At 70.1% G+C, this 57,671-nt stretch carries 47 protein-coding genes and 5 pseudogenes (1 of these 52 running past the window's edge); 30 read left to right on the top strand and 22 right to left on the bottom strand.

The window, feature by feature from the left end; all coding sequences use genetic code 11:
* The 10 genes from ABZS71_RS13390 to ABZS71_RS13345 form a co-directional block, all read left to right on the top strand.
* Nucleotides 1-424 carry the 3' portion of a beta-ketoacyl-[acyl-carrier-protein] synthase family protein gene (locus tag ABZS71_RS13390; RefSeq protein WP_356209651.1) on the top strand. Its footprint begins 851 nt before the window's first position, so only the last 424 of its 1,275 coding nucleotides appear in the window; its start codon lies beyond the left edge, outside the window; its stop codon occupies nt 422-424.
* A 16-nt stretch (nt 425-440) separates the two neighbouring features.
* A complete protein-coding gene (gene hppD, locus ABZS71_RS13385; protein ID WP_356209649.1) occupies nt 441-1,505 on the top strand; it encodes a 4-hydroxyphenylpyruvate dioxygenase in 1,065 nt (354 codons plus the stop codon).
* A 100-nt stretch (nt 1,506-1,605) separates the two neighbouring features.
* Entirely contained in the window at nt 1,606-2,520 is a 915-nt protein-coding gene (locus ABZS71_RS13380; RefSeq protein WP_356209647.1) for a phytanoyl-CoA dioxygenase family protein, read from the top strand.
* 11 nt (nt 2,521-2,531) lie between these two features.
* Nucleotides 2,532-3,506, top strand: coding sequence for a prephenate dehydrogenase (locus tag ABZS71_RS13375; RefSeq protein WP_356209645.1), 975 nt, complete (start codon nt 2,532-2,534; stop codon nt 3,504-3,506).
* Nucleotides 3,507-3,537: 31 nt separating this feature from the next.
* Nucleotides 3,538-5,499 (top strand): FAD/NAD(P)-binding protein, encoded by a 1,962-nt coding sequence (locus ABZS71_RS13370; RefSeq protein WP_356209642.1) that lies wholly within the window; start codon nt 3,538-3,540, stop codon nt 5,497-5,499.
* Nucleotides 5,496-6,917: an adenylosuccinate lyase family protein gene (locus ABZS71_RS13365; protein WP_356209640.1), complete on the top strand. Its 1,422-nt coding sequence runs from the start codon at nt 5,496-5,498 to the stop codon at nt 6,915-6,917. The genes ABZS71_RS13370 and ABZS71_RS13365 overlap by 4 nt, the downstream gene beginning before the upstream one ends.
* Nucleotides 6,918-6,999: 82 nt before the next feature.
* Nucleotides 7,000-8,343 carry an FAD-dependent monooxygenase gene (locus tag ABZS71_RS13360; protein WP_356209638.1) on the top strand — a complete coding sequence of 448 codons (1,344 nt, stop codon included), beginning with the start codon at nt 7,000-7,002 and terminating at the stop codon, nt 8,341-8,343.
* Nucleotides 8,344-8,424: 81 nt separating this feature from the next.
* Entirely contained in the window at nt 8,425-9,288 is an 864-nt protein-coding gene (locus ABZS71_RS13355) for an SDR family oxidoreductase (protein WP_356209635.1), read from the top strand.
* Nucleotides 9,289-9,338: 50 nt separating this feature from the next.
* Nucleotides 9,339-10,178: an isocitrate lyase/phosphoenolpyruvate mutase family protein gene (locus ABZS71_RS13350; protein ID WP_355853244.1), complete on the top strand. Its 840-nt coding sequence runs from the start codon at nt 9,339-9,341 to the stop codon at nt 10,176-10,178.
* 10 nt (nt 10,179-10,188) lie between these two features.
* Entirely contained in the window at nt 10,189-10,887 is a 699-nt protein-coding gene (locus tag ABZS71_RS13345; RefSeq protein ID WP_355853241.1) for an SDR family oxidoreductase, read from the top strand.
* A gap of 77 nt (nt 10,888-10,964) precedes the next feature.
* Here the strand turns inward: ABZS71_RS13345 and ABZS71_RS13340 are convergent, their stop codons facing one another.
* Both ABZS71_RS13340 and ABZS71_RS13335 read right to left on the bottom strand, forming a co-directional pair.
* On the bottom strand, nt 10,965-11,357 hold the full coding sequence (locus ABZS71_RS13340) for a hypothetical protein (RefSeq protein WP_356209633.1): 393 nt from the start codon (nt 11,355-11,357) through the stop codon (nt 10,965-10,967).
* Nucleotides 11,358-11,713: 356 nt separating this feature from the next.
* The gene (locus ABZS71_RS13335) at nt 11,714-12,760 is read right to left on the bottom strand and encodes a methyltransferase (RefSeq protein WP_355853235.1); all 1,047 of its coding nucleotides are present in this window, start codon (nt 12,758-12,760) and stop codon (nt 11,714-11,716) included.
* Between the two features lie 197 nt (nt 12,761-12,957).
* Here ABZS71_RS13335 and ABZS71_RS13330 point away from each other — a divergent pair, with 197 nt between their 5' ends.
* From ABZS71_RS13330 to ABZS71_RS13285, 10 genes and pseudogenes are all read left to right on the top strand, one after another.
* Nucleotides 12,958-13,278 carry a TcmI family type II polyketide cyclase gene (locus tag ABZS71_RS13330; RefSeq protein WP_355853232.1) on the top strand — a complete coding sequence of 107 codons (321 nt, stop codon included), beginning with the start codon at nt 12,958-12,960 and terminating at the stop codon, nt 13,276-13,278.
* Nucleotides 13,278-13,739: a cupin domain-containing protein gene (locus ABZS71_RS13325; RefSeq protein WP_355853229.1), complete on the top strand. Its 462-nt coding sequence runs from the start codon at nt 13,278-13,280 to the stop codon at nt 13,737-13,739. The genes ABZS71_RS13330 and ABZS71_RS13325 overlap by 1 nt, the downstream gene beginning before the upstream one ends.
* Nucleotides 13,729-15,000: a beta-ketoacyl-[acyl-carrier-protein] synthase family protein gene (locus ABZS71_RS13320; protein ID WP_355853226.1), complete on the top strand. Its 1,272-nt coding sequence runs from the start codon at nt 13,729-13,731 to the stop codon at nt 14,998-15,000. Before ABZS71_RS13325 ends, ABZS71_RS13320 begins: the two co-directional genes overlap by 11 nt.
* A complete protein-coding gene (locus tag ABZS71_RS13315) occupies nt 14,997-16,208 on the top strand; it encodes a ketosynthase chain-length factor (protein WP_356209630.1) in 1,212 nt (403 codons plus the stop codon). The genes ABZS71_RS13320 and ABZS71_RS13315 overlap by 4 nt, the downstream gene beginning before the upstream one ends.
* Nucleotides 16,209-16,293: 85 nt before the next feature.
* On the top strand, nt 16,294-16,554 hold the full coding sequence (locus ABZS71_RS13310; protein ID WP_355853220.1) for a phosphopantetheine-binding protein: 261 nt from the start codon (nt 16,294-16,296) through the stop codon (nt 16,552-16,554).
* A 1-nt stretch (nt 16,555) separates the two neighbouring features.
* Nucleotides 16,556-16,999, top strand: a pseudogene (locus tag ABZS71_RS13305) (SRPBCC family protein); the annotation flags it as partial.
* 45 nt (nt 17,000-17,044) lie between these two features.
* The gene (locus ABZS71_RS13300) at nt 17,045-17,344 is read left to right on the top strand and encodes an antibiotic biosynthesis monooxygenase family protein (RefSeq protein ID WP_355853294.1); all 300 of its coding nucleotides are present in this window, start codon (nt 17,045-17,047) and stop codon (nt 17,342-17,344) included.
* The gene (locus tag ABZS71_RS13295) at nt 17,341-17,685 is read left to right on the top strand and encodes an antibiotic biosynthesis monooxygenase family protein (RefSeq protein ID WP_356209627.1); all 345 of its coding nucleotides are present in this window, start codon (nt 17,341-17,343) and stop codon (nt 17,683-17,685) included. The genes ABZS71_RS13300 and ABZS71_RS13295 overlap by 4 nt, the downstream gene beginning before the upstream one ends.
* Nucleotides 17,686-18,034: 349 nt before the next feature.
* Complete coding sequence (locus ABZS71_RS13290; protein WP_356209625.1) at nt 18,035-19,057, top strand: sulfotransferase; 1,023 nt, start codon at nt 18,035-18,037, stop codon at nt 19,055-19,057.
* Nucleotides 19,058-19,504: 447 nt separating this feature from the next.
* Nucleotides 19,505-21,355: a BTAD domain-containing putative transcriptional regulator gene (locus ABZS71_RS13285; RefSeq protein ID WP_356209622.1), complete on the top strand. Its 1,851-nt coding sequence runs from the start codon at nt 19,505-19,507 to the stop codon at nt 21,353-21,355.
* A gap of 107 nt (nt 21,356-21,462) precedes the next feature.
* Here the strand turns inward: ABZS71_RS13285 and ABZS71_RS13280 are convergent, their stop codons facing one another.
* From ABZS71_RS13280 to ABZS71_RS13270, 3 genes are all read right to left on the bottom strand, one after another.
* On the bottom strand, nt 21,463-22,212 hold the full coding sequence (locus ABZS71_RS13280; RefSeq protein ID WP_355853208.1) for an SDR family NAD(P)-dependent oxidoreductase: 750 nt from the start codon (nt 22,210-22,212) through the stop codon (nt 21,463-21,465).
* A 140-nt stretch (nt 22,213-22,352) separates the two neighbouring features.
* Nucleotides 22,353-23,363: a beta-ketoacyl-ACP synthase 3 gene (locus ABZS71_RS13275; protein ID WP_356209619.1), complete on the bottom strand. Its 1,011-nt coding sequence runs from the start codon at nt 23,361-23,363 to the stop codon at nt 22,353-22,355.
* Between the two features lie 168 nt (nt 23,364-23,531).
* Nucleotides 23,532-25,739, bottom strand: a complete 2,208-nt coding sequence (locus ABZS71_RS13270; protein WP_356209616.1) for an MMPL family transporter — start codon at nt 25,737-25,739, stop codon at nt 23,532-23,534.
* Between the two features lie 116 nt (nt 25,740-25,855).
* Here ABZS71_RS13270 and ABZS71_RS13265 point away from each other — a divergent pair, with 116 nt between their 5' ends.
* Nucleotides 25,856-26,491 (top strand): TetR/AcrR family transcriptional regulator, encoded by a 636-nt coding sequence (locus ABZS71_RS13265; protein WP_356209614.1) that lies wholly within the window; start codon nt 25,856-25,858, stop codon nt 26,489-26,491.
* A 245-nt stretch (nt 26,492-26,736) separates the two neighbouring features.
* The gene (locus ABZS71_RS13260; RefSeq protein ID WP_356209613.1) at nt 26,737-27,270 is read left to right on the top strand and encodes a GNAT family N-acetyltransferase; all 534 of its coding nucleotides are present in this window, start codon (nt 26,737-26,739) and stop codon (nt 27,268-27,270) included.
* Nucleotides 27,271-27,678: 408 nt separating this feature from the next.
* Here the strand turns inward: ABZS71_RS13260 and ABZS71_RS13255 are convergent, their stop codons facing one another.
* A complete protein-coding gene (locus ABZS71_RS13255) occupies nt 27,679-27,900 on the bottom strand; it encodes a hypothetical protein (protein WP_355853193.1) in 222 nt (73 codons plus the stop codon).
* 530 nt (nt 27,901-28,430) lie between these two features.
* On the opposite strand from ABZS71_RS13255, the gene ABZS71_RS13250 reads away from it, so the two are divergent.
* Entirely contained in the window at nt 28,431-29,702 is a 1,272-nt protein-coding gene (locus ABZS71_RS13250; protein ID WP_356209611.1) for an alkaline phosphatase family protein, read from the top strand.
* Nucleotides 29,699-30,826 (top strand): alkaline phosphatase family protein, encoded by a 1,128-nt coding sequence (locus ABZS71_RS13245; protein WP_356209610.1) that lies wholly within the window; start codon nt 29,699-29,701, stop codon nt 30,824-30,826. The genes ABZS71_RS13250 and ABZS71_RS13245 overlap by 4 nt, the downstream gene beginning before the upstream one ends.
* A 157-nt stretch (nt 30,827-30,983) precedes the next feature.
* Here the strand turns inward: ABZS71_RS13245 and ABZS71_RS13240 are convergent, their stop codons facing one another.
* The 3 genes from ABZS71_RS13240 to ABZS71_RS13230 all read right to left on the bottom strand — a co-directional run bounded on the left by ABZS71_RS13240 (nt 30,984) and on the right by ABZS71_RS13230 (nt 34,044).
* Complete coding sequence (locus tag ABZS71_RS13240) at nt 30,984-32,945, bottom strand: serine/threonine-protein kinase (RefSeq protein ID WP_356209608.1); 1,962 nt, start codon at nt 32,943-32,945, stop codon at nt 30,984-30,986.
* A gap of 545 nt (nt 32,946-33,490) precedes the next feature.
* Nucleotides 33,491-33,733 (bottom strand): hypothetical protein, encoded by a 243-nt coding sequence (locus tag ABZS71_RS13235; RefSeq protein WP_356209605.1) that lies wholly within the window; start codon nt 33,731-33,733, stop codon nt 33,491-33,493.
* Nucleotides 33,730-34,044 carry a hypothetical protein gene (locus ABZS71_RS13230; protein WP_356209602.1) on the bottom strand — a complete coding sequence of 105 codons (315 nt, stop codon included), beginning with the start codon at nt 34,042-34,044 and terminating at the stop codon, nt 33,730-33,732. Before ABZS71_RS13230 ends, ABZS71_RS13235 begins: the two co-directional genes overlap by 4 nt.
* 170 nt (nt 34,045-34,214) lie before the next feature.
* Between ABZS71_RS13230 and ABZS71_RS13225 the strand changes: the two genes are divergently transcribed.
* Both ABZS71_RS13225 and ABZS71_RS13220 read left to right on the top strand, forming a co-directional pair.
* A complete protein-coding gene (locus ABZS71_RS13225) occupies nt 34,215-35,717 on the top strand; it encodes a mannitol dehydrogenase family protein (RefSeq protein ID WP_356209600.1) in 1,503 nt (500 codons plus the stop codon).
* Nucleotides 35,714-36,457, top strand: a complete 744-nt coding sequence (locus ABZS71_RS13220) for an HAD family phosphatase (RefSeq protein WP_356209597.1) — start codon at nt 35,714-35,716, stop codon at nt 36,455-36,457. The genes ABZS71_RS13225 and ABZS71_RS13220 overlap by 4 nt, the downstream gene beginning before the upstream one ends.
* Before the next feature lie 84 nt (nt 36,458-36,541).
* On the opposite strand, the pseudogene ABZS71_RS13215 reads toward ABZS71_RS13220, so the two are convergent.
* Nucleotides 36,542-36,898: pseudogene (locus ABZS71_RS13215) on the bottom strand (ATP-binding protein); the annotation flags it as partial.
* A 350-nt stretch (nt 36,899-37,248) separates the two neighbouring features.
* Here ABZS71_RS13215 and ABZS71_RS13210 point away from each other — a divergent pair.
* Complete coding sequence (locus ABZS71_RS13210) at nt 37,249-37,548, top strand: hypothetical protein (protein ID WP_356209594.1); 300 nt, start codon at nt 37,249-37,251, stop codon at nt 37,546-37,548.
* Between the two features lie 236 nt (nt 37,549-37,784).
* Here the strand turns inward: ABZS71_RS13210 and ABZS71_RS13205 are convergent, their stop codons facing one another.
* Entirely contained in the window at nt 37,785-38,198 is a 414-nt protein-coding gene (locus ABZS71_RS13205; protein WP_356209839.1) for a CHAT domain-containing protein, read from the bottom strand.
* A 108-nt stretch (nt 38,199-38,306) separates the two neighbouring features.
* Nucleotides 38,307-40,169, bottom strand: coding sequence for a glycoside hydrolase family 9 protein (locus ABZS71_RS13200; RefSeq protein WP_356209591.1), 1,863 nt, complete (start codon nt 40,167-40,169; stop codon nt 38,307-38,309).
* A gap of 1,243 nt (nt 40,170-41,412) precedes the next feature.
* Here ABZS71_RS13200 and ABZS71_RS13195 point away from each other — a divergent pair.
* The 3 genes from ABZS71_RS13195 to fxsT all read left to right on the top strand — a co-directional run bounded on the left by ABZS71_RS13195 (nt 41,413) and on the right by fxsT (nt 48,594).
* The gene (locus ABZS71_RS13195) at nt 41,413-42,945 is read left to right on the top strand and encodes a hypothetical protein (protein ID WP_356209836.1); all 1,533 of its coding nucleotides are present in this window, start codon (nt 41,413-41,415) and stop codon (nt 42,943-42,945) included.
* A 74-nt stretch (nt 42,946-43,019) separates the two neighbouring features.
* Nucleotides 43,020-44,081, top strand: coding sequence for a MoxR family ATPase (locus tag ABZS71_RS13190; protein WP_356209588.1), 1,062 nt, complete (start codon nt 43,020-43,022; stop codon nt 44,079-44,081).
* On the top strand, nt 44,074-48,594 hold the full coding sequence (gene fxsT / locus ABZS71_RS13185) for an FxSxx-COOH system tetratricopeptide repeat protein (protein ID WP_356209586.1): 4,521 nt from the start codon (nt 44,074-44,076) through the stop codon (nt 48,592-48,594). The genes ABZS71_RS13190 and fxsT overlap by 8 nt, the downstream gene beginning before the upstream one ends.
* 31 nt (nt 48,595-48,625) lie before the next feature.
* Here fxsT and ABZS71_RS13180 read toward each other — a convergent pair whose 3' ends face one another.
* The 10 genes and pseudogenes from ABZS71_RS13180 to ABZS71_RS13135 all read right to left on the bottom strand — a co-directional run.
* A complete protein-coding gene (locus ABZS71_RS13180) occupies nt 48,626-50,608 on the bottom strand; it encodes an HEXXH motif domain-containing protein (RefSeq protein WP_356209834.1) in 1,983 nt (660 codons plus the stop codon).
* Between the two features lie 287 nt (nt 50,609-50,895).
* Entirely contained in the window at nt 50,896-51,252 is a 357-nt protein-coding gene (locus tag ABZS71_RS13175; RefSeq protein ID WP_356209584.1) for a hypothetical protein, read from the bottom strand.
* Nucleotides 51,253-51,779: 527 nt separating this feature from the next.
* Nucleotides 51,780-52,508, bottom strand: a complete 729-nt coding sequence (locus tag ABZS71_RS13170) for a type 1 glutamine amidotransferase domain-containing protein (RefSeq protein WP_356209582.1) — start codon at nt 52,506-52,508, stop codon at nt 51,780-51,782.
* Between the two features lie 333 nt (nt 52,509-52,841).
* A pseudogene (locus ABZS71_RS13165) lies at nt 52,842-53,054 on the bottom strand (DUF6003 family protein); the annotation flags it as partial.
* 30 nt (nt 53,055-53,084) lie between these two features.
* Nucleotides 53,085-53,870, bottom strand: coding sequence for a transporter substrate-binding domain-containing protein (locus tag ABZS71_RS13160; protein ID WP_356209580.1), 786 nt, complete (start codon nt 53,868-53,870; stop codon nt 53,085-53,087).
* Between the two features lie 246 nt (nt 53,871-54,116).
* Nucleotides 54,117-54,543, bottom strand: a pseudogene (locus ABZS71_RS13155) (L-serine ammonia-lyase, iron-sulfur-dependent, subunit alpha); the annotation flags it as partial.
* Nucleotides 54,544-54,672: 129 nt separating this feature from the next.
* Complete coding sequence (locus ABZS71_RS13150; protein WP_356209578.1) at nt 54,673-55,224, bottom strand: hypothetical protein; 552 nt, start codon at nt 55,222-55,224, stop codon at nt 54,673-54,675.
* Nucleotides 55,225-55,631: 407 nt separating this feature from the next.
* Complete coding sequence (locus ABZS71_RS13145; RefSeq protein ID WP_356209576.1) at nt 55,632-56,654, bottom strand: helix-turn-helix domain-containing protein; 1,023 nt, start codon at nt 56,652-56,654, stop codon at nt 55,632-55,634.
* Nucleotides 56,655-56,666: 12 nt separating this feature from the next.
* Nucleotides 56,667-57,119, bottom strand: coding sequence for a helix-turn-helix transcriptional regulator (locus tag ABZS71_RS13140; RefSeq protein ID WP_356209572.1), 453 nt, complete (start codon nt 57,117-57,119; stop codon nt 56,667-56,669).
* A 46-nt stretch (nt 57,120-57,165) separates the two neighbouring features.
* Nucleotides 57,166-57,579: pseudogene (locus ABZS71_RS13135) on the bottom strand (aminoglycoside phosphotransferase family protein); the annotation flags it as partial.
* Between the last annotated feature and the right edge of the window lie 92 nt (nt 57,580-57,671).

Raw genomic sequence — 57,671 nt, 5'->3', positions numbered from 1 at the left:
GGCCCAGAGCATGCGGGCGGCCCTGGCCTGTGGCGGTCTGACCGCCGGCGATATCGGGTACGTCAACGCGCACGGCACCTCGACCAGGCTCGGCGACCTCGCCGAGGCCCGCGCGGTGCGTGCCGTCTTCGGCGAGGACAGCGGTCCCGCGGTCAGCAGCACCAAGTCGATGACCGGTCATCTGCTGGGCGGCGCCGGCGCGGTGGAGGCCGTGGTCTGCGCCCTCGCCCTGAGCACCGGCCAACTGCCGCCCACGCACAATCTCGACGATATCGACCCGGCCTGCGAACTGGACCATGTCCGGGGCGCCGCCCGCGCTCAGCAGGCCGAGGCCGTCATATCGAATTCATTCGCTTTCGGCGGCCACAACGTCAGCCTGCTGCTCGGCAGGGCGACTACCCGCCTTAAACGGCATCCTCAATGAGGGGAGAGGACTTCCTTTGAAGATCGACGGAATAGATCATGCCGAATTCTATGTCGGCGACGCCCAGCAGTGGGCCTTCTATCTGTGCACCGTATTCGGATTCCGGCTGGCCGGTCAGGCCGGACCGGAAACCGGTCTGACCGGCCAGCGCTCGCTGCTCTTACGGCAGGGCGGCACCCGTGTTCTGCTGACTTCCGCACTCACGCCCGACCATCCGGCCGCCGAATATGTCAGGCGGCACGGCGATGGCGTGGCCACGCTGGCCTTCGAGGTGTCCGACGCGCAGCAGGCGTACGAGACCGTCATCGAGCGCGGCGCCGTCTCCGTCGAGAAGCCCGTGGTCCACTCACGCTGCGGCACCAAGGTCGTCACCGCCTCCGTACTCGGCTTCGGGGATGTCGCGCACCGCTTCGTCCAGCGGACCGGTGACGGCGACGAGTTCCTCCCGGGCCTGATGGACATGTTCACCGACGATCCGGAGCAGGCCGAGCCGCTGATCAGCGTCGTGGACCATGCGGCGGTGTGCCTGCCCGCCGGTCAGCTCGACGAGACCGTCTCGTTCTACGAGGAGGTGTTCGGCTTCTCGCAGATCTTCGAGGAGTTCATCGAGGTCGGCGAGCAGGCGATGAACTCCAAGGTGGTGCAGAGCCCCTCCGGGAAGATCACCTTCACCCTGATCGAGCCGGTGACCGACCGCAGGCCCGGCCAGATCGACGACTTCCTCACCCGGCACGGCGGCGCCGGCGTCCAGCACCTCGCCCTGCTGACCGACGACATCGTCAGCACCGTCGGTGCCCTCGAAGACCGTGGACTCACCTTCCTCAGCACCCCCGGTAGCTACTACGACGAGCTGAAGCGGAGGCTGGGCCGCACCGACGTGGGGATGGAGGACCTTCGCCGGACCAACGTCCTGGTCGACAGCGACCACTGGGGCCAGGTCTTCCAGATCTTCACCCGCTCCATGCATGTGCGCCAGACCTACTTCTGGGAGGTCATCGACCGGCACGGCGCCCGCACCTTCGGCAGCGGCAACATCAAGGCGCTGTACGAGGCGGTCGAGCGGGAAGGGGCCGATGTCTGAGCCGGTCCGGCCTCATCCCCCTTCCGCACACCTCCGCGGATCTTCCACACGCGACGCTCCCGGCACCCGCTCCAGGACACGCCGTACCGAAGGACTCTCCTTGACTTCCCATGCCTCCACGCCCTTCCAACTGACCGCATCGGAACGCGAACTGCTGCCCTCCGACGAGGACGTGGCACAGTACGCGGCCCACGGCTGGTACCTGAGCAAAAAGCTCCTCACCGACGAGGAGACCGAGACGCTCGAGGCGGCCAGCGAGAACTTCTACGCCGGCCACCGGGACCGCACCCTGCCGCGGCATCCTCCCAAGATCGCCTACTGGGAGCCGGACCAGGGCCCCGTGCAGCGGCACAACGACTACATCCACTACGAGGACGACACGATCGGCCGCATCCTGCGCAAGCCGCTGATCGGAGCGGTCGCCGCCCGGCTGGCGCAGGCGGACGAGATCCGGGTCTTCCAGTCCACCATGATCTACAAGCCGCCGCGGCCCGGGGAGCAGTCCAACATCGTTCCCTGGCACTTCGACCGGCACTACTGGTCGACCTGCTCCTCCGAGGACATGCTGACCGCCTTCATCCCCTTCCACGACTGCGACGAGGAGCTGGGCACCATCACGATGGTGGACGGCAGCCACCGGTGGAAGGAGACCGGCGGCAACGACGAGACCTCGCTGCACTTCGCCGAGCGGGAGCGCGCGCAGCTGGACCAGATGCTCCAGGAGAACGCCGACTTCAACAACGCCGAGCTGCGCAAGATCCCCATGAACATCCCGCGCGGCCATATGAGCTTCCACCACTGCCGCACCTACCACGGCAGCGGCGCCAACGTGGCCGACCGGCCGCGCCGCGCGATCTCCCTCCACCTCCAGGACGGCCCCAACCACTACCAGAACTTCTGGCGTTCGGACGGCGAGCAGGTCGCCTACAACCACGACGTCCTGGTGCGCCGCACCGCGAGCGGCGTCCCCGATTACTCCGATCCCGAGTTCTGCCCCGTGCTATGGCGCTCCTGACCTCCGGCGACATGGACCGACGGGAAACCGTGCTGCGCAGCGCCGCCGTGGTGGGTACCGGTCTGATCGGCACCTCGGTGGCCCTCGCCCTGCGGGCCCGGGGCGTGACCACCTATCTGCTGGACCGCGACCCGGAGGCGGCCAGCACGGCCGCCTCCCTCGGCGCGGGCATCGCGGGCGCGCCCCCGGCCAGGGTCGACCTCGCGGTGCTCGCGGTGCCGCCCAGCGCCACCGCGACGGCCCTCCACTCATGGCAGCGCAAGGGCCTGGCCGAGAGCTATACCGACGTCGCCAGCGTCAAGTCACGCCCGCAGGCCGACATGACGCGGCTCGGCTGCGATCTGCCCCGGTTCGTGGGCGGCCATCCGATGGCCGGACGGGAGTACTCCGGGCCGCTGGCCGCCCAGGCGGACCTCTTCCACGGCCGGACGTGGGTGCTCACCCCCTCCGCCTTCTCCGGCGACGCCGCCCTGAGCCGGGCGCACCGGCTGGTGGAGCTGTGCGGGGGCCGCCCGCTGGTGATGGACCACGCCGAGCACGACCGCGCGGTGGCTCTCACCTCGCACGCCCCGCATCTGATCGCCAGTCTGATGGCCGCCCGGCTGGCCGACGGCGAGGAGTCCGAACTGCGGCTGGCCGGGCAGGGGCTGCGGGACACCACCCGGATCGCGGCGGGCGACGCCGAACTGTGGGGCGACATCCTCGGCTGCAACGCCGGTGCCGTACACGACGTGCTCACGGAGGTGGCCAGCGATCTGGGCGAGGTGCTGGTCGCGCTGCGTCGGCTGTCACGGGAGGAGCCGGAACCGGACGGCAGCCCGGCCGACGGCCCGCCCGGCAGCCCCGCCGAGGAGGGCATGGCCGCGCTCCGGGCCGTGCTCACCCACGGCATCGAGGGCCGCGCCAGGATCACCGGCCGCGGCGCCGCGGTCCCCGGCCGAATCCTCGAGGAGCCGCGTCCGGCCGGCCTGGCCGGCCGGACGTGACCGGCGACCGACAACTCAGCGGAGACTGACCATGAACACCCGACGGCTAGACGTCTGCCTGATCGGAGGAGGCCCGCGTGGGCTCTCGGCTTTCGAACGGCTCTGTGCCAACGCCAAGGAGCTGGCGCCCGGTGTCCCGGTGACGGTGCACCTCGTGGACCCGTACCCGCCAGGGGCCGGGCAGGTCTGGCGCTCCGCCCAGTCCAGGCATCTCCTCACCAATACGGTGGCGTCCCAGACCACGGTCTTCACCGACGAGAGCGTGGAGATGGCGGGCCCGCTCGTGCCCGGTCCCAGCCTGTACGAGTGGGCGCGGTTCCTCACTCTGATGGGGCCCGAGGACGACCAGGTCTACGACGCGTGGGTGCTCGCCGAGGCCCGTGGCCTCACCCCGGACACGTACCCCACCCGGGCCTTCTGCGGGCACTACCTGGAGTGGGTGTTCCGGCGGGTGCGCAACACCGCGCCGCCCTCGGTGACCACGGTCGTCCACCGCACCCGCGCCGTCGCCCTGAGCGAGGAGGAGCCCGGCGGTACGCAGACCGTACAGCTGGAGAACGGCGACGTGCTGACCGGTCTGCACGCCGTCGTTCTGGCGCAGGGCCATCTGCCGCTGTGGTCCTCCGAGCGCGAGACGCGGCTGGCCGCCTTCGCGCAGGAGCACGGTCTGCGCTACGTGGCACCCGCCAACCCGGCCGATGTCGACCTGTCGGGCCTCACGGCCGAGGACCACGTCGCCCTCCTCGGGCTCGGGCTCAACTTCTTCGACCATCTGGCCCTGCTCACCGAGGGCCGTGGCGGCTCCTACCGGCGGCGGCCCGACGGAAGCCTCGCCTACGTCCCGTCGGGGCGCGAACCACGGATCAGCGCGGGATCGCGCCGCGGTGTGCCCTTCCACGCTCGCGGCGAGAACCAGAAGGGCGCACACGGCCGGCACCTCCCGCTCGTGCTGACCCCTGACACCATCGGCCGGCTGCTCGCCAAAGCCACGGCGGAGGGGGGTCTGGACTTCCGTTCCGACATCTGGCCGCTGGTCGCCAAGGAGGCCGGGACCGTCTACTACACGACGCTGCTCACCGCGCGCGGCCAGGAGGCCGAGGCCCGGCGGTTGCGCGCGGCGTACCTCACGGCGCCGCCCGGCAGCGAGGAGGAGCAGCGGGCCCTGGCCGACGCCGGTATCGAGGCCGTTGACCGCTGGGACTGGGAGCGGCTCGCCCGGCCGGACGCCGGGCGGACCTTCGGCTCGCCGGAGGAGTTCCGCACCTGGCTGCTGGAGCGGCTGCGCACGGATGTGGCGGAGGCGTACGCGGGCAATGTGCACGGGCCCCTGAAGGCGGCCCTGGACGTGCTGCGGGATCTGCGCAACGAGGTACGGCTGCTGGTGGATCACGGCGGGCTGACCGGTGCGTCCCATCGCGACCATCTCGACGAGTGGTACACACCGCTGAACGCGTTCCTGTCCATCGGGCCGCCCGCCCGGCGGATCGAGGAGGCGGTGGCGCTCATCGAGGCGGGGACGCTGCGCGTCCTCGGGCCCGGCACCCGGGCCCACGCCGACCCGCTGGAGGGGGCGTTCATCGTCGAGGCGGCGGGGGTGGCCGGCTCCCGGTGCCGCGCGACCGTCCTGATCGACGCCCGGCTCCCGCCCGTCGATCTGCGCTCGACCGCCGATCCGCTGCTCAGCGGGATGCTGGCCAACGGACAGTGCCGGCCGCATGTGGTGACCGGCGGGGACGGTACGGCGTACGAAACGGGCGGGCTGGCCATCACCGAGCGCCCCTTCCATGTGGTGGACGCGCACGGCCGGCCGCATCCGAGGCTGTTCGCCTACGGTGTGCCCACCGAATCCGTGCACTGGGCGACGGCGGCGGGGATACGCCCGGGCGTCAACTCCGTGACGCTCGGCGACTCCGACGCCATCGCCCGTTCCGTGCTCGGGCTGAGCGGCGCGGCGGACGCGGACGTCCACCCCGTCCAGGCGGTGGCGCAGTGACCGGGCCGTACGGAACCGGTGAGCCGGCCGCCGACTCCGGGCTGCTCAGCCCGGTCCGCGCCGGCACCTCGGCCGAGGCGGCGGCCTCCGACCACGCCTGGCTCCAGGCGCTGCTGGACGCCGAGGCCGGACTCACCCGCGCACAGGCGGAACTCGGTCTCGTTCCCCACTCGGCCGCCCGGACGATCACCGAACTCGCCCGGGCCGAGCACCTCGACGCCGTGGCCCTCGCCCGGCAGGCGCGGGGCGCGGCGAACCCGGTGGTGGCCCTGGTGCGGGCGTTCACCGAAGTGGTCGCGGCCAGGGACCCGGCCGCCGCCGAGTACGTCCACCGCGGGTCGACCAGCCAGGACATCATGGACACCGCCGCGATGCTGGTGGCCCGGCGGACGCTGGACCCGCTGATCGCGGACCTCGACGCCACGGCCGACGCACTGCGCGCTGTGCTGGCCGACCACCGGGACACCGTGATGCCCGGCCGCACCCTCGCCCTGCACGCCGTGCCGACCACTTTCGGGCTCAAGGCGGCCGGCTGGTACGAGGGGGTGGCGGGCGCGGCGGACCGGCTGCGCGCGCGGCGGCTGCCCGTACAGCTCGGCGGCTCCGCCGGCACCCTGGCCGGCTACACCGAATACGCGCGGATCCACCGGGAGGAGCACCCCGAGGCGCCGGAGCCGGACCGGTTCGCGGAACAGCTGATCGCCGCGTACGCCCGGCAGGTCGGCCTCGCCGAACCGGTGCTGCCGTGGCATACCGAGCGCACCCCGGTCGCCGCCCTGGGCGGCGAACTGTCTTTGGTGACAGGGGCCTTGGGCAAGGTGGCCGTGGACGTCCAGGCGCTGTCACGCACCGAGATCGCCGAACTCGCCGAGCCCGCCGCGGCCGGTCGCGGTGCCTCCTCCGCCATGCCGCACAAACGCAACCCGGCACTTGCCACCCTGGTACGTTCCGCGGCGCTGCAGGTGCCGGCGCTGGCGTCGGTGCTGACACACGCCATGTTGTCCGAGGACGAGCGGTCGGCCGGCGCCTGGCACGCCGAGTGGCTGCCACTGCGCGAATGCCTGCGGCTGACGGGGGGCGCCGCGGCCACCGCCCGTGAACTCGTCGAGGGGCTGCGGGTCTTCCCCGGCCGGATGCGCGACAACCTCGGCCTCACCGGCGGGCTCATCGTCTCCGAGCGGATGGCCGCCGTCCTGGCCCCGGCGCTCGGCAAGGTGACGGCCAAGGAGGTGGTCGGCCGGGCCTCGGCGCGGGCGGCGGACGAGGCGCGCCCGTTCGCCGCGGTGCTCGCCGAGGCGCCCGAGCTGTCCGGACACTTCACCGAGGAGGAGGTGGCGGCGCTGCTCGACCCGACCCGGTACACGGGGGCGGCCGAGGCACTCGTCGACCGCGCCCTGCGCGCGCGTCCGGGGCGCTGACGGCGCCTCGGCCGGCCATGACGTCAGAAAGTGATGGGCTAGACGTTTCCCGGCCCCACGCCGGGAGGATCAAGGAGGCGGTATGCGCACATCCCTCGTTCTCGGTGGCGGCATCGCGGGATTGCTGGCCGCGCGCGTGCTGAGCGACCATGCGGACGAGGTGGTCATCGTCGAACCCGACGATGTCGTCTCCGAGGCTCCCGCGCGGCGGCGCGGCGTGCCGCAGAGCGGACACTCCCACATTCTGCTCGGCCGCGGCAGGGAGATCCTCGGCCAGCTCTTCCCCGGCCTGTTCGAGCGGATGATCGCGGACGGGGCGCAGCTGCTGGATTTCGAGCGCGACGGCGGCTGGTTCGTCGACGGTCTGCGCCGCGTTCCGGTCCCCGGTGACGAGATGCTCAGCATGAGCCGCCCCTTCTTGGAGTGGCATCTGCGGCGCGCCGTGCTGGCTCTGCCGGGGCTGCGGGTCGTCACGGCGCGCGTCCGCGGGCTGACGATCACCGGCAACCGGGTCGACGGCGTGCTGACCGGCGGCCCCGGCGGCGAGGACGGGCAGCCCGAGCGGATCGCGGCCGATCTGGTCGTGGACGCCTCCGGGCGGAACAGCAGGCTCTGCGACTGGCTCACGGAGATCGGCTACCAGGGCCCGCCCAGGATCCGGGTGGGCGTGGACATCGGCTATGCGACCTGCTTCTTCCACCGGGAACCCGGGCAGCAGCTCGCCGGTTTCGGCGCCGCCCACTCCATGCGGACGATGCGCTACGGACGGCCGGGCGCCAGCTCCCTCAACCCGGTCGAGGGTGACCGCTGGATGGCGCTGACGACGGGTTTCGCCGACGACCGGCCGGGGCGCGGCTTCGAGGAGTTCACGGAGCGCTGCCTGGCTGATCCCGCTCCGCCGATGCACGAGCTGGTCAGGCGTTGCGAACCGATCGGGGACGTGGCGGTGTACCGCTTCCCCGCGAGCATGCGCCGGGACTTCCACCGCCTGTCCCGGTTTCCCGCCGGGCTGGTCGCGCTGGGCGATGCCGTCGCCTCGTTCAACCCGGTCTACGGCCAGGGCATGACCTCTGCGGCGCTGCACGCGCGGGCGCTCGGGGACTGGCTGCGCTCCGTACCGGACCTCGGCCGGCCGGCCGGGGCGTACTTCGGGCGGATCACCCGGATCGTCGACGACGCCTGGCAGACCTCCGCCGCGCAGGACCGGCTGCTGCCGCATGTCGCGAGCCGGCTGAGCCGTCGCGAGAAGGTGCAGCTGTTTCTGCGCGACCGGTTGATCGACGGTGCCGTCATCGACACGGAGGTCCACCGGCAGTTCCTCGATGTGGTGAACATGCGGGCCCGGCCGCAGCGGTTGATGCGCCCCTCGATCCTGATGCGCGCGCTGTGCGCACCGCGGCGGTGCCCCGTGACGCCGGAGGCGTAGCCCTCTACACTCGAACAACACCGAGCAACAGCACGATCGTTCGATCTGTTTTCTATGTCAACCAAAAGGAGGCCGCCGAGAATGTCGGACCGGACCTGGCTCGTCACCGGCACCTCGACCGGGATCGGCCGCGCGCTCACCGAAACCCTGCTCGACCGCGGCGACCGCGTGGCCGCCACCGTCCGCGACCCGGCGGCCCTCGCCCCGCTCGCCGCACACGCCGGTGACCGGCTGCGGCCCGTCACGCTCGATGTCACCGACCACGCGGGGATCGAACAGGCGGTGGACGAGACGTTCAGCGCCTTCGGCCGCGTCGACGCCGTGGTCAGCAACGCGGGCTACGGGCTCTTCGGCGCCGCCGAGGAGGTCAGCGACGAGCAGATCCAACGCCAGCTCGCCACCAATCTGCTCGGCCCCATCCGCCTGGCACGCGCGGTACTCCCCCGGTTTCGCGCCCAGGGCGGCGGTCGCTTCATTCAGCTCTCCAGCGTCGGCGGCCAGACCACGCTGCCGCATCTGAGCCTCTACCACGCCTCCAAGTGGGGGGTGGAGGGGTTCTTCGAGTCGCTCGCCGCCGAAGCCGAGCCGTTCGGCATCCAGGTCACGATCGTCGAACCCGGCACCGTGCCCACCGACTTCGCCGGCCGCAGCGGCGATGTCGCGCCGCCGCTTCCCGCGTACGCCGACACCCCGGCCGACCGGGTGCGCCAGGTGCTGGAGCAGGGCGTATTGCCCGCGCCCGGCGATCCGCGCAAGATCGCCCGGGCCATCGCCGACCTCGCCGCCCTGGAGCGGGCGCCGCGGCGGCTCGCCCTCGGCAGCGACGCGTTCGGGCTGATCCAGTCGGCGCTGCGGGCCCGGCTCGCGGAGCTGGAGGAGCAGAAGGACGCGGCGCTGTCCGCGGACGCCGATGCCCCCGCCGCGGACACACTGAGCAGCAACTGAACGTTCCCCCGTCCACACAGGAATTCAGAGGCAACCGGAGGCTCCGCATCATGTCCCACCCCCTCAACGCCCAAGCGGCGCGCCTTCGCTCGTACCATGCCGAGGGCGAACTGCTGGTCCTGCCCAACGCGTGGGACGCGTGCAGCGCCGCCGTGATCGAGCGGGCGGGCGCCCGGGCCGTCGGCACAACCAGCGCCGGCGTCTCCTGGTCGCTGGGCCGCTCGGACGGACAGCGGCTGACCCGCGAGGAGATGGTCGCCGCGGTCGGTCGGATCGTCCGCGCCGTCACCATCCCGGTCACCGCCGACGTCGAGGCCGGATACGGCCCCACGCCGCGGGACGCGGCGGAAACCGTCACCGCGATCGTCGCCGAGGGCGCCGCGGGCATCAACCTGGAGGACTCGCCGGGCCTCGACGGCGCTCCCCTCCTCACCCCGGCCGCGCAAGCCGAGCGCATCGCCGCCGCCCGTGACGCGGCCGCCGCCGCGGGCGTACCCGACCTGGTGATCAACGCTCGTACCGATGTGTACATGTCCCAGGTGGGTGACCCGGACGCGCGGCCCGACCTGGTACTGGAGCGGGCCAAGGCGTATGCGGAGGCGGGCGCGGACTGCCTGTTCGTACCGCTGCTGCTGGACCCGGGGGTGCTCGCCCCGCTGGTGGCCGCGTCACCGCTGCCGATCAACGTCATGGCCTGGCCCGGCGGCCCGACCGTCGCCCGGCTGAAGGCCGCGGGCGTCCGCCGGATCAGTGTGGGCACCGCGTTCGCCCAGGCGGCTTACACCGCCGCGGACCGCGCGACACGGGAACTGCTGACCGACGGCACGTACGACACCTGCACGGACGCTCTCAACGTATTCGAGCTGAACGACTTCCCCCGTTCCAAGTGAGGACCCCGACATGGCATTGATCATGGTCAGTGGCGCGACCGGCGGCATAGGCTCCGAAGTCGTACGCCAGTTACGCAAACGCGGTGACGAGGTCATCGCGGTCGGCCGGGACGCGGAGAAGCTCAGCGGTCTCGACGCACGCCCGCTCGTCCTGGACTTCACCGATCCGGCCTCGATCGAGCCCGCCGTCCGCGCGGCGGGGGTGGAGCGGCTCGACGCCGTGGTCCACGCCGCCGGAGTGATCCACCTCGCCGGAATCGAACAGGCGACGCCCGACTCCTGGGCCCATCAGCTCGCCGTCAACCTCACCGGCCCCGCCGAACTCACCCGCACCACACTGCCGGCGCTGCGGGCGGCAGGCGGGCATGCGGTGTTCATCAACTTCTGGGCCGGCCCCACCGCCAAGCCCTACTGGGGGGCGTACGCGGCCGGCAAGTTCGGGCTGAAGGCGCTGGCCGACTCGCTGCGCGGCGAGGAGGCGGGCAACGGCGTCCGGGTCACGTCCATCTTCCCGGCGTGCGTGGCGACGCCGATGCAACAGGCCGTACGGGAGGGGTTCGGCTTCGAGTACCGGCCGGAGACCCTCAACCAGCCGGACACCGTGGCCGGACTGATCCTCACCGCACTCGACGCGCCCGCCAACACGCGGCTCAACGAGCTCTTCCTGGGGCTGGGTCCGGAGGGATACCCGCCGGGCGTCACGTTCTGACCCGGCGGAGGGATCACCGCCGGCATTCGAGGCAACCCCTGGACCGTGTTCTGGCGGAGGGCAGAGGGCAGGGGGCGTCAGCCGCCGAGGGCCAGGGCCGCCCGCCCCGCCTGGGCGGGATCGGTCCCCGGGGCCAGCGCCAGCAGCCAGCGAGGGGCGGCGCAGCGCATGGCTGTCGCGACGGCGTCGGAGACGTCGGGATTCCCCGCTGTCCTGGGAAGCAGGACGAGAACGCCGTCCAGCGGCTCGCGGGCCGCGCCCGCGGCAGCGCGTTCGGTCCAGTGGCCGGGCGGGGGGAACGTCACCGTGGCGCCGTGGGCGCCGAGCACGGCCGCGACGGCACGGGCGGGCCCGCCCTGCCCAATGACGGCTATGCGCCGACCGGCCTGCGAGGCTGACGCGGCGGGGGCCGGCAGGGGCGGCGGCAGGATGGGAATCGGCACGGCCGGAACGACAACGGACTTCCGCATCAGCGGCTACCTCCTGAGTTCTTGGATGGCCGACGCCGACCCGGGAACGCCGGACCAGGATCGGCTTCGTACGGTGCCCTCGCGCACCACCGCCAACCGGGGCGAGGCCGATGACGGCGAGTCCCCACCGGCGTCGCCGCTCGGGCGCGGCAGTCACGCGGTCACTGTCCGGCGGTGCGCTGGAGCCCGGCTGGTGTCCGCGGCTCCAGGGCGGCGCGGCTCCAGGGGCGCCGGGCTACTGACGGCGCCCAGCGCGCCGCAAAACGCTTGCCCCCGCCGCACCTACGGGGACAGGCGTGATGCGGGCCCGGCGCGGGGCGTTCCGTTCAGGCCGTCCGGGCCGCCGGGTCAGGCGCTCACTTCTGGCGCAGGGCGCCCTGGATCAGGTGCAGTCGCGGGAGCGTGCCCGGTACGGTCTCCACCTTCAGCTTCTCGATCCCGGTCTCCGCGAACAGCTTGTCGAAGCCGGTCAGGCTGTGCTTCTGACCGCCGACGTTCATCAGGAGGAAGAGGTCGAGCGTGGTGGTGATCCGCATCTCGTCGGGGTGGGCGTCCACCAGGCTGTCGATGATGATCACCCGGGCTCCGGGCGGAGCGCCGGCGGCGATGTTGCGGAGCACCGCACGGGAACTCTCGTTGGGCCAGTCCAGGAGGTTCTTCAGGATGTAGACGTCCGCCTCGACCGGCACCGACTCCAGGCAGTTGCCCGGCATGACGGTGGCCCGGGACGCGAATCGGCCGCCCTCCTTGAGGTCCTCGTGGGCGCCCGTCACGACCTGCTCGAAGTCGAAGAGCACGCCGTGCAGGTCCGGGAACCGGTCGAGCAGGGTGCGCAGCAACAGGCCCTGGCCGCCGCCGATGTCGACGACCTTGCCGACGCCGGTCAGGTCGATGGTCTGCGCGACCACGTCGGAGCTGCGGACGCTGGAGTCCGTCATGGCCCGCGCGAACAGCTGCTCGTCGTCGGGCGCGTCCTCCCGCAGATAGTCGTAGAACTCCTTGCCGAAGACTCCCGGGATGACGGACTTGCCGGTGCGGATCGCCTCCTCCAGCAGCGGCCACGCCCGCCAGGTCCACGGTGCGCCGATCCACAGCACCAGGTTACGGATGCCATCGGGCGAGTCCTCGCGCAGCGGCAGTGACGCGTCGGTGTGCGCGAAGCTGCGCTCGCCGACCTCCTCGAACACGCCGTAGGTGGTCAGGGCGCGCAGCAGTCGGTACAGCAGATGAGGGTCGAGGCCCGCCTTCTCGGCGAGCTCCTCGACCGGGACGGGCTTGTCGTCGATCATGTCGGGGATCTTCAGCCGGGTTGCCGTCTGGACGGCAGCCGCGTTCCCGGCTGCGAAGGCCAGCTCACCCAGCCTCCGGATGCCGGCGTCACCGGCCGGTTGGGAAACGGTCATGGATTCCCTCGCTATCGCTGCGGTCTCCAGGTTCTGACGGCCCTGAGATTGACCGAGGGTGCTGGTAAGCCGCTGTCGGCACGCTGGTGGCCCGATGCCTGCTCGCGACCAGTGGGCCGCGAGGCGTACCGCCCACGATGCGCATGGACGAATCCAGGACACAGGCAACACACAGAAAAGTCTTGCCGGGAGGCGGAATGCACCGAACGTTGATCGTGGCGCGGATGAAACCCGAGGACGCCGACAAGGTCGCAGAGCTGTTCCGCTGGTCGGACAGCACTGATCTGCCGCATCTGATCGGCGCGCGGCAACGCACACTCTTCCGGTTCCACGACCTGTACATGCACCTGGTGGAGGCCGACGAGAACCCCACGGAGAAGCTGTACGAGGCACGAGAGCACCCGCTCTTCAAGGAACTGCACGAACGGCTGCTCCCGTTCATCACCGCTTACGACCCGGAGTGGTCCGAACCCAAGCACGCCATGGCGCTGCCCTTCTACACCTGGCAGGCCGACTGATGTCCGCCCAGGAGACGCCCCCCGGCCGGCCGGCGTGGACGCCCCCCGGCGAGCCGGCGTGGGAGGCGGAGCTGCCGGTGGCCAAGGTTGCCGCGGCCGATGTCCCGTCGAGCCCCCGGCACGGCGGTGAGCTGCGGATCGTGCTCGGCCCGGCGACGACCGGGGTGGCCAGCGGCTTCATGGGCACCGGCCTGCTGGCGGTCGGCGAGCGGATCAGGGAGCACTACCACCCGTACTCGGACGAGTTCATGTACGTGGTGCAGGGCGGCCTGGAGGTGACGACGGGCGGCAAGGACGTCCACCGGGTGACGGCGGGCGAGGGCATTCTCATCCCGCGTATGACCAGGCACAAGATGCTCAACGACGGCACTGTGCCGACGTTCGTCGTCTTCCACTCGTGTCCGCTCGCGCCCCGGCCCGAATTGGGGCACGTCGACACGGAGGAGCCCGATGAGGAATGAACGACGCGCCGTCATCACCGGTATGGGCGTCATCGCCCCTGGCGGAGTGGGCACCCGCCATTTCTGGTCCGCGGTCACGGCGGGCCGTACGGCCACGCGCCGGATCACCCTCTTCGACCCGGAGCGGTTCCGCTGCCAGATAGCCGCGGAGTGCGACTTCGACCCGGCCTCGCTGGGCGCGACGCCGCAGGAGATACGCCGGATGGACCGGGCGGTGCAGATGGCTGTGGCCGCCACCGGGGAGGCACTCGCGGACGCGGGGGTCGGCGAGGGCGACCTGGATCCGGCTCGTACTGGCGTCACCATCGGCAACGCGGTCGGCAGCACGATGATGATGGAGGAGGAGTACGTCGTCATCAGCGACAGCGGCCGCAAGTGGCTCTGCGACGAGGAGTACGGCGTACGGCACCTGTACGGCGCGGTGATCCCGAGCACGGCCGGCGTGGAGGTCGCCCGTCGGGTCGGCGCGGAGGGCCCGACAGCGGTGGTGTCGACCGGCTGCACCTCCGGGCTCGACGCGGTCGGCCACGCCGCGCAGCTGATCGAGGAGGGCTCCGCGGACGTCGTGATCGGCGGCGCCACGGACGCTCCGATCTCGCCGATCACAGTGGCCTGTTTCGACTCGCTGAAGGCCACCTCGACCCGTAACGACGACGCCGCGCATGCCTGCCGTCCCTTCGACCGGGACCGTGACGGGCTGGTGCTGGGGGAAGGGTCCGCGGTCTTCGTGATGGAGGCCAGGGAGCGGGCCGTGCGGCGCGGAGCGAGGATCTACTGCGAGGTGGCCGGCTACGCCGGACGCGCCAACGCGTACCACATGACCGGCCTGCAGCCGGACGGCCGGGAACTGGCCGAGGCCATCGACCGGGCCATGGAACTGGCCGGCATCTCGGCCGAGGACATCGACTACGTCAACGCGCACGGATCGGGGACCCGGCAGAACGACCGGCACGAGACAGCCGCCTTCAAGCGGAGCCTGAAGGACCACGCCCGCCGCGTACCGGTCAGCTCGATCAAGTCGATGGTGGGGCACTCGCTGGGCGCGATCGGCGCGATCGAGGTGGCCGCCTCCGCACTGGCCATCGAGCACGGAGTGGTGCCGCCGACGGCGAATCTCACCACGCCCGACCCCGAATGCGATCTCGACTACGTCCCGCGCGAGGCGCGCGAGCACCCCACCGACGTGGTGCTCAGCGTCGGAAGTGGCTTCGGCGGCTTCCAGAGCGCGGTTGTACTGATCTCTCCGAGGAGCAAGCGATGATGGTGATCACCGGCCTGGGCGTGGTCGCACCCACGGGCGTGGGCCTGGACGACTACTGGGCCACCACGCTCGCGGGCAAGAGCGGCATCGACCGCATCCGCCGCTTCGACCCGTCCGGCTACACCACTCAACTCGCCGGTGAGGTCCATGACTTCGAGGCGGCCGACCGCGTCCCGTCCAGGCTGCTGGCCCAGACCGACCGGATGACGCACTTCGCGTTCGCCGGGACGGACATGGCGCTGGCGGACGCCGACGTCGACCTCGCCGACTTCCCCGAGTACGAGAGGGCCGTGGTCACGGCGAACTCCTCAGGGGGTGTCGAGTACGGCCAGCACGAACTGCAGAAGATGTGGAGCGGCGGCCCCATGCGGGTGAGCGCCTACATGTCGGTGGCCTGGTTCTACGCGGCCACCACCGGGCAGCTGTCGATCCATCACGGCCTGCGCGGCCCCTGCGGGCTGATCGCCACCGAGCAGGCCGGGGGTCTGGACGCGATCGGGCACGCCCGGCGGCAGCTGCGGCGCGGTGCCCGGCTCGCCGTGACCGGCGGCACCGACGCCCCGCTCTCTCCGGCCTGCATGGTCGCGCAGATGGCGACCGGGCTGCTCAGCCGGAGCCCGGACCCGACGGCCGCCTATCTGCCGTTCGACGACCGTGCGGCGGGCTACGTGCCGGGCGAGGGTGGCGCCATCATGATCATGGAGCGGGGCGAGGACGCTGCGCGGCGCGGTGCCGAACGGATCTACGGCGAGGTCGCCGGCTATGCGGCGACCTTCGACCCCGCCCCCGGCTCCAGTCGCGGCCCGACGCTCGGCCGGGCGATCCGCACCGCGCTCGACGACGCGCGGATCGCCCCGGGCGACGTCGATGTGGTCTTCGCGGACGGCTACGGGATACCGGAGCTGGACCGCTCGGAGGCCGAGGCGCTGACCGAGACGTTCGGCCCGCGCGGGGTGCCGGTCACCGTGCCGAAGACCGCCACCGGGCGGATGTACTCGGGCGGCGGTGCCCTCGATGTCGCGACCGCCCTGCTGGCCATGCGCGACGGCGTGGTGCCGCCCACCCCGCATGTGGAAGGGCTCGCCGCGGACTGCCCCCTGGACGTGGTCCGCGCGGAGCCGCGGGAGTTGGCACTACGTCATGCGCTGGTCTGCGCGCGCGGTGTGGGCGGCTTCAACGCGGCCGTGGTGCTGCGCGCGGCGGCCTGACGACCCCGGACGGCCTGTCTCGGGAGCACGCGTCCGCGGAAGACCCGTGGACGACCGAACCAACCCACCCAACGAGGGAGCGAACGTGAGCACATTGAGCGTGGACAAGCTGATCGAGATCACACGAGCCACCCAGGGCGAGTCCGAAGATCTGTCGAGCCTGACCGAGGAAGTCCTCGACACACCGTTCACCGACCTGAACATCGACTCGCTGGCCGTCCTGGAGGTCATCACCCAGATCCAGGACGAGTTCCAGTTGCGCATACCGGATGCCGCCATGGACGAGATGAAGACCCCCCGGCAGGTCCTCGACTACGTCAACCAGCGCCTGGAAGAGGTGGCCTGAGATGGCCGGCCGTACCGACAACTCCGTCGTCATCGGCGCCCCCATGGGACTGGTCTGGGACATGACCAACGATGTCTCCCGGTGGGCCGGGCTGTTCGCCGAGTACGCCGAGTCGGAGGTGCTCGCCGTCGAGGGCGACACGGTCCGGTTCCGGCTCACGACCCAGCCGGGTGCGGACGGGAAGCAGCACAGCTGGGTCTCCGAGCGGACTCCCGACCCCGAGAGCCGTACGGTCACCGCGCGCCGGCTCGACAATGACCTGTTCGAGTACATGAACATCCGCTGGGAGTACACCGCGGACTCGAACGGCGTCCGGATGCGCTGGATCCAGGAGTTCACCATGAAGCCGTCCGCACCCGTGGACGACTCCGGTGCCGAGGACCACCTGAACCGGCAGACGGTCAAGGAAATGGCCCGCATCAAGAAGCTGGTCGAAGAGGCCGCGCGGGCCGACGCCGACCGCGCGGACGAGCGCGGACCGGTCTTCAGGGTGCTGCTGCGCGCTGAGATCGCCGAAGGCAGGGAGAAGGAGTTCGAGGAGGCGTGGCGGCAGGTCGGCGAGGTCATCACCGGCCAGTCCGCCAACCTCGGCCAGTGGCTCATGCGCAGCCACGATGAGCCCGGTGTCTACTACATCATCAGTGACTGGACCGACGAAGAGCACTTCCGCGCGTTCGAGCGCAGTGAGGCGCATGTCGGACACCGGAGCAAGCTGCAACCGTTCCGGACGAAGGGCTCCATGGTGACCACCGACATCGTCGCCGAGATGGCGAAGGCGGGTGCGCGGTGAGCGTCGGCGCCGAGCGGGGCACGGTTCGGGTCGTCATCTACCTCCGGGTGACGGACGAGCAGGGTCCGGGCGGGGTGGAGGAGTTGGTGCGGGCGTACCACGAAGCCAGCAAGGCCTTGCAGGGTACGCCCGGTCTGCTCCGCAACGAGCTGCTCCGCGACTCCCAGGAACCGGTTCTCTTCGCTGTTCTGAGCGAGTGGGAGGACCGGCATTCGTTTCTGGAGTGGGAAGAGGGTGTCCGGCACAAGGGCCAGACGGCGCCGATCCGCAAGTTCGCCGACGCTCGGTCGGCCGGAATGTCCTTCGCCGTTTACGACGTGGTGGCGGCTTACTCGGAATGAGGAGCCCTATTCGCCGCGAGTCGAGGGCTTGGGCGACGTAGCAGGTTGTCCGGTTAATGACGTAGCGGGTCGTCCGGTTAATGATGGTCTCCGCGCAGTGGGGCGCCCTGGGCCGGCGGGGTGCCCGCTTCGGTCACGCCGGGGCGAAATGGCTGCTGGGGCGCGGCGCCGCCGCGTTCCGGAATCCCGCCTGCCGAATGGCCGGAGCTCTTCCCTCGCCCCGTCGCCCGGGCTCCGCCCTTGTTAGGGTCTCTACCCTGAGCCTGGGTAGTGGTTACGTCGCCCACGAGGCCCAGGCCCGGTCTGCTGCGCCACAGGCAAGTTCCCCTATGGAGGTATTGCCAGCGTGATGCCCGCAACGTTTGTCGTCGGAACCGGCCGGAGCGGTTCAACCGCGCTCTCCCGCATTCTGAATCTTCACCCGGACATCCTCAGCCTCAATGAACTGCTCGCGTCACTCGGCCCCTGGGCCCTGCCGGAAAACCCGCTGACCGGCGAGGAATTCTGGAAGATCCTGGTCAGCCCGCACATGATCTACACCAAGATAATGCGCAGCGGCATAATGCCACCGGAGTTCCTGTATACGCAGCGCCCCGGCCGCTATTCGGCCGAGACCGGCATCCCCGCCCTGTCCCTGATGGTGCTGCCGCACCTCACCGAAGATCCCGACGGTCTGCTGGACGAGCTGGAGCCGCGGGTGACCCAGTGGCCCAGCCGTCCTGTCGCGCGGCATTACGAGGGCCTCTTCGGTCTGCTGGGCGCCCGGCTGGGCCGGCGGGTCGCGGTGGAACGCTCCGGGTACTCCCTGCAATGGGTGCCCCGCCTGCGCAAGGCTTTCCCCTACGCCAAGTTCGTCCACCAGTTCCGGAACGGTCCGGACTGCGCGCTGTCCATGAGCCGTCATCCCGGCTACCGCACCATGTCGCTGATGCGCGAGATCCTGGAGCGGGCCGGTGTGTCCTCGCTGATGGAGCTGACTCCGAAGCACCTTGCGGAACTGCCGCCGGAGATGACCGAGTTGCTGCTCAGCGAACGGTTCGACCCCGGCCTTGTGCTCGACCGTCAGGTACCGGTGGCCAAGTTCGGCGACTTGTGGTCGCAGTGGATCACCGAGGGAGTGGAGTACCTGGCGCAGGTGCCGGACGACGCGCGTACCACTCTCGCGTACGAGGACATGGTCCGAAAACCCAGGGTCGAGCTCATTCGGCTGGCCGAGTTCATCGGTGTGGAACCCAGCGATCAGTGGCTGGAAACCAGTGAATCGCTGCTCGACTCCGGCCGGACCGGCGCCGCGCTGCGGCTGCCACCCGATCAGCTGTCCGCACTCCGGGACAGCTGCGCTCCGGGCATGCGGGCCCTGAGTTCTCCATAGAAGCGGGTAAAGGCGATTCCCCCGCCTGCTTCATGCCCTTGGACGTGAGCCGTAGATGGCAGTCCGTATGTGGTGCTGAGATGGCACGCCTCCGTGAGGAGTTTATTCCTCCGACACTCTCGCGAAATTCTCTGTGACCCGACTGTCACTAGACTAGGGTGCTTACAGTAAGGGCTCGTATTCGGATCAAGGACTCCCATTCGGTGGGCCGTAGAATCCATTACTCCGCCGGATGGGACCCACTCGCCTCGGGGAGATCATCCAGAGGTGAGCCGGGAATGAGGTTTTCGCAGCTGAGGCGATGCTCTCAGTAGGGGGGTCATGGGGATGAACCATGTAGCTGAGGTGCGGTTTCGTGTACTGGGGCCTCTGGAGGTGAACGGCGGCGAAGATCGTGAATTAACGCCGAGCGCACCAAAGTTACGTCAGTTGGTGGCGCTCCTACTGGTGTCCGAGAATCGGATCGTCGGTATACACGAGATGATGGACGAACTATGGGGAAGCCGTCCTCCCGCGAGTGCGCTTGCCACTCTCCAGTCGTACATCTACAAGATCCGGAAGAACGTTTTTGAAGTGGTCAGGGACGGCGATGTCTCGCTCCACACCAAACCGAACGGCTACCGGCTGGCTATTCCCGCCGGCGTCCTCGACGTGCACCGTTTCGACGAGCTGATCGACAGGGGCCAGAAGGCGCTTGACGGCGGAGACGCGGAGACCGCCGCCGGACTGCTCGCGGACGCCCTGGCCGTATGGCGCGGTGCCCCACTGGCGGACGTCGAGCCCGGCGGTCAGCTCGGCGTTCAGATCATCCGCTTCCAGGAACGCCGGACGCGCGCCGTGGAGCTGCGACTCGAGGCCGAACTCCAGCTCGGTCGGCACCGCGAGCTGATCAGCGAGCTGAAGACGCTGTGCTCCACCCATCCCCTCGACGAGGGCATGCACGCCAAACTGATGATCGCGCTGTACCGCTCAGGCCGTCGGCACGAAGCCCTGGAGATGTATCAGACCTTCCGCCGGGGCATGATCGACGAGCTGGGCCTGGAGCCCTCGCCCGTGCTGGCCCGACTGCATAGCGCCGTGCTCGTGGCGGAACCGGAACTGCACCTCGGGGCCGAGCCCTCGCCGGAACTGGAGCTACGTCCGGTGCGGACCGTACCGGATGGCATCGATGCGATGTCCGGGCACACCGCGGTCGGCGACGGAGCAGACGGAGAGCTGGGGGAGGTTGCCGGAGCGAGGATCGCGCCGGCGGTCGGACTACCCGCGGCCGGCCCGGCACAGCTGGTCCCGTCCGTTCCGCATCCGGCCCAACTGCCGTCCGACATCGCGGACTTCACCGGACGGAAGGAGGTGCTCGCCCTGCTGGAGAGCCGCCTCGCCGAATGCCGTGCGCAGTACGCCCCGCTGCCCGTCCTGTGGATCACCGGGACGCCGGGAGTCGGCAAGACGGCCCTGGCCACCCGCCTCGCACACCGGGTGTGCGACCGGTTCCCGGACGGTCAGTTCTACGTCGACCTGCGCGGCGACAGCGCCAATCCGGTTCACCCGCGCGCCGTGCTGCACCGCTTCCTCGCCGCACTCGGTGAGCACCGCTCCGCTCTTCCCGACGACATCGACGAGGCCGGCGAGCTGTTCCGCAGCCGCTGTGCCTCCCGTTCGCTGCTCTTCTTCCTCGACTGCGCAGCGACCACCGCCCAGGTCAAGTCGCTGCTGCCGGGCAGCGGCGACTGCGCGGTCATCGTCACCAGCCTCGCGCACGGACTGGCCGGCTCCGAGCTGGTACTCCTCAACCCGCTGCCCGAGGACGAGGCATACCAGCTCCTCACCTCGATCATCGGACTGCGACGGGCGTGGGAGGACCCGCCCGCAGTCGACCGGATCGTCAAGCTCTGCGGGGGACTTCCGCTCACGCTGCGCGCGGTCGGCACCCGGCTCTGGCGACTACCGGGCTGGCCACTCGGCCAGTTCGCCGAGCGGCTCGCCGACCCCCGCCGCCGCCTTGACGAGTCCAGCCTCCCCGGTCTCGACCTCCGCGCCTCCTACGACGCCGGGTTCCGGCAGCTGGACGAGTGGGAGCGGCTGGCCATGCAGCTGTTCGCGATGCGCGCCGGTGGTCCGTTCACCGCGGAGGACGCCGCCGCACAGCTCGGCTGCGACCTGGTGAGCGCCGAGAGCGTGCTCGCCCGGCTCGCCGAGCGCCATCTGCTCCAGGCGACCGGCACCAAGGACGGCCCGTTGGGCTACGACGTCCATGAACTCGTCAGGGCCTACGCGCTGCAACGGCTGGCCGGGAACTGACAACAGCCCGTCGAGCCACTGCCGGAACACCCAACGCGGAATCGGATGTGCGGAACGCGGCCGTGTCGCACCGGGAACGTCCGCCGGTGCGCCACGGCCGCGGGGCGTCAGATCCCCCCGTCCACGTTGATCGTCTGACCGGTCATATAAGAGGACAGATCGCTCGCGAGGAAGAGCGCGGCGCCGGCGATCTCCTCCGTCTCACCGAGCCGCCCGAGCGCCGTCATCGCGCTGTAGCGGGCCATCAGTTGGGCGCGCCGCTCAGCCGGGATCGCCTTGGTGTCGTCGCTGTCGATCACTCCGGGTGCGATCACGTTGACCCGCACCCCGCGCGCGCCCAGCTCCATCGCCGCCGAGCGGGCGAATCCTTCCAGTCCCGCTTTCGCCGCCGTGTAGTGGCTGCGCAGGGGAATGCCGCGGGCCGCGGCCCGCGAGCCGATGAGTATGACGGAGGACCGCTCCCCGTACAGCGGCAGGGTCTTCTGCAACACCGTGAAGGCTGCGGTCAGGCTGGTGTCCAGCACCCGGTGCCATTCCGCCAACTCCAGCTCCGGCAGTGGGATATGGCTGATCACGCCGGCGTTGTGCACGACGACGTCCAGCGACCCGTATCGGGTCCTCGCCTCCTCCACCAGCCGGTCGACGTCGGCCGGGTCGTTGACATCGGCCCGGAGCAGATGGTGGTCGCCGTCGGTCTCCTTCAGCTCGGCGGCCAACTGGTCGGCCTGCGCACTGGGGTTCTGGTGGCAGGCCAGGACGCTGGCGCCCGACTGGGCGAGGGCGAGCGCGATGGCCCGCCCTATGCCACGACTGCCGCCCGTGACGAGCGCGTGCTTGCCGGTGAGGGTCGGATTCATACGGGCCGCTCCAAGTTCGGGTGTGAGCCGGGATGGTTACTGTCGGATCCTCCCGGCACCCGCTGGTCAGGGGCTGGGGGCAGGGCACCAGCGGGCCGCCACCGCAAACCACGGCGGACGGCGCCTCCGCGAGCACCCTCCTAGGGGAGCAGGACGACCTGCCCGGCGTGCACCAGTCCGGAGCCGAATCCGAGGAGCAGTGCCGCGTCCCCGGACCGGGCCTCGCCCGAGGCGAGCATGCGCTCCATCGCCATCGGGATCGAGGCGCCGGAGGTGTTGCCGCTGTCGGTGATGTCCCGGGCGACGGCCGCGCCGGGGGGCAGTCCGATGTCCTTGACCAGCGCGTCGGTGATGAGCCGGTTCGCCTGGTGCGGGATGAAGGCGGACAGCTCGACGGGGGTGAGCCCAGCCCGTTCGACGGCGTCGCGCGCCGCCTGGCCCATGGTCTCGGTGGCCCACCTGAAGACCTTCCAGCCCGTCATGCACAGATGAGGCCAGGGTAGTTCGGCGTTCTCGCGGAGCCCGGGTGTCCAGTGGCCGGTCATGGTGATGGCATCCATCCGCTCGCCGTCGGCGCCCCAGGCCACCGGGCCGATGCCCGGCGTCTCGGACGGGCCGATGACAACGGCGCCCGCGCCGTCCGCGAAGAGGAAGGCGGTGGCCGGGTCGTCCGGGTCCACCACATCCGTCATCCGATCCGCCCCGACCATCAGGACGGTGCGGGCCGCGCCCGAACGGACCATGCTGTCCGCGATAGCGACGCCGTGGCAGAACCCGGCGCAGGCCGCCGACAGGTCGAATGCCGCGGCCCGGTCCGCGCCGAGCCGGTGCGCCACGTCCACCGCGAGCGCGGGCATCTGAAGGAGATGGCTGATCGTCGCGACCAGGACGCAGTCCACCTCGGCGGCGGACAGGCCCGCCGCGGCCAGAGCCTTCTCCGATGCCGTGGCGGCCATCGCCGCCAGCGGCTCGTCCGGTCCGGCGAACCGCCGGGTGCGGATGCCCGACCGGCGCGCGATCCACTCGGGTGCCACCCCGATCCGGGGGGCTATCTCCTCGTTGGTGACGACGCGCGCGGGCCGGTACGCTCCGACGCCGCGGATACGGCTGCCACCGACGGGAGCCGACTGCGACAACGACAACTGAGACATCTGCGCTCCTCCAGTACGGATCCACCTGCGACGTGATGCTCGCAGTGCCGAATCGCAGCCCGATGGCACGCCGGGACGGCCGTCACCAGCAGCGGAACGAGCCGTCCACCACCGATCCCCCAGCGGGCGCTGCCGCTGGGGGACCAATGCGGTGGGACCGGCACGCCGTCAGTTCGCCCGCACGTCGGTGGCCTTCGTCGGCTCGGCAGGCGGCGGCGGGGGAGGCGGCGGATCCGTCGGTTCGACCGCCAGGTGCGGCAGCCGCTTGTCGAGCCAGCCGGGCAGCCACCAGTTGGCGGTGCCCAGCACACGCATGACGGCGGGCACCAGCACGGTGCGGATGATGAACGCGTCCAGCGCCACCGCCGCCGCCAGGCCCACTCCGAACTCGGAGATGATCCGCTCCTCGCGGAACACGAACGCGGAGAACACGAAGATCATGATGAGCGCCGCCGCGTTGATGACCCGGCTGGTATGGGTCAGGCCGACGGTCACCGCCTTGCGGTTGTCGCGGGAGTTCACCCACTCCTCGTGCATCCGGCTCACCAGGAACACCTGGTAGTCCATCGACAGTCCGAACAGCACCGCCAGCATGACCGTCGGCAGGAACGCCTCGACCGGCCCCGCCCCGCCGACCCCGAGGGGCTCCGACAGCCAGCCCCACTGGAAGAGCGCCACCAGCACACCGAACGAGGCCGCCGCGGCGAGCAGGTTCATCACCGCGGCCGTCAGCGGGATCATCAGACTGCGGAAGGCCACGAGCAGCAGCAGGAAGCCGAGCGCCACCACGATCAGCACGAACCACGGCAGCTTCCCCAGCATGACGGTGGCGAAGTCGTCGAACGTCGCGGTCTGGCCACCGACGTACACGTTCATCGTGGTGCGGTGCTCGGCGGCCGGGATCGTCGTATCGCGCAGCCGTGAGATGAGATCGGAGGTCGCCTCGTCCTGCGGGGCGGTCCTCGGGATCACCTGCACCACGGCCGTCGTGGCGCCCGGCCGTGAGGGCAGCGATACCACCGAGGCCACGTCCGGGTCGTTCCGTACGGTGTCGGCGAGTTGCCGTAGGGCCACCGTGTCGCCCCCGCCACCGACTGCGGCGACCAGTTGCAGTGGCCCGTTGAAGCCCGGTCCGAAGCCCTCCGCCAGCATGTCGTACGCCTGGCGGGTGGTGTTCGACTCGGGACGGTTGCCCTGGTCGGAGATGCCGAGCCGGAGCGAGAAGAACGGGATCGTCAGGGTGGCGAGCACAATCGCCGCGGCGGTCAGCAGCCTGCCCGGACGGCGCTGGACGAACGCCGCCCAGCGCACCGCCAGTCCGCGCGGCTCCTCCTCCCCCGAGCCCGCCGCGGCCAGCCGCCGCCGCTCGCGGCGGCTGAGCACCCGCCGGCCGAACAGGCCGATCAGCGCCGGCATGAACGTCACCGACGCGGCCATGGTGAGCACCACCATCGAGGTGGTGGCGATCGCGACGCCGGTGAGGAACTCCAGCCGCAGCGCAAGCAGTCCGAGCAGCGCGATGCAGACCGTACCGCCGGCGAAGAGCACCGCGCGACCGGAGGTGTCAAGTGCCCGGACGGCGGCCTCTTCCGGGTCGAGGCCCGCCTTCAGCCCCTGCCGGTGGCGGGTGATGATGAACAGCGCATAGTCGATCCCGACGCCGAGGCCGATCAGCGTCGACAGGGTGGCGGCCAGTTCCGGTACATCAGCGCCGTGCGACAGGAGCTTGATCGCCATCACGCCGGTGCCGACGCTGAACAGCGCGCTGATCAGCGGCAGCGCCATCGCGAGCAGCGATCCGAAGGCGAGATAGAGCACGACCGCGGCGGCCGCGAGGCCCATGAACTCGGCGATGTTGCCGGCCTGCCCCTCCTCGGTCTTCTCCGCGACGGGCCCCGAGACCTCGACCCGCACCCCGTCGGTACGGGCCGTGGCCGCGGTGTCGACGATGCGCTCGGCCTCGTCCACCGACAGTTCCTGGGCCGTCTTGTGGTAAGTGATCCTGGCGTAGGCCGTACGGCCGTCCCGGCTGATCTGGGTGGCGCCCGCCGCGGAGTACGGGCTGGTCACCGTCCCCACCGTGGCGAGTCGGCCGATCTTGCCGAGTGACGCGGCCAGTCGCTCGCGTACCGCGGTGTCCCGGACGGTTCCGCCGGCCACCTGCCAGACGACGGTGTCCATGTCGCCGGCGCTCTCCGGGAAAGCGGACTTGACGAGGTCCTGCGCCTTCTCCGACTCGGTACCGGGGACGGAGAACACGTTCGCGTAAGCGGCGCCCGCTCCCTGGCCGGCCACACTGAGGCCGCCTAACGCCAGCAGCCACATCAGCAGGACCAAGAGGCGATGCCGGAAGCACCAGCGAGCCAGCGTGGCCATGTCACTCCTATAATTAATCGTCCGGTCGATTAATACGTGCGAAGGTAGCATGCCGACGCAGAGCCCAGGTGACGGCACGACACCTCCTCAGCCGCAGAACGGGAGTGGGAAGAGCGATGGCCCGGACCGCCGGAAGTACCGCCGGAGTCACCCGGCAGCGGATCCTCGACGCCGCGAACGTGCTGTTCGCGGAGCAGGGCTACGCCGGAACCTCGATGCGCGACATCGCCCGGCACCTGGGAATGACCAGCGCGGCCCTCTACTACCACTTCCCGGCCAAGGAGGAGCTGCTCTCGGCTCTGGTGGGCCCGGTGATGGACGCCCTGGACCGGTTCGCCGAGCAGGCCGACGGAGCCGAGCTCGACCAGGAGAAGCTGGTCCGCGGCATCATCGCGGCCCTGGACGACAGTGGCCGCACCCTGCAGGCCATCGCGGCCGAGCCCACTGCGCTGCGTGTCCTGGTCGACCGCCACGACCTGGGTCGGCGGCTGGCCCGGCTGGAGCGGCTGATCGCCGGTACCGACGACCCGACGGCGATGCTGCGCTCCCGCTGCGCGCTCGGCGCGGTCCGGATGGGCATCATGTCCACGCACGCGAGGCGGCGGCGTTCCGGCGTCGCGGCCGACGCGGCTTCGGAGCCGGGCCCGACGCCGCCCCCGCCCCGACTCTCCGACATCGAGCGCGAGCTGCTCGTGTCGATCGCGCTGGCGGTGCTGAACACACCCGTGCCGAGCGGCCTTGAAGCCCTGTGACCCGGTTCGGGGAGCCGTCGTGACCGCCTGTTAGCGGCCTGACGGGTATCTTTACCGCCGCACAGTGGCCGACCAGGGACTTTGCCATTGCCCTGGGCGTGATCGGCGGGGACTCACCGCTGCGTACGAATCCTCCGCGGAGCCTCCGGGAACGCGGGTCAGGCCCCGAGTCGTGTCGAGCGGGACGGGCAGCGTGGACGGGACCCGATTACCGCCGCGGCCCCGTCTTCGGCAGGATGGGTGCCATGACCGAGATCCGCACCCCCCGCCTCATCCTCCGCCGCTGGCATGACGACGACATCGCCCCTATGGCGGACATCAACGCGGACCCGCAGGTCATGCGCTGGATCGGCGATGGCTCGGTACGCGACCTGGACCATACGGCGGCGGCCATCGAACGGTGGGAGGAGGAGTGGGACGACGAGGGCTTCGGCCTCTTCGCCGTCGAACTGCTGGCCTCAGGCGAACTGGCCGGTTTCGCGGGTCTGTCCGTGCCCGATTTCCTGCCGGAGGTGCTGCCCGCCGTGGAGATCAGCTGGCGGCTCGGGTGGCAGTTCTGGGGCCAGGGATACGCGTCGGAAGCCGCCCACGCCACGCTGGAGTTCGCGCTCCAGGATCGCGGTCTCGACCGCGTCATCAGCATCGACCGGGCGGGTAACGACGCGTCCCAGAACGTGGCACGCAAGCTCGGCATGGTGCCTGAGCGCGAAATGACGCACCCGGCGTACGGCTTCCCGCTGAGCGTTCACACCATCGATCTCACCGAGTTCGCCGGATAAACCTACCGACCCACCACGGCCACCCCTCGTCCTGGCGCCAAACCGGCCTCCGCGAGGGCCGAGGGCTGGCCCTGCTGGTTCGCTGACACACACAGCGGGTGGGGCTACGTCGACATGGTGAAGGGCTTGCGCAGGTGCTCCCGGGTGGCGGGCTCCGCAGCCGTGGTCGTGGAGGCTCCGGATATGACCTCCCGGAAGTCCGGGGCCCGGAACGGATTCCTCGCGGGACGCGGCGATTCCGTCGTGGCGTGTTGGGGCGCCGGTTCCGGGACGGAGAATGGCGAGCTCGTGCTGATGAGAGGTCTCCCTTTCGTGGTGGCTGTTGAGCGCGGTTGACCTGCAGAAATAGGTCGTCCGATGTCGGGAGGAGGGCGATCACCCACTCCGCCTCGACCGAACACCGCAGCCTTACAGTACGGTCATCTTGGTGTACGGACTCGTGATCCGTACCCGCCGAGAACCGAAGTCGACGAGCACCGCGATCCCCTCCTCGATCCCGATGACCCGGCCGAGGCCGTACACATCGTGCGTAACCCGGTCCGCTACGACGAAATGCTTCGCAGGTGGCGGTTCCTGCGTCTTGAAGGGGCTGGCGGGCAGACAGCGCTTGGTCACAGCTGGTTTTGTCATTGTCGTCAGTATGCGCCAACCGGACCGTCCTCTGCGGCCCGGTCCGGGCCCGCGCCTCGCAGAAGGCGGGGTTCGGGGCGCCGCCGCCCGGCGGATGGGCGGAGCGCGTCTCATAGCTGGAACTCCCGGTGACACCAGGTGAACAGTGCTCGTGCGTCCTTGAGCCACCCTTCGGCCAGGGCGTGGAACTCGGGCTGTGCCAGTACGCAGCTGAGCGGGAGTGTGCAGATGCCGACGAAGTAGGGGTGCTGGGGCGCTCGGGGCGTCGCAGCCGGGTGTTCTGAGCGGCCTGTCCGACCACCGTCGACAGCGTTGAGGGTGAGGTCCACCGCCACCTCGCCGACGCAAGCCGAGGCGGGTCCCGCGGAAGGGCACACGGTGCCGACGCTTTTGCCGCCGGGGACGAGCGTGTACCTCCCGCGCCACCCGGGGGACCTCCAGGAAAGACTCTCCGAACCCCACGCGAACCCTCGCGGACATCTACTGCCGGAGGGTTACGTTCCGGTGGTGCCCTTGGCTAGAAGAGAGCGGTGAGCATCTCCCGAAGAAAAATTCTGACCGGGGCCGCGGCGGCCACCGCCCTCGGCTCCCTCGCCACCGACCGCCTGGCCTCCGCAGGACAGGCCCCCGCCGACCTCCCCGCTCCGGAACAGTCCGGTATCGACCACGTCGTGGTCGTGATGATGGAGAACCGCTCCTTCGACCACTACCTGGGCTGGCTGCCCGGCGCGGACGGCAAGCAGGCCGGCCTGACCTATGCCGACCGCTACGGCGTCGCCCGCTCCACGCACCACCTGCAGACCACCCAGGGCTGCGGCAACGCCGACCCCGACCACAGCTTCGAGGGCGGCCGGATCGAGTACAACAACGGGAAGTGCGACGGGTGGCTGCGCGCGGGCAGCAACGACGAGTTCGCGATCGGCTACTACCTGCCGGAGGACCTCGCCTTCTATGCGAAGGCCGCGCCCTCCTGGACGGTCTGTGACCGTTACTTCTCGGCGATCATGGCGGAAACCTACCCGAACCGCTTCTACCAGCACTCCGCGCAGACCGACCGGATCCACAACTCCACGGCCACGGCCACCATCCCGACCGTTTGGGACCGGCTCGCCGACGCCGGGCTGCGCGGCCGGTACTACTACCACGACGTGCCGTTCACCGCCCTGTGGGGCACGAAGTACCTCGGCATCTCGCACCCGTACGGAGAGTTCGTCACCGACTGCGCGAGCGGCAATCTGCCCGAGGTCTCCTTCGTGGACCCGAAGTTCCTCGACGAGGACAGCGGCACCTCCGCCGACGACCACCCGCACGCCGATATCCGCGCCGGCCAGTACTTCCTCAGCCAGGTCTACAAGGCGGTCACCACCAGCCCCGCCTGGGAGCGGACCCTGCTGGTGATCAATTACGACGAGTGGGGCGGCTTCTTCGACCACGTCCCGCCCACTACCGCCCCCGACGCCCATCCCGACTGGGGTCTGCGCGGCTTCCGGGTGCCGTGCATGGTCATCTCCCCGCGCGCCCGGCGCGGCCACGTCGCGCACGGCGTCTACGACCACGCCTCCGTCCTCAAAGCGATCCAGTGGCGCTGGAACCTACCGGCGCTCACCCCCCGCGACTCCGCCGCGAACAACCTCGCCGAGGTTCTCGACTTCACCAACCCGCCGAACCTCACCGCGCCCCAGTGGCCTGTGGCGCCCTTCACCGGCCTGCCGTGCCCGCCCGGCGCGCTCGCCGACTTCGAGCAGTGGACCGCACTGCGCGACATGGCCATATCCCACGGATGGAAGCTCCCGTCAGCATGAAGCACCGACTCACCCGCGGCAGGCTCCGCCTGCTGGGCCTCCTCGCCGGTTTCTCCGCCCTCGTGGCGGCCGCGGGCGGCGCGACGCTCGCGCAGCGGGCCGGGGCCTCCCCCACCACGCCTCCCAAGGCCGGCCACGTCTTCGTCATCAACCTGGAGAACAAGGGGTACGACGAGACCTGGGGGCCGGACTCCAAGGCGCCGTACCTCAGTCGGACACTGCGCGCGCAGGGCGTGCTGCTGTCGCAGTACTACGGCATCGGCCACAACAGCCTGGGCAACTACCTCGCGCAGATCTCCGGCCAGGGCCCCAACGCCGACACGCAGTCCGACTGCCAGACCTTCGCGCCCTTCGTCCAGACGGGCACCGTCGCCCCGCAGCAGGCCGTCGGCCAGGGCTGCGTCTACCCGAGCGGCGTCAAGACTCTCGCCGACCAGCTGACCGCCGCCGGGCACAGCTGGAAGGGTTACATGGAAGACATGGTCACCCCGTGCCGTCACCCACAGGTCGGCGCGGTGGACGACACGCAGAAGGCCAAGGTCGGCGACCAGTACGCGACCCGGCACAACCCCTTCATGTACTTCCACTCGATCATCGACCGGGCGGACGCCTGCGCACAGCACGTGGTCGACCTCTCGGCGCTCACCACCGACCTGAAGACCACCGCCACCACCCCCGAGCTGAACTACATCACGCCCAACCTGTGCAACGACGGCCACGACGCACCCTGCGTGGACGGCCGACCCGGCGGCCTGGTCTCCGCCGACGCGTGGCTGCAGAAGTGGGTTCCCCTGATCACTTCCTCCCCCGCCTTCAAGGAGGACGGGATGCTGGTGATCACCTTCGACGAGTCGGACGGTCCGCAGGAGGACGCGAGCGCCTGCTGCGGCGAGGGCCCCGCCCCGAACGCCGCGCTGCCCGGCATCACCGGCCTCGGTGGCGGCCGAACGGGCGCTCTCGTGCTCTCGCCCCATACGAAGCCGGGCACCTGGAGCAGCACGCCGTACAACCACTACTCGCTGCTGGCCAGCATCGAGGACCAGTTCGGCCTGCCGTACCTGGGCTACTCCGGCCGGCAGGGCCTGAACCACTTCGGCACCGATGTGTTCAACGCGGGCATGTGAAGTGCCCGTTCATACCCCCCGGCGAGAGGAAAGGCCCTCGCCGGGTACCAGCGGCAGAGGGTCGGGGGCAGCTGTACGGTGTTCCCGTTTCGAGGCCCGACCGCAAGGTCGGGCCCTGCCCTTGCCGGAAGAAACCAACCAGCGCCTTGCCATGCGGTCAGTCAGCGCACTCCTCAACGGTGCCCCAGCGCGTGAACTCCGCTCCCGAAGCTCCGGACCACGCAATAGCGAACCGGGTGTACGGCCAGGCGCTTCCCTCAACCCGCCGCTTGCTGAGCAAGCTCTCACAGACCCGCCCGGCCACCATGTCGGACCACTCGTCGATCTGTTGCCGGCTCCAATCGACATGGTTGTTCCACACATACATGGCCGACGTCTTGTCGAACCCGACAGCGATGTCGTCGGTGTCCTCGATCTTCTGTACGCCCAGCTCCGCGGCGGACACGTTGGTTGCCCCCAGAAGGTCATTCATCACCGTGTCCGCGAACCGGATCTCGGACTGGTCGCTACTCGGCCGTGTCGCCTCCGTGTAGCCGGTCATGTCCGGCGTCCAGCTTCCGTCATCGGCGGGAGCGTCTTGCTGGTCCGCGGCTGTCACGCATGTGGTGTTGGTGGTGAAGTCATCAACCCATGACACGTGGGGTGCCCTGCCCGTCGTCTGGTCGACCATCACATATGTGCGGTACGGCAGGTCGGGGTGGAGCCGGATCACCACATCCTGGAGCGTCTGACACATCGCGGTGGCAACCTCGGTCTCGGTGTACATCCTTCCGGCTTCGTCGCCCTTCAGCGTGTAGGCGAGGTAGACCTCCTTGCGCGCCTCGTGGAACGTCACCTTCTCTGGAGAGACCTCTATCCCGTCGGTATGGATGACACCGGTGTCGTGCCACACCGCACGCGCGACATCGTGTTCGCCGCTTCCCTGAGCCGGGCGTGACTCCTTCCACGTGTCCACGCTCGCCCTGCCGTCACCCTGATTCTTCTTCGGCTTGTCGGTGGAGTTCCCGCCCGCCGCGGGGCCCGGGGTGCCCGGCGCCGTGGCGGAGGACATGTTTCCTCGTAACGGCGCTTGTGAGGCCGTGCCGCTGCCGGTGTCCTGCCCCGCGAGAGCCACGGTGCCGCCGACGACCCCGCCCACGACGGCCACGACCACCAGGAAGATGCCTATGGTGCGCGCGCGGGACCGCGTGGGCGGGGCGTTCCAGGCCGGGTCGTCGAGGGTGGGCATGTGCCACTCGGCCGCGATCAGGTCGCCGACCATGGTGGCCTCAAGGCCGGTGTCCACCACTTGCGTTGTCTGGGCGGCCAGCAGTACCGAACACTCCTCGGCGACGGCGGCTGCCGTCGGCCGGTCTTCCGGCTCCTTGGCCAGGGTCTTTTCCACGATACGACGCAACCCATCGGGCATGCCGTCGAGGTCGGCGTCCCCGGATATGACGCGGAACGCGACCACATCGGGTGCGCCCGTGCCGAACGGGAGGCGACCGGTGGCCGCGTAGGCGACAAGCGCACCCCAGGCGAACATGTCGCCATCGGGCCCGGCTGTTCCGGTGCGGTAGTGCTCGGGGCTGATCCAGCCGGGGGTTCCGGTCATCACTCCGGTGCGGGTCACGCTGGTGCCATCGGCGGCGTGGGCGATGCCGAAATCCAGCACGCGGGGGCCGGCGGGGGTGAGGATCACGTTCTGCGGCTTGACGTCACGGTGGACGACGTCGGCGGCGTGGATGGCGGCCAGGGCTTGGGCGGTGCCGGTTGCGAAGGCATACAGGCTCCCGACGGACAGCGGCCCCTGCGCGGACAGGTGCTGGTTCAGGGTGGGGCCGGGGGCGTACGCGGTGGCCAGCCATGGCGCGGCGGCATCGGGTTCGGCCGAGAGCAGCGGGATCAGGTACGGCCCGGTGACGCGGGCGGAGAGCTCCACTTCGCGGCGAAACCGTGCACGGAACTCCGGGTCTTCCGCCCGTGCGGGGTGGATGACCTTCACCGCGACACGGAGCCCCTCCGGGGCGAGCGCGGCATGGACAGTGCCCATGCCGCCCTCGCCGAGACGGCCGACGATCCGGTACGGGCCTATGCGGGCGGGGTCTCCAGGACGGGCGGGCTGGACGCGGGCGGACACTTAAGACTCCCTGCTCGAACGGAGGCAACCATCACGGGGCGGCGCCTCTGCCCGCCGTCTTTGCGGGGCCCGCTGGACGCGCCTGCGATCCGGGCCGCTTCGCATGCGCCTGGCATGTGTGGCCCTTGAACCGCTCCCGCTGGGCCTGGTCGTCGTTGTCACTGCGCGCACCCATGTTCGTGAAGGATGTGAAGAGGTGTGAGCACTGCCGCGTGGGGGACCAACAGGCTGGAGCAGGATATCGAGTTACCAAGGACGCAAACTCCACATACCAGATATCACACCGGCCGGGATGCCGGCCGTTCTCCAATTGCTCCGAGATTGGTACCGAACGGCGGCACGCTTCCTTACAACTTTTCAGCGATCTACTGGTGGAGGTTGCCGGAGGACCTTGTGAAGGTAGCTGGAGGCACCACCGACTCCACGGTGAACCGCTTGTCCGGGGCGCAAGGTGGGCACCTGGGAATGCGGCGGGAGCGGGCACGGTCGGGCAGCGGGGCGGGAACAGCCGGGGATGCGGACCACAGCGTCACGTGCATGTGTGCTCAGCTGCGGGCATTCGTCGATTTGGGGCAGGCGGGGCCACATCGCACGCCGCGCCGCTCGAGGTCGACGCAGACGACGCAGACATCCACATCACCGTTGTCCCAGTCGTCGACGATCTCGACGACGTCCGACAGGTCGGCGCCGCAGAGGGCGCGGTCCGGGTCGCAGCAGTAGACGTGGTCCAGTTCGTCGTCGTCTGCGCGCGTGACGCCGGCCGGGGCCGGGAGAGCTTCTGTGATCACTGCTGCCCTCCGAAGATGTCGAGGTCCTTGGTCTTCCAGTCCTGCCAGTGCCGCACGGACTCGTCCTGGCCGATGGTGTGGGTGCGGTCCACAACACCGACCGGGGCGAGCGCGGGCAGCCTGGAGTGGTTGTACTTCCCGCCCGCAGCGCCGTGGCGACGGGCGCCCAGAACAAGCCGTACTCCCAGGTGACCGCCCGGTACGACCAGTCGTCGGGACCCCCACTTGTGGAAGATCATCGTGACGGCGCCGACATCGAGCGGCCGCTCTTCCAGTTTGCGCTCGTACCAGCCGTCCGCACCAAAATCCAACGGCAGGCGGTACGCACCCACGCGGCCAGAGCCCGTGGGTCGGCCCGGTCCGGGACGACGGAAACCCTTGCCGCACAAGGGACGCGGTGATCTTTCCCTGCGCTGCCGGGTCGGCCGGGGCGGCGTACCGTGCCAGACAGGGGCCGCGATCCAGAGGACGGAACGCCGCCATGGCACACACGACACATCCGGACCTGCCACTCACGAACGCCACCCTGCCCGCCCTCGCGGGGCGCGTCGCGGTCCCCACCTACGACCGGGCGGCGCTCCGGCCGGGCCTGGTCCACTTCGGCGTCGGGGGCTTCCACCGGGCGCACCAGGCCGTGTACCTGGACGAGCTCGCCGAGCGCGACGTCAGCTCGGACTGGGGCATCACCGGGGTGGGGCTGCACAACCCGGCGATGAGCGAGGTGATGAAGGCCCAGGACTGCCTCTACATGGTGGTGGCCCGCGGGCCGGACGAGGACCGGGCGCGCGTCGTCGGCGCGATGCGGGAGTACCTCTTCGGCGGGGAGTCGTCCGAGCCCGTGTTCGACGCGCTTGTCTCCCCGGAGACCCGCCTGGTCACCCTGACCATCACCGGCAGCGGGTACCTCATCGACCCGCACACCGGGGAGTTCGACACCGACGACGAGAACGTCGCGGCCGACCTGGAGGACCCCGGGAACCCGGACACCGTGTTCGGGTACCTCGTCGAGTCGCTGGACCGCCGCCGCCGCGCCGGGACCCCGCCGTTCACCGTGCTCTCCTGCGACAACATGCAACACAACGGCCACGCGGCGCGGACCGCGACGGTGTCCCTCGCCCGGCTGCGCGACGAGCGGCTCGGCGACTGGGTGGACCGGAACGTGGCGTTCCCGGGGTGCATGGTGGACCGGATCACCCCGCATACGACGCCGGAGGAGCGGGACGCGATCGTGGCCACGTTCGGGGTCGAGGACCGGTGGCCGGTAATCACCGAGCCGTTCTCGCAGTGGGTGGTGGAGGACCGGTTCTGCAACGAGCGGCCCCCGCTGGACGCGGTCGGGGTCCAGTTCGTCGACGACGTGGAGCCGTACGAGCTGGTGAAGACCCGGCTGCTGAACGGCAGCCACTTCGCGTTCGCGTACCTCGGCTACCTGGCCGGGTACCGGCTGAGCAGCGAGGTGATGGCCGACCCGGTGTTCCACGAGTACGTGGCCACGCTGATGCGGGACGAGGTGGCGCCGCTCCTTCCCCAGCCGCCCGGCATGGACCTGGCGCACTACCAGCGCACCCTGCTGGAGCGCTTCGCCAACCCGAAGATCCCCGACCAGCTCGCCCGGCTCTGCCGCCGCGGGTCGCAGAAGATGCCGATGTACGTGCTGCCCTCGATCCGCGAAGCGCGGGACCGGAGGCGGCCGCACCGGCTGCTCACGCTCTCGGTCGCCGGGTGGTTCCGGTACCTGCGCGGGCGGGACTACGCGGGCGAGGAGGTCCCGGTGGAGGGGCCGATGCGCGACACGTTGCTGCCCCTCGCGGAGGAGGCCGGCAATGACCCGCGCCCGCTGCTCGACGTGGCGGAGGTCTTCGGCGACCTCGGGAAGGACCCCCGGTTCGTCGCGGAGGTCACCGAGGCGGTGCAGGCGCTGCGGGAGGGCCCGCGGGAGGCGGTGACGGCCTACTTGGCCGCCGCCGGGGAGCCGGGCGGATGACATCGCTGCCGGGGGTGGACGTCGGCGCACTGCGGGCGCTGCTGTGCGACGCCGATGGCGTCCTCTTCCCCTCGGAGGAGCCGGCCTGGGTGGCTTCCGCCGGGACCACCAACGGGTTCCTCGCCGCGATGGGGGTCGACCGCCGGTACACCCCGGAGGAGCTGCGCGCGGTCGGCACCGGGAAGAACTTCCGGTCCTCGGCGCTCACGCTGGCCGCCGAGCACGGCATCCCGGCCGAGCACACCGACGCGGTCCTGGACCGGTGGGTCCAGGCGGAGAAGGAGGACGTGACGGAGTACCTGCGGCAGGTTCTCCACCCGGACCCCGACGTCCTGGAGCCGCTCACCGCGCTGTCCCGGGACTACGTCCTCGCGGTCGTGTCGTCGAGCGCGCTCTCCCGGCTCGACGCCTGCCTGGAGGTGACCGGCCTCGCGCCGCTGTTCCCGCCGGAGCGGCGGTTCAGCGCCGAGGACTCGCTGCCGGTGCCGACGAGCAAGCCGGACCCCGCGGTGTACGCGTTCGCGTGCCGCGCCCTGAAGATCGCGCCGGCGCAGGGGCTCGCGGTCGAGGACTCGGTGCCGGGGGCGCGCTCCGCGGTGGGCGCGGGGTGCCCGACCGTGGGTGACGTGATGTTCGTGCCGCCGGCCGAACGCGCCGAGCGGATCCGGCAGCTGCAGGAGGCGGGGGTCGTGACCGTGGTGCCCGGCTGGCGTGAGCTCGCCTCGATGCTGACCCGCTGACCCGCTGACCCGCTGACCCGCTGGCGGCCCGTCTCCCACGACGCCGAGCTCTACCGGGGGGGCGGAACACGGTGAAGCGCCGCATCACCAAGACCAAGGCGTGGCGGGGGCCCGCCACCGCGCCCCCCATCGCTGAGCGAGCTGCGCCACAAGGAACAGCCCCCGCCCACCCTCATCCGTGGTCGCCGCCCGCCGCAGACGCGGCGAGGTACTGCTGCCGTCCGACACCTCGCAGGTCAAACAGCGCCCGTGCAGCAGCCGTACCCTAATCGGAGTGATCCGTACCGCATCGCGTTGGTGACCAGCTCGCTGACGATCAGGTCCGTGGTGAACCCGATCCTCCTCCAGCCCCCACTCACGCAACTTCTCCCCGCAGCGCACCCGTACCCAGGCCACCGCCGCCGGGTCCGGCGGCACATCCCACTCCGCCACGCGCGACGGCGGGAAGGGGCCGCGGCCAGGTGGAAGGACGCGGACACGACCATGCGTCCGACGATGCGATGGCCGGCCAGCAGGGGCCCGCTCGGCGGGGGTGGACGGGGACGTGGTGACTACTTCAGGCCCTGTCCACCGCCGGACACGGCGCCCGGACAGGCATCCGGACAAGGGCCTGACCAGGCCGGACAGCAGCAGGCCGTCCGGGACAACCTCATGCTGTTGCCCCGGCCCGATCCCTGCCAGCAAGCTCTTGTGCAGCCGGCCGAGGCACTGTCACTGGCCGGCTTCGTACCGGCGCAACGGACCCGATCGGGCAAATCGCCACCGGCCCCACTCATGAGGAGAACACGACCATGCGTCTGCGCAAAAATTTTGCCGCCGCTGCCGCTGTGCTGGGAGCGACCGCCGCCTTCATGGCTCCTGTCACCGCTACCGCCGCGCCTTCGGAGGCTCCTGCCGCTGCCACCGCCGGGCCTTCGGTCGCGACGGGTGTCCTCTCGTACTGGCACGACACCGGAGAGACCTTCAACCGGAAAGCGCCCTGCGACGCGCGCGGCCAGCAGTGGAAGAACGCCAACCCGAGCCGGGTCATCAGGTGGAAGTGCGACTGGTACGGAACCTCCTACCACCTGCTGCTGGAAGTCCGGAACTAGCAAGACATCGTAGCGAGAGGGCCCCGGCGGATGTGATCGCCGGGGCCCTCTCGCCGCGGTGGCTGCCCGCCGCGGGTTTCCACTCCTCCAGAAGGAAGTCGGGACGCAAACGCACCCAGTCTCGCGCGGCTCGTGCCGCTCGGCCGTTCGGTACGTCGAAGGATGCCCGATGGGTCGGACGGCGGCGCGGCGTCGAGCCGCCTCATCCGGACACAGAGGGGACCACCGTTACGGTCCTACGTGTAGACAGGCGGCCCAGCGCAGGGGGTCTGTCGGGTCGTTCCGACGCAACGCGGCCACAGCGGTGTGAAGCGCACGGGCGGCGTTGCCGGGGTCCGGGTTGCCGTGGTGGCTGAGAGCGGTGTACACCTCGTCGCCACATCCGGGGCCGAGCAGTCGTGGATGCTCCACATTGTCGCGATGACATGCCGGTACCCAGCCAACTGCATCGTCGCCGCCAGGTGCATCGCCTCGTCGGGCAGGTTCACCCCACCGGTGGCTGTCTCGCACGCCGACGGATAGGCCAGTTCGGCATGCGGCAGGCGCAGCCCGTGGAGCTCGGCGACGGTGAGCCGCCCGTCGTACAGCACGAAGGCACTCTGCGCCGCATCCATGAGGTCCTGCTCGGCATGGCAGGCGAAGCGGACGATGACGTGGAAACCGCCGGCGCGGCGCCCCCGAGCGGGGGCGCCGCGCCGGCACGCCGGCGGATCTGCCGACCGTGCCGTCGGAACGACGGGGGTGTGACCCCCGACGGATCAGCTCATGGCCATACCCGTCTTGCTGTTGCCCAGATCGTCGACGTACGAGGAGATCCAGGCCAGCGGTGCGTTCCAGTTGATGGTGATCTCGTTGGTGGAGAAGGCCATGATGTCGTCGATGTAGCACATCGCCGGGGCACAGCCCTTCAGCTTCTTGTGAGCAACCGGGTCCTGCAGCCCGGAGTTCGGGCCTCCGGCCAGCGAACCGGGTGCCGGGTTGGGCAGCTTGGCGTCAAGCTGGTGCGCCCAGAAGCGGTGGTGCTGGTGGTGCGAGTTCCGTTCGCCGTAGCCCGTGACGTAGGACTGGTTGAGCGGATTGGCGCCCAGCAGGTAGTCCATGCCACGCAGCACCGCGTCACGGTAACGGGTCTTACCGGTCAGGTCGTGCGCGGTGGCGAGCACGATCATGTTGTTCAGCACCTGGCTGTTGGAACCCCACTCGTACTTGCCGCCCATCGGCGCGTACGGAACGCCGTAGGCCGACTTCGCGGAGTCCGAGGCGTAGCGGTCAGCGGCCTTCGTCACCATCGTGCGCACGGCGTCGCGCTGCTTGTCGGTGAGCTTGTTGGGCACGGTGGCCAGGTCGAGCGCCCCGAGGCCCGCGGTCGACGACCAGGACATGGCGCCGCCGCGCGGGAAGAGCGCGTCGACGTCGCCGTGCAGCCGCGACTCGAGGAACGCCTTGCGGTAGGCATTGTCACCGGTGGTGATGAACAGCTCGGCCGCGGCCCAGTAGAACTCGTCCTTGACGTTGCTGTCGCCGTACGCACCACCGCCCGTGGAGTCCTGATCGCTGGCGAACATGTTCGGGTGTGCCTTGGCCGCGTCCCAGGCGGTCCGGGCCGAGTGCAGGCACCGGGCGGAGAAGTCCGGGTCGTAGGGCTTGAAGAGGCGGGCGGACTGCGCGGCAGCGGCTGCCAGGTTGAGCGTGGCCGCGGTGGACGGCGGGCGCAGCACACGCTGCTGCTTGTCCTGGTCCGGCCGCGTCGGGATCCCGGTCCACTGCTTGTCGTGCGTCTTGTGGAACGCCATGCCGGCGAGCGGCTTGCCCTTGGGCACCTGCATGCGCAGCAGGAAATCCATCTCCCAGCGGGCCTCGTCGAGGATGTCCGGGGTGCCGTTGCCGTGCTCGGGCACCGTGAGCCGGCCATCGCCCAGCGGCTTGGCGTCGGCGCCCTTGGCGGTGCGGGTGCGCTCGAACGCGGACATCAGCTGGGCCACGGAAATACCGCCGTTGACGACGTACTTGCCCTGGTCGCCGGCGTCGTACCAGCCACCGGAGACATTCCGGCGGTAGTCGGACCCGCCCTGCTGGAACGGGACGTCGGTGTCGCCCCGGTGCGGAGCTGCCTTGTCATGACCCGCGGGGCGAGCGTACTTGGCACCTACGAGGTCCGCGTCGATCTTGGTGCCGCTGCGGTTGTGGTAGAAGTACGCCAGCGAGTCGGCGCGCAGCGAGCTGTAGAGGGTGTCACCGATGGTGAACGGCTCGCTCTTCTTCCCGTCGACAGTGACGGTGTATCCCTCACCCTTGCCGGTGACCTTGCTGAAGTCGAAGGTCTGGACGTTCTGCCGGGAGCTCGGGTCGACACCCGCGGGGGTGGTGGTCCCGCTTGCTCGCTTCGTGCCGTCGGCGGCCCTGAGCGTCCACTTCAAGGGCTTGGTGGCGCTGGTGACGACGGTGCCCTTCTTCGGGCCGTGGGTCAGGTAACCGACCTGGTTCACCCGCACCGGGGAGCCGGTGTCGACCTTGGGGCCGGCCGTCTCGGCGCCGCGCAGGGCGCGGTTGTCCACGGCCCCTGCCGCAGGTGCGGTCAGGGCACCCAGTGCCAGGCCTGCGGCGACCGCTGCGCCCAGCATGCGCCGGCGGCGGCGGCCGGTCTGATCGAGGGCGGGACGTACTCGGGGGGCAGGATGAATCAAGACTTCAGTTCTTCCGAAAGGGAACAAAGGCAACACAGCAGCACGGCATGGGGTCGCCGCCGCGACTGAGGGTGTAGTCAGCGAAAGGGCCGTCGACTCAGCTGAAGTGAGTGACGGCCAGGCCGGGAGATCTCCCAGGGCCTGCGGTTTGGGCCGCTCTGCTGCTCACCGAAGAGATCCGCGTACGGGGCCCACAGCAAGCCCACCGCCGGCCGTCGGACCGGAATGGGGGTCGATCACTGTGGATCACTGTGGATCACTGTGGGTAATGTCACGTACGCGCTAGGTGGCGCTAAGCGATGGGCTTTCCTTGCATCCGGCCATGGATCCTTCGGCGTCTTTTTCCATACCCCAGAGGCTAGGGAACCGACCTGGCCTGCAGCTTCGTACGCTTAGTGGAAATCTATTTACACCAAGCGACCGAATCCCGCCTACGTCAATTGAGGTATCCCAGGCTCGGCGGCGCGCCGTGGCACAGCCTGGACCCGCGGCATCCGCTCTTCGGCGCGGCGACACCCTCGGAGGCGATTGATAATTCAACAAGACCGACCCCATCCCTCGTGCCGTTCGTAAAGTCATCGCCGCAGGTGGGCGGGGTCCGACGGCTCCCTGGGATCATGTCCGCGCATCGTGTCCTTGCCGCACAAGGCAGCTCGGAGACTGCTGTCCGTTCCGTCGGCACTGATCCGCAGCGGGGCGGCGAAGGACAAGGACGCGGAGCTGCTCGCGCTGCGGCACGAGAACGCGGAGCTGCGATGGCAGTGGTCCGGCCCGGTCCGCTACGAGCCGGCCGGCACCGCCTGCGCGCCGGTCTGGACCAATGCGTCCAGCACGACGACCGGCGAAGACGGCACCGCGGACTCCGCCTGCGACCGCCCCGGCCAGGCCACCCCACCGTCGGCCTCCCCCACGAACGGCTCACACGCCGCCCCTCCTCCGCGGACTCACTCAAGGCGGCGGACTCACTCAAGGAGTACGAAAGAGCACGAGTCCCGGACACCGTTTGACTCATGCACGGATAGTGTCCAGCAAGCCGATTGTGCCTCTACGCTAAGTGTTCGCGACGATGGGTATGCCGGATGAGCGCGATGGCAGGCGCGCTTGTCGGGTGCGAGGGGGGACGCACGTGTCGGAGCGGTTGGCGGAAAACCGTGCGCGGCGCCGGGTGCTGGGGGAGATGGTGAATGTCTTGGGAGGGTCAGCGGCACTGGCCGACGCCCGCGGTCGGCACCAGTGGCGGCGAGAGCTGTGCGAGGTGTTCGGCGGGCTGGAGCTGGAGCAATATCCGACTCCCCACCAGGAGTTCTACGAGGCGGTGCGCGCGTGCGGCGACCTGCCCGGGGGGCTGGAGGCGCTCTTGGAGATCACCGGCTTCGTGGCGCCCTCGCTCACCCACCGGCTGCGGCCCCTGCTCGATGAGTGGAACGCGGCCGATCTGTACCGGGGACGCGACTGGGCGGCGCTGCGGCAGGCGCTCGACATCGGCATACCCGAGCTGAACGCGATCGTCGCCGAGGTCTGCGGGGACCGATTTCGTCTCCCTGCCCACTGCACCACCGCCTGGCACACCTTCCTCCATCTGGCATGCCGCAACACCCCGCCTGGAGGTCTGCCGCCCAGCATGGTGCTGCTGGAGCATCTCGCCCTCCACCCCGACCTGGCCTCCTCGGTAGGCGAGTTGCACGCCTGGAACGATCACTTCGCCCACGAGTGGGGCGTCGCGGACGGCGACGACGGACTGATCTCGATGCGCGCAGGCCTGGCCGGCGGCCGTACGGTGGATGTCCTGCCCCTGGGCGGCCGAAGCGTGGACGGGCTCGGCGCCGAGCCGGAGCGCCCAGTGATCAGGCTGTTCGTCAAGGTGGCGCCCGATCTGACCCCGGTGGACGCCAAGGGCAGAAAGCAGGGGCGCAGAGAGGCACGCTACAGACTTGCCGCCCGGGTGAGATACGCAGAGTCCTCCGGGCTGCACCAGGAGCCGCAGGGCGAGCCCCGCGAACTGGTGACGCGCAGCAGGATCCCCGTCGCCGTCGCGGAGCTGCTGACCCGAATGGCGGAGCTGTGGCAGTCGCGTGCCGAAGAAGTGGTATTGGAGTTCTTTTTGCCCACTGAGCTGCTGAACGAGCCCGTCGAGTGGTGGAATCGAAACCCCCAACTGGGCTACTCCAACCCCATTTTGAGCAAGTACCACGAAATATTCATTCACAGTCTGGAGCGAGTGCAACGACGCGAGCTCCATCACGCCTGGCGCATGCGCTGGGCCCGGTGGAAGAGCCGGCCCGAGCAGGCGGACGTCCACTGGTGCGACACCGAGGGTCGCTCGACCGACGAGCACCTCGCATTGCTGGACGCGCGGATCGGGAGACGGGACGAGGTGGTGGCTATGGTGCTCAGCGAGCCCCCGAGGCCGAGAAGCGGGCTGGGGCTGCGCGAGTTGCGGGTGGGGCTTGATCTCGGGGTCCCCGTGCTGATCCACCATCGTGAGGACAGCGCGTCGGAGGCCTTTCGCAGTGTGGTGCGCGAAGGACTGGCCGAGGACGGTCTGGCGAAGCTTCCTGAGCGTGCGAGACAGTGGAAAAGCGACTGCGCCGCTGGTGGAAACGGTTCACAGGAAGACCCGGTCAGGGACCTCAGCGTGATCTGGGACAACCCCGAACTGCTCCTCGACGGTGGACCGTGTGCTCCCGCCACTTTCGTAGGGGGGATCGATTGAACACGCCCGAGAGGGGCGGAGGGGCCGGCGTTCCGACCGCGACCAGCGAACTCCTGTACCAAGGGACGGGAGCGGTGCTGCCCGATGCCCCGTACGAGGAGCGTCAGTGGCCGGAGGGGCCGCGCTGGCGGACCTTCCAGGGCGAGCCCTGTCTGCCCCAGCCGCCCGACGACGACGAGGCCGACCGGCGGCTCGGCCCGGTCGGTGCGGTGCGCAGGCCCTCGGCGGAGGAAGTCCGTCTGGTCAACGCCGCGATCCTGCTGCGGCGCCCGCTGCTCGTCACCGGCCGCCCCGGCGTGGGCAAGTCCACCCTCGCCTATCGCATCGCCCGTGAGCTGCGGCTGGGCCGGGTGCTCCAGTGGCCCGTCACCTCCCGGACGACCCTCGCCTCGGGGCTCTTCGAATACGATGTGATCGGCCGCGCGCAGGCGGGTCAGGCGTGGTACGCGGCACGGCAGCCGAGCGGCGCGGCGGACAGCTCCGACGGAGGCACAGCTTCCTGCGACGAAGCCCGCGTGGACATCGGTGAGTTCATCCAGCTCGGCCCGCTGGGCACCGCGCTGCTCCCCCATCGCTTACCGAGGATCCTGCTCATCGATGAGCTCGACAAGGGCGACGCCGACCTCCCGAACGACCTGCTCACGCTCTTCGAGGACGGCTGGTACGCCGTGCCACCACTCGTACGGGTGAAGCGCCAGTCCCCCGAAGTGATCGTCCACACCGCGGATCCGGGCAGAACCGCTCCCATTGCGGGAGGTCTTGTCACAACTCGGTCATTCCCCCTGGTCATCATGACCTCCAATGGGGAGCGCGAGTTCCCGGAGGCGTTTATGCGCCGCTGCCTCCGATTGGATATACCGGACCCCGGCCCGGAGGCACTGGGCGAGCTGGTCGCCGCGCACTTCGCCGACCAGCTGGGGGACATGCACGACAGGCTGGTACGGCACTTCATGATGCGCAGCGAGCAGGTGAACGGCCTGGCGGCCGATCAGCTGCTCAACGCCGCCCACCTGGCAACCTCCGGCGCGTACACGCACGCCGAGGGCGACGACGCCGAGTGGCGGGCCGTCCTCGGCGCGATCTGGCATCCCCTGAGTACCGACGTACGCGCCGACGGGGCGGAACCGAGTGCCTGAATGCCCGTCGGTACCCGAGTGGACCGGGGCGGATGGTACGGCGGAAGGCCCTGCCACCTCCCCGGACCACGGACGCCTGCCCGTCGGCGGGCTGCGGTGGTGGGAGGTGGCGGACGCGCTGTGGCTGGCCCATCACCACCCGGAGCTGGCCGGGCCATCGGAACCTGATGAGCCACCGGCCCCCGGGGAGCCGCAGCCCGCCGCGCCGAGACCGGAGCCCGAGGTCCCGCCGCCGGGCGCTCGGCCATCGGACGCAGGGGACGAAGACCAGCCACCCAGCCGTGAACGGTCGGCAGCCGACACCACATCGCCGACGGGCGACGACAGCGAACCACCTGCTCACCACTCACCGGCACGCCTCCCACCGCCCGGGCCCCCGCAACCGCCGGCGCCCCGCCCCGCCGATGACCCCGCGCCCAGGGGACCTGCCTCATCCACCGACCGGGCCTGGCGGCGGCCTTGGCCACGAGCCAAGGCGGCCGACGGCCTCCACAGGGCCTGGGTGGGGGACGCGTTACGCCCCCTCCGCCAGCGGATCCGGTCGACGCACTACCAGGAGCTGGACGAGGAGGCGACCGCCGAGCGGCTGGCCGAGGCCTCCGGCCTGCCCCCCGTGATGGGCCCGAGCACCGAGCCCCGCTGGGACGCGGTCCTGGTGGTGGACGCGGGCCCGCACATGATGCTCTGGGCCGCCCTCGCCCGGCGCTTCGCGGCGACGCTGCGCCGCCACGGCGGCTTCCGAGATCTGCGGCTTCGCTTCCTGGACACCCGCTCCGACCGCCCGGACGGGGTCGTCCTGCGGGGCCCCAACCGCCGGTCGAGGCCCCAGCCGCCGAGGAGCCTGGTCGACCCCACCGGGCGCAGGATCGTCCTCCTCCTCACCGACGGCCTCGCCCCCGCCTGGCGCGCGGGTGCCGTGCAGGAGGCGCTGGCCGTGTGGGGCCGCCATCAGCCGGTGGCCGTACTCCACACGCTGCCGCAGCGGCTGTGGCACCGCACCGCCCTCGACCCGCGGCGGGTCCGGCTGCGCGCCTCCGGTCCCTGGGCTGGGGGCGCCCGGATCGACTGGGAGTTCACCGAGCCCCCCATCGCTGCACCCTCCACGGAAGCGCTCGCCGGTCGGCGCCCGGTCCCCGTGCCCGTCCTGGAGATCGCCGACGAGTGGATCGCCCCCTGGGCCCGCTTCATCGCCGGGAAAGGGCCCCGCTGGACCGAGGTGGCCGCCCTCCTCGTGCTCCCGCGCCGATCAGAAGCCCCCTCCCCACGGCCGGGGTACGCCGGGACCCCTGCCGGCGCCGCGGAGCGCGTCGCCCGCTTCCGGGTGTGGGCCTCACCGGAGGCTTTCTCCCTCTCCACCCGGCTGGCCGCGGTCCCGCTCGACCTCCCCGTCATGTACGCCGTACAGCGCCGCACCCTCCCCCGAACGGGCCCGGCCCATCTGGCTGAGTTCTTTATGAGTGATCTTGTCGAACCCATGCCGGGGAGCGGCGGGCACTCCTTTCTCTTCCGTCAGGGAGTGCGTGAGGAACTGCTCGCTTCGAGCACCCGGCAGGCGACCGAACTGGCGTCCAGAATCGCTGCGGAGATCCTGGCGCCGCACAGCGGTGCCGCCCGCGAGCTGCTCATCCACCTCAGCGGCGAGGACGTCCCCGGAGAGCCCGAGGTCACCGGGGAGAACCTGCATTTCCGAGAAATCGAACACGCCGTCCTGGAGGCACTGTCCGGGACCCATTTGCGCCGCGCCCGCCGAATTCAGCGAGTCATCCGCACCGCCTGTGCTTCATCGGATCAGAAGATTGACCCAACGGCGCGCGGAGAGAGTAACCCTGCCGAACACAACGAAGGCCCTGCCACAGTGAATATTCCAGGAACGCCCGAGACGCCTGTCCCTTCGCAGCAGGGAGGTGCAGGCGGCGACGGTGCACTTCGAGGAGGTACGACTGTGACCGCGGTTTCCCAGGGCGCGACGACGCCGGAATCGGGCGCGACGCTCGATCGAGGCTCCTCCGGACCGTCGATGCGCCCCGCCATTTGGGGAAACATGCCCCCGCGGAACCTCGTCTTCACCGGGCGTGAGGATCTGCTGGAGCGCCTGGAGCGTGATCTCAGTGACGGCCCGACCGCAGTGCTTCCGCATGCGCTGCACGGCATGGGCGGTGTCGGCAAATCCCAACTGGCCCTGGAATACGTTTATCGACATGCTTCCCGGTACGACGTCGTCTGGTGGATTCCGGCGGAGCGGCCCACCCAGATCGCCCAGGCGCTGGTGGAACTCGCCCAGCGGCTGCGCCTGCCGGTGACCGGCGAGGCCATCACCGCGGTCCCCGCGGTCCTGGAGGCGCTGCGCACCGGGAACCCCTACGGCAATTGGCTGCTGGTATTCGACAACGCGGAAAGTCCGGAATCGGTGCAGGAATTCTTCCCGAGCAGCCCGGAGGGCGGTCCCTCCGGGTCCATCCTGGTCACCTCCCGCAACCCGCAGTGGAATACGCTGGCCCATCCGCTGGAGGTGGATGTGTTCGAACGCTCCGAGAGCATCCAGCTCCTGCAGCGCCGCAACCCCGACCTCCCCGACGGGGAGGCAGACCAGCTCGCGGAGGTCCTCGGCGATCTGCCGCTGGCGGTCGAGCAGGCATCGGCGTGGCGCGCAGAGACCGGAATGCCGGCCGCGGAGTACCTGCGGCTCTTCGAGGAGAAGCGGGCCGAGCTGATGTCGGTGTCGCCGCCGACCCAGTACGAGCAGACGGTGGCCACCGCCTGGAACGTCTCGTTGGACCATCTGGCGAGCAAGAACCCGGCGGCCCTGCAACTGCTCCAGATCTGTGCGTACTTCGCGTCCGAGCCGGTGGCACGGTCGCTGTTCTCCGGCGCCGCCGTCGAGCCCATCGCCCCGGACCTGGACCGGGCGCTGACCGACCCGCTGCGGCTGGGCCGTGCCATCCGGGAGATCAACCGCTACTCCCTGGCCAAGATCGACCACCGCAACAACTCCATCCAGATGCACCGCCTGGTGCAGGCCGTGCTGATCGCCCGGATGACCGAGGAGCAGCGCGAGCGCATGCGGCGCGGCGCCCATATGCTGCTGGCCGCCAACGCCCCGCGCGACCCCCGCGACCCCGAGCACTGGGGGCGGTTCGCCGACCTGTATCCGCACGTGGTGGTCTCCGAGGCCGTGGAGTCGGACTCCCGCAACGCGCGGCAGATGATCATCAACATCGCGCAGTACCTCTACTTCTGGGGCGACCACGAGGCCGCACGTGACTTCGGCCAGCAGACGTACGACATCTGGAAGGAGAAGCACGGTGAAGGCGATCAGCACACCCTGCTGCTCTGCCGCGATCTGTGGTACGTGCTGTGGCGGATGGGCCGCTACGCGGAGGCCGCGGAACTGAGCGAGCGCATGCTGGCAGAGGTGCGGGAGCTCGGCTCCGACGCGGAGGAGGAACTTCTCTCCACCCTCGGTCAGGTGGCCGCCGACCGCCGTGCCCAGGGTGACTTCCGGGGATCGCTGGAGATCGCCGAGGAGGTGTACGAGCGGGCCGTGCGGGCGTACGGCGACGAGGACCCGCTGACGCTGATCCACGCCCACAACATGGCCGTCGCCCTTCGGGCCTTCGGCCGGTTCCAGCGCGCGTTGGATCTCGACCAGGAGACCTATCGGCGCAATGTCCTGCTGTATGGCGAGGAGGCGTACGACAGCCTGCTCTCCGAGATGGGTCTGGCGCTCGACCGGCGCGAGGCGGGCGACTACGACTTGGCCGCGCGGATGTTCGAGGAACTGGTTGAGAAGTTCCGCCGGGTCTTCGGCGAGATGAACCCGAACACGCTGCGGACGGTGGGGCGGCTGGGGGTCTCCCGGCGCAAGGCGGGAGACCACCCCGGAGCGATCGAGCTCAGCAGGCCTGTGCGCAAGGCCCTCACCGAGCGATATGGCGAGCGGAGTCCGGACTCCTTGATCGCCTCCCTCAACCTCTCCGTGGATCTACGGCAGATGGGCGCCCTGGACGAGGCCATGCGGCTGGGGCAGTCGACCAGGGAGCTGTACAAGGAGGTTTTCGGCGAGGGCCACCCGGACACCACCGCCGCCGATGTGGACCTGGCCATCACCCTGCGGCTGCTCAACAAGGTGGACACGGCTCGCACCATCAACGAGTCGGCGCTCAGGCGGGCCCGTGAGGCCCTCGGCGACAGCCATCCCTATGTGCTGATCGCTTCCGCCAACCTGGCCAGTGACATGTTCGCGCAGGGCGATGCCGCCGCAGCCGCCGAACTCGACCGCGGCAACCTCGAGGTGGTCAAGAGCACCCTGGGCGAGACGCACCCGACGGCGCTGGTCGTGATGGGCAACCTGGCCTGTGATCTCAGGGCGCTGCGCCGGAGCGACGAGGCCGAGACCCTGCACACCGTGGCGGTCAAGGAACTCCAGGCCAAACTGGGCGAAGGCCATCCCGCCTGCGCCGACGCGGCGGCCTGGCGGCGTGCCAACTGCGATGCCGACCCCATGCCGCTCTGAGGCGCACCCGCGGCGGGCCGAAGCGCCGGTCTCAGGCCGGCGCTTCGGCCGTACGGCCGACCCACGCGGCGACCGCGACGGGATCCGCCGACTCTCCCGTCGCGTCCCCGATCGCCCGGTGCACCGCACGGACCAGTTCCGGATACTGAAGCAGTGCCCGGCCGGCCGCCTGGTGCGCGCGGGAGACGTCCAGGGCGAGGCGAAGGCCCGCCCAGGCGCCGGCGGTGGAGTGGAAGACCGCGCCACCGCCGGGCGCCGCGCCCGGCCCGGCGCTGATCTCCTGTGCGTACAGCTCCCGCGCGGCGATGACATCCCCGGAGACGAGAAGAAGGTCGGCGGGCCTGGCGCCCTCGACGGTCACGCCGAGGCGTTCGGGAGCCGCCCGGAGCTTCGCGAGCGCGGGTTCCATCAGCCGCATCCGCACCAGTACGGCCCGAGCGTCCAGGTTCCGGGCGGTGGGGTCCGGCACCAGGCGGGGCGCCGGGCAGCCGCGCCACGGAGTGATGCGCGGAACCGGACGGCCGGTGCGGCCACCCGTGATCCAGTGGTGGGCCATCTCCGCCACCAGCGAGGGATCCGGTGCGAGGTGGTGCAGCCGCCAGCTCACCGCGTGGTCGTCGGCCGCCCGCTCGGCCTCGATGACATGCGCCTTGGGGACGGAGGCGTCCGTCCAGTCCGATACGGTCTCGGTCAGCTGCCCCAGCAGCCGACGGCCGAGCCGGGTCAGCTCCGGGTCCTCGCACAGCGAGGGCAGCACCCGCAGCAACTGGTCCCTGCGCAGAGCGAACTCGAAATGGGCCAGCGCCGCCTCGTCCGGGGGCGCACCGCCGTTGAGCACATGCCCGCGCCAGAACCGGGCCACCGCGGTGAAGGCGTAGACCCCGTGCAACATCCCGCGCAGCGGCCGCGGATCGTCGCGCCACGGCGCGTACAGCCGCTGCTGGTTCTCCTGCGTGTGCAGTGAGTACATGTGCATCAGGGCGCTAAGTTTGCTGTGCTGGACCTCATGGGTGAGGATCGCCGCGAACTGGGGCGCGCCAGCGGTCTCCGATCCCGTCGGCGCCGAGGCGGCCAGACCGCCCATGCCGTCACCCATCGTGGCACTGTGCCAGCGGAAGGGCGTCGATGGGGGCAGCGGCTCGATGGAGCGGAGGCAGGCGGCGACATCCTCGGCCGCCTGCGGATCGGCGCGCCGCAACAGGGGCCAGGCGCTTCCCAGCAGCTCGGCCCAATGGTCGGCTCGCTCGTCCGACGAGGGTGAGCGCTGTCCGGCGGAGTCCGCGGGAAGGATGCGATAGGGGCTGAGGTCGCTGAGGTGGACCTCCATGGGCCCCTCGGGGAGTTCGAGTGCGAGGCTGGCCGGTGGCTGCCATCCGGGGACGGCCCGCCGGGAGGAAAAGGGCACCCGGAGCGTTTCGCCGCCGTGGCGGAGGGTCAGCGCGTCCCCGTCGAAGCCCGCCTGCACGGCCCTCGAGCCCGATACGCCGGGCAGGGTGGCGCGTCCCAGCGAGGGAAGCCAGACCGCCCCCGCACGGGAGGGGAGGCGGAGGGAGAAGGACAGGCCGGTGCGTACCGCGGAAGCCGCGGCGATGAGGTGCAGATGCCCGGTGTCCACCCACAGGGGTGGATCCTCGTCCAGCGGAGCCCGGCCCCCTCGTAATCGGCGCAGTGTGTGCTGGAGCCAGACGCCGGTTTCGGGAACCAGCAGGATGTCGTCGGTCACCGCGCGGCTCTGCCGCTCGGCCGCGCTGAGCAGCTCCCATGCGTGTTCGAGGTGCGCCAGAGGGCCGACGGCATCCGGACGATCGGCCGCCATGGTCATGAGAAGTCCCAGGAGAAGCAGCCGATGGCTGCGCTCCGCGTCCCAGAGGTGGGCGATGACCGCCGCCCCGCCGCCACCGGCGGCCAGGGCGTCGAAGTGGCGTGGGGGAAGCCCATGCCGCGGGGCGCGCGCCGAAACCGGAGGACGGTGCTGCCCGAAGGGTGATTGGCCGCCGCTGCCGACAGGCGTCACATGGTCCAACTGGGATTGGTGTCAGCGGAGACAGAGGCTGGGCCGCAGAGCTGCCGCAACAGCCGCTGTTCGATCTGATCCCACTCGAGACCGCATCGTGCGCGCAGGTTCTCAAAACTGACGCCCGTCAGATCGAGCAGTTCCGACTCGATGACGGTCCCAGGACGATCCATCCCGCGATGACCTCCCCGATTCCGGGCCTTGACTCCTCCCGTTCACCCATCATGTCCCAGCACAGGACCGACGGGTAGCCCGCGTCTCGGACACCTTTTCAACCTGGTCGCCGTTCAACCACCGTCGAACCCGGGCATCTCGGCCAGAATCCCGGCCAGCTCCCGCAGCGCGTACGACCCGGAGTCCACCACGTTGACGGCCTTCCACAGCTGGGTGAGACCGTCGGGAAAGGCCAGGCAGGTCTCCACCACGCCCACCAAGTCCACCCGGGTGATCGGCGATCGGGGCAGGCTGCCGTGGATCTCGGACGGGAGCAGTCCGAGGACCTGACCGCGTGCGGCCGGGTCGGCCATCACCGGGACCGCCTCCAGCGCCAGAACCAGCCGCTTGCGCTGGTCGAGGCCCGGCCTGCCGCCCGGCCTCGCGGGCGGCTCCGGGCCCTGCCCCTGTCCACGTCCCCACTCAGGCATCCGTTCGCCCCCTCCGACGCCCAGGCACGCATTATACCCTCCCCGAACCCGGTCCACCTGCCTTGACCTGCGGATTCGCGGTGGGAATCGAGTGCCCGGAAGGTTCACTGCTCATGACTTCCGGCCGCTCCGCCTGACCTTGGGCAAGGGTCCTCGACTGGCTCGTTTCTCCTCACGCGAACGTGTTGCAAGACCGCAGACCGCGTCCCGCGGCACGAAGTGGCCCGCGAAGGCAGCACCCGGAGCCGCGCCCGTCGTGGCCGGATTGCGCGCCCCGTAGCGCTCCCGCATGGCTTCACCGGTCCTGACCTGGGGTGACGGGCCCAAGGGTTGCGCGGCAGGAGGGCGCTCGTGCTTGTTCGCATGCTCTACCTGATCGCCACGCGGATCTTGATACATCATCGGCCCAGCTCACGGGCTCGCTGGTCGATCGGGCCAGCAGCGGAACGCCGCAGCGCTCGGCGAGGGGACGCGGCGCAGATACCGGTACGGGGGTCCTCACAGCGGACGGTGGCCTTGCGCGGACGTCAGCGGCTCTGCTCCAGCACCCGGACCAGTTTGTTGGCGAGGAGTTCGGAGGAGGCCGGGTTCTGTCCGGTGTGCAGGTTGCGATCGTCGACGACGTGGGCAAGCCAGGGCGCCCCTTCGTCGAAATCCGCACCCTTCTCCACCAGGCGGTCCTGGAGCAGCCACTTCGCCTTGGAGGCCAGGCCCACAGCCTCCTCCTCAGCATTGGTGAACGCGGTCATCAGATAGCCCCGGAACGGCCAGTCGCCGTTGGGACGCTTGGCGGGGAGCAGCGCAGCGGGCGCGTGGCACAGCAGCGCGAGCAGGCGCCCCGAATCCAGTCGACGCGTCAGCAGGTCCCCGGACGTCTCGTTGACGGCCAAGTCCTCCATGGGGCCGTGGCCGCCGGGATAGAAGATCACGTCGTAGATGCTCTCGTCCGCCGCCACGTCCTCCAGACGGGCAGGGCTCTCAAGGGGAGCGCCGATCGAGGCGAGGTAGTCGGTCAGGGCGTCGACCTTGTCCTTGTCGCCGTCGTTGAATTCCAGCATCAGGCTTGCCCGGTCCACCGTCGGCGGAACGCCGCCCGGCGTCGAGATGGTGATGTCGTAGCCCGCATCACTGAGGATCCGGTGCGGTACGACCAGCTCCTCGGCCCAGAAGCCCGTCGGGTGCCTTGTGCCGTCCTTGAGTGTCCAGTAGGAGGCCGCGGAGACGACGAACAGGGCATAGGACGGTGGCTTGGCCATGGCGCGTCCCTTCGCTGTGGCTGCGGTCGGGCCGCCGCGGCGGCCCGCCTTTCCATTCATAGCAGCTCCCCCGCCGGCTCGCAGAACCTGTTTCCGGAGCGCACCAGCTGCTGGGCGGAGGTGGAGTCTGCTCACCAGCGAGCAGAGCCTTGTACCCCGGTTTCCGCACCTCGGACCACGGCGGTAGACCGCGGCGGTCGCCCCCCGTAACCGGTGGGCCGTCCCACGGGCGGGTGCCGCGCCACCGGACGCCACGGGACCGCCCGACAGGAACGGCACCGCTGTCACGAGCGGTACCACCACCGTCAGGGACCGGCCACCCTCGGCGATCTCTGTGGAATCCAGCCCGGTCAGTTCGGCGATGCGGTGGACGGGGATGCCGCCGGCCAGGGCCCGGCTGATGAGGCGTTCACGGTCGGCGTTGGTGTGCCGGAAGGCGCGCAACTGCACCTCGAGCTCGGCCGCGGGGGCAAGGGAGCAGGCGCGTACGCGGGCGGCTCCGAGTACCGCATTCGTCGCGGGCCTGCCGCGCGCCGCGCCGGGCAGCGGCCTCAGCCTGCTGCCCCGGTCGGCGGCTCAGCCTGCGGTCGGCACCGATGGTGGTTCCTCACCGAACCACAGCCGGTACGACTTCGCATACTGGCCGTTGCGGCCCGCGTCGGCAAGCGCCGCGTTGATCTGCCGCAACAACGCCGTATTGCCCTTCCGCACCGCGAACCGGGCCTGGTACGCCTTGCCGAACTCGGCGGTGACATGCAGGTCCTCGTCCTTGTGCTCCGCCACGGCGTTCTTCGCCACCGCGTTGCCGATGACGACCGCGTCGACCTGCCCGGCGAGCAGCATGAACACCACTGCCTCGGGGGAGTCGAAGCGCTTCACCACGATCTTCTTGCTGTGCTTGGTGTTGTAGGTGTCCAGATCGTCCGGAAGTCCGGACGACCTCGTCGTGCCGACCTGCTTGCCGGCCAGCTGGTCGAGCGAGGTGTAGCGCTTGTCGCCCTTGACGAGGATCGCCGTCTTCTTCGTGAAGTAGGGGACACTCAACGACATCTGAGGAAACGCCGACGGCGAGTCCGGCGAGATGCCGCCAACCACGTCACACACCTTCCTGTTCAGCACGGTCCCGTCGAGCACCTGGTCGATCGGGGGGGTGCTGTCGAACTCGGGCGGGATGCTGATCCGGTCACCGATCCGCGAGAGCATCTCGACGTCGAAGCCCTTGATACGGCCGATCTCGCTGCCGTCGACGCTCTGCGAGGTGTCGGTGGTCTCAAGGAAGGGCGCCTGGGCCGTCCCCCTGCAGACGGTCAGCCGGCCCTTGTGAGCCAGCGCCAGCTCGGTGCCCGCCGGCATCTTCGCCATCGGGCGAGCGGGCGACGCCGAAACCGAGGGGGACGCCGTCGACGCGGCCGGGCTGTGGCTCTTTCCCGTGCCATCCCCGCCCGCAGAGCCTCCCGAGCCACCGTCCGAACCGCCTCCGCAGGCGCTGACGAGGATCAAGGACCCCGCCGTCAGCACACTCCCCGCGATCGTCCGTGCTTTCATCTTCGTACCTCCAAGGCATTTGCGTGCACCGCCCCCGGGAACCTCCCGGAGCGGGTCAGGGGCCTATCCGCGCAGCACTGAATGATGGACCACGTGTCCGCCGCGGGCCGTCTTGTACGTGACCTTCGTATCGGCGCCCGTCTCCTTCAGGTCTTGATGACCTTCGAGGGAGCCACGGTGGGGGCCGTCGCCGTGCGGGGCCATCCGAGCGGCCGTGACCGCCTTGACCGAGGCCATGCCATTGCGCTCGCCACAGGGAATCCGGACGAGGCCGCCGGCCGGGTCGCAGGTGAGGCCGAGGTTGTGTTCCATGCCGAGCTCGGCGGCGTTCTCGTTCGGGGGAGCCGCCCAGCACCTCGGCGAGGCCGCCGGCGCCCATGGAGCAGGCGGAGCCGACCTCGCCCTGGCAGCCGGCCTCGGCACCGGAGATGGAAGCATTCTCCTTGACGAACATGCCGATCGCGCCCGCCGCGAGGAGGAACCGGACCACCCCTCCTCATCGGCACGCGGACGACCACCACACTCCCGGCAATCGGTCCTCACATAAGAGCCCGAAACGAGAAGAGTGCCCCGCGCGGCTCCGGCCCGGCGCCCAGTCGACGCGGCCCGCGGTACCCCGTCAGCCCGTGATCGTGATCCGGGCCAGCTGCGCGGTCTGTTCCAGCGCGGCGCAGAACCGGGCCTGCTCCTCCACGTGGTCGTAGGCATCTATCACGGCCTTGTCGCCGGTGCGGGTCCTGACGTGGTAGCCCTTGAGGTTGTCGGCCTTCACATCGAGAAGCTTGACCTCCCGGCCCACCCGCCGCCTCGTGAGCGAGGCAATGTCCCCCCAGGGCAGCACCAGCAACTTGCCCCCCTTGTATCTCACCAAGCCGCCATCGAAGACGTACCAGCTCTGCGGCTGCCGGATCAGCGTCCTCACGCCCATCACCGGCGCGACGAGGCCGTAGGCCAGCACGGCCAGCGGGACGATGACGAGGAACCTCAGGCCGGTCGTCCCAACGACCCACATCAGCAATCCACTCAGGGGCAGGGCAGCCAGACCGGTGAGGATCAGCCCCCGGGCCATGGAGACGGGGCGCCCCGGGACCTCCCGGGCTGCGATCTCGCGGCCCAGCCCCCGTTCCTGCGCGGCGGCGGCCACTCGCGGCCGGACCAGGTCTGTTGACATTGGGTCATTTCTCCTTGGAACAGGGTCATTTGTCGTGCCACTGATGCGGCGTCGAAGGTCAGGCGATGGTCGGCCTGGCGTGGACACCACCCCCTGGGTCACCTGCCTTGGGGGCGCTCCTCCGGGCTGACTCAATTTCTCCACGGCATCGAAGTTGTCGGTGCAGGGAACACCGTCGCAGGGTGCAGCGGCGGTGCGGTGGCCCCGAGCAGGGTCGCGGGCTTCCGGGCCACCGCAGCCTGCTTGCGTGCTGTTCCGATCTTGATCCCGGCCCTTGTCGCCACAGGTCCTCACACAGATTTCGAGCGCGCGAACCACCCCGGGCCATGCTGCTGTCCACGGCTGCGAGACGCCTGCCCCGCTTCGCACGCCGTGGTGATCCTGACTCAGCGAGCATGTCGGGAACCTCAAGAGATGTCGTTGTCCGTCAGCGCCCTGCGGTTGACGATGGCCGCCGTCCCACTCGCCTTGTGCAGGTGGCGGTAATGGCTGGGAGCCATGCCGAAGGTAGCGAGGAATAGGCGGCTGAAATGGGCCTTGTCAGCAAAACCCCAGCCGGCCGCGATGGCCTGGATCGTGCGGTGGTTGTGGTGGGGGTCGGTCAGCTCTCGGCGGCAGTTCTCCAGCCGGCGTTGGCGTATCAAGCCGGCGACAGTCAGACCCTGGGTCTGGAAGAGGCGGTGCAGGTGACGGGTGGAGATGTTGTGGGCGGCGGCGACCATAGCCGGGGTGAGGCCGGGCTTGCCGAGGTGCTGTTCGATGAACGCGCGGATGCGCAAAAGCAGGACGTGGTGATGGGTCTCGGGCGGCAGATGTCGTTCCGTGTCGAGATGGTGAGCGCACACGGCGGCCAGCAGGTCGATGGTGATGGTCGCCAACCGTGAGGTGTCCGCCACGGTGTACGAGGCGGCATCGGCGGCCATCTGCCTGAGGAAACCGGCCAGCAGCGCGCCCATGCCCTCGCGGCCGGACAACCGGACGGCGGTCAGGGAGCGGATCTTGCCCTGCGGCAACGGCAGGAGTTGCCGGGGAAACTGCACCATGATGCCCTCCACGCTGCCGGTCGCCGCTGTTGCCCAGCCGTGCCAGGGCCGCGAGGTGTCGTAGAGCATCAGCTCGCCCGCAGAGCTTGTCGTGTCGAGGCCTGCCTGGATGAGCCGGTGGCCTCCGCGCAGGTTCAGCATGAGTTGGCAGACCTCGGGATCGGACCGCCGGATCAGCTTCGCGGGTCGGTGCGTCTCCAGCGGCGGATACCTCAGCGCGGAGATCTGCACCAAGCCGAGGTCCAGCAGCCTCAGCTCCGCCTCGAAATCCGAGGCGTGATCACTGCCCAGTGTATTGGGGATCAGCGTGTCGGCCGTCAGACCGCACCAGTGGTCGAATCGTTCCGCCGCAGGCAAGTAGCTCGTAGAGAACTCTGTGACCAGCACGTCGGCTCCTTCTCAGTCAGCATCCCGAACACCATTGTCGCCAGCATCGGATCCCGTCTCGTCCCTCAAGGCCGCCGTCGCCAACCTCACCCGTTCCCTCGCCCCTGCCGGCACAACCCACTCGATGCCCTCGTCAAGGTTCTCCAGCAGACCGGGAACATCTCCGCGGCCGAGCCTGTCGTAGAGCGCCGCCACGACCTTGCTGCCGGGGAGATCTCCCGAGGCAAGGCGGTTCGTGTCGTTGTCGATGGTCCGACCGGAAATCGCGAGCTGCGCGCCGATCTCCTTGTTGCTCAGCCCTCGAGCGGCCAACCTGAGCACATCAACCTCGCGTTCGGTCAGTCCTGCGGGGAACCCGAGCTGTGGCCGCGGCAGCCCCGCCGCCTCCAGCACGAGCGCGCAGGCCTGACGGTCCAGCGCGCCCGCCTCGGCCTGCTGTCTCAGCAGTTCGGCCGCGGCGTCCACCTTCGCGACGGCGACCTGGGACCGGCGAATGCGGTCTCGCCGTCCTCATGTCCCACAGCGAGTTCCGCAACAGCCGCCCCAGGGTCCAGCCGGTCGCACGCCGGCGGTCCAGGTCGAGGACCTCGGTCAGCAGGTCGAAGCGGCGCCGCACCACGCGCAGGGGGTCGCCCTTCGCGACGAAGTCGTCGCACCGGCTGTCCAGGGCGGGCCACAGATCGAAGCCGGGATCCCCGGCGAGCGGCTCGGGGTCGATGGCGAGCCACGGCTCGCGCTCCGCGGCGAGGACGTTGTCGTCGTTCAGATCCCAGTGCAGCATCCGGTCGCCGGGCTCGCCGACCAGCTCGGCCACCGGCGACGCCCGGCCACGCAGGAGCGGCTGATCGGCGGGGTGGGCCAGGGCCGTCACCGCCTGCGGCACCTGCTCCGGCATCTCGGTGGCGATGTCACCGAGGCTCCGCAGCCGTTGCTCAGAGCCTCAGCGGCTCTCAGCATTCCGGGCATTTCGACCGGGAAAGTCCGTCACGTCACCAAAGCGTGAGGGCTTCGGCTTGA

It is taken from the genome of Streptomyces sp. NPDC005393 (assembly GCF_040606675.1).
Taxonomy (GTDB): domain Bacteria; phylum Actinomycetota; class Actinomycetes; order Streptomycetales; family Streptomycetaceae; genus Streptomyces.
This window is presented reverse-complemented; position numbering and strand designations above follow the sequence as displayed.

Coding starts and splice junctions, on each gene's coding strand:
- ABZS71_RS13375 (WP_356209645.1), top strand. CDS start 2,532: ATGGACCGACGGGAAACCGTGCTGCGCAGCGCCGCCGTGGTGGGTACC.
- ABZS71_RS13370 (WP_356209642.1), top strand. CDS start 3,538: ATGAACACCCGACGGCTAGACGTCTGCCTGATCGGAGGAGGCCCGCGT.
- ABZS71_RS13360 (WP_356209638.1), top strand. CDS start 7,000: ATGCGCACATCCCTCGTTCTCGGTGGCGGCATCGCGGGATTGCTGGCC.
- ABZS71_RS13355 (WP_356209635.1), top strand. CDS start 8,425: ATGTCGGACCGGACCTGGCTCGTCACCGGCACCTCGACCGGGATCGGC.
- ABZS71_RS13350 (WP_355853244.1), top strand. CDS start 9,339: ATGTCCCACCCCCTCAACGCCCAAGCGGCGCGCCTTCGCTCGTACCAT.
- ABZS71_RS13345 (WP_355853241.1), top strand. CDS start 10,189: ATGGCATTGATCATGGTCAGTGGCGCGACCGGCGGCATAGGCTCCGAA.
- ABZS71_RS13340 (WP_356209633.1), bottom strand. CDS start 11,357: ATGCGGAAGTCCGTTGTCGTTCCGGCCGTGCCGATTCCCATCCTGCCG.
- ABZS71_RS13335 (WP_355853235.1), bottom strand. CDS start 12,760: ATGACCGTTTCCCAACCGGCCGGTGACGCCGGCATCCGGAGGCTGGGT.
- ABZS71_RS13330 (WP_355853232.1), top strand. CDS start 12,958: ATGCACCGAACGTTGATCGTGGCGCGGATGAAACCCGAGGACGCCGAC.
- ABZS71_RS13325 (WP_355853229.1), top strand. CDS start 13,278: ATGTCCGCCCAGGAGACGCCCCCCGGCCGGCCGGCGTGGACGCCCCCC.
- ABZS71_RS13320 (WP_355853226.1), top strand. CDS start 13,729: ATGAGGAATGAACGACGCGCCGTCATCACCGGTATGGGCGTCATCGCC.
- ABZS71_RS13315 (WP_356209630.1), top strand. CDS start 14,997: ATGATGGTGATCACCGGCCTGGGCGTGGTCGCACCCACGGGCGTGGGC.
- ABZS71_RS13290 (WP_356209625.1), top strand. CDS start 18,035: ATGCCCGCAACGTTTGTCGTCGGAACCGGCCGGAGCGGTTCAACCGCG.
- ABZS71_RS13280 (WP_355853208.1), bottom strand. CDS start 22,212: ATGAATCCGACCCTCACCGGCAAGCACGCGCTCGTCACGGGCGGCAGT.
- ABZS71_RS13275 (WP_356209619.1), bottom strand. CDS start 23,363: ATGTCTCAGTTGTCGTTGTCGCAGTCGGCTCCCGTCGGTGGCAGCCGT.
- ABZS71_RS13270 (WP_356209616.1), bottom strand. CDS start 25,739: ATGGCCACGCTGGCTCGCTGGTGCTTCCGGCATCGCCTCTTGGTCCTG.
- ABZS71_RS13265 (WP_356209614.1), top strand. CDS start 25,856: ATGGCCCGGACCGCCGGAAGTACCGCCGGAGTCACCCGGCAGCGGATC.
- ABZS71_RS13260 (WP_356209613.1), top strand. CDS start 26,737: ATGACCGAGATCCGCACCCCCCGCCTCATCCTCCGCCGCTGGCATGAC.
- ABZS71_RS13255 (WP_355853193.1), bottom strand. CDS start 27,900: ATGACAAAACCAGCTGTGACCAAGCGCTGTCTGCCCGCCAGCCCCTTC.
- ABZS71_RS13245 (WP_356209610.1), top strand. CDS start 29,699: ATGAAGCACCGACTCACCCGCGGCAGGCTCCGCCTGCTGGGCCTCCTC.
- ABZS71_RS13225 (WP_356209600.1), top strand. CDS start 34,215: ATGGCACACACGACACATCCGGACCTGCCACTCACGAACGCCACCCTG.
- ABZS71_RS13220 (WP_356209597.1), top strand. CDS start 35,714: ATGACATCGCTGCCGGGGGTGGACGTCGGCGCACTGCGGGCGCTGCTG.
- ABZS71_RS13210 (WP_356209594.1), top strand. CDS start 37,249: ATGCGTCTGCGCAAAAATTTTGCCGCCGCTGCCGCTGTGCTGGGAGCG.
- ABZS71_RS13200 (WP_356209591.1), bottom strand. CDS start 40,169: ATGCTGGGCGCAGCGGTCGCCGCAGGCCTGGCACTGGGTGCCCTGACC.
- ABZS71_RS13175 (WP_356209584.1), bottom strand. CDS start 51,252: ATGCCTGAGTGGGGACGTGGACAGGGGCAGGGCCCGGAGCCGCCCGCG.
- ABZS71_RS13170 (WP_356209582.1), bottom strand. CDS start 52,508: ATGGCCAAGCCACCGTCCTATGCCCTGTTCGTCGTCTCCGCGGCCTCC.
- ABZS71_RS13160 (WP_356209580.1), bottom strand. CDS start 53,870: ATGGCGAAGATGCCGGCGGGCACCGAGCTGGCGCTGGCTCACAAGGGC.
- ABZS71_RS13150 (WP_356209578.1), bottom strand. CDS start 55,224: ATGTCAACAGACCTGGTCCGGCCGCGAGTGGCCGCCGCCGCGCAGGAA.